The 54,949-nt window shown below is 56.3% G+C and carries 59 protein-coding genes and 1 tRNA gene (1 of these 60 cut by a window edge); 42 read left to right on the top strand and 18 right to left on the bottom strand.

Annotated features, from left to right (window positions below; genetic code table 11):
* The 20 genes from rplP to rplQ form a co-directional block, all read left to right on the top strand.
* Positions 1-319 carry the 3' portion of a 50S ribosomal protein L16 gene (rplP, locus tag BGP77_RS17795; RefSeq protein WP_108166132.1) on the top strand. It extends 95 nt beyond the left edge of the window, so 319 of the gene's 414 nt are visible here — the last part of the coding sequence; the start codon falls outside the window, past its left edge; the stop codon is at positions 317-319.
* The gene (gene rpmC, locus BGP77_RS17790; RefSeq protein WP_108166131.1) at positions 319-510 is read left to right on the top strand and encodes a 50S ribosomal protein L29; all 192 of its coding nucleotides are present in this window, start codon (positions 319-321) and stop codon (positions 508-510) included. Before rplP ends, rpmC begins: the two co-directional genes overlap by 1 nt.
* A 1-nt stretch (position 511) precedes the next feature.
* Positions 512-772: a 30S ribosomal protein S17 gene (gene rpsQ, locus BGP77_RS17785; protein WP_108166130.1), complete on the top strand. Its 261-nt coding sequence runs from the start codon at positions 512-514 to the stop codon at positions 770-772.
* Between the two features lie 21 nt (positions 773-793).
* Positions 794-1,162 carry a 50S ribosomal protein L14 gene (gene rplN, locus BGP77_RS17780; RefSeq protein WP_108166129.1) on the top strand — a complete coding sequence of 123 codons (369 nt, stop codon included), beginning with the start codon at positions 794-796 and terminating at the stop codon, positions 1,160-1,162.
* 32 nt (positions 1,163-1,194) lie between these two features.
* Positions 1,195-1,524, top strand: coding sequence for a 50S ribosomal protein L24 (gene rplX, locus BGP77_RS17775; protein WP_108166128.1), 330 nt, complete (start codon positions 1,195-1,197; stop codon positions 1,522-1,524).
* 14 nt (positions 1,525-1,538) lie between these two features.
* Positions 1,539-2,078, top strand: a complete 540-nt coding sequence (rplE, locus tag BGP77_RS17770) for a 50S ribosomal protein L5 (RefSeq protein ID WP_108166127.1) — start codon at positions 1,539-1,541, stop codon at positions 2,076-2,078.
* A gap of 11 nt (positions 2,079-2,089) precedes the next feature.
* Positions 2,090-2,395, top strand: coding sequence for a 30S ribosomal protein S14 (gene rpsN / locus BGP77_RS17765; RefSeq protein WP_108166126.1), 306 nt, complete (start codon positions 2,090-2,092; stop codon positions 2,393-2,395).
* A gap of 75 nt (positions 2,396-2,470) precedes the next feature.
* Positions 2,471-2,863, top strand: a complete 393-nt coding sequence (gene rpsH / locus BGP77_RS17760) for a 30S ribosomal protein S8 (RefSeq protein WP_108166125.1) — start codon at positions 2,471-2,473, stop codon at positions 2,861-2,863.
* A 15-nt stretch (positions 2,864-2,878) separates the two neighbouring features.
* On the top strand, positions 2,879-3,412 hold the full coding sequence (gene rplF / locus BGP77_RS17755) for a 50S ribosomal protein L6 (protein WP_108166124.1): 534 nt from the start codon (positions 2,879-2,881) through the stop codon (positions 3,410-3,412).
* A gap of 11 nt (positions 3,413-3,423) precedes the next feature.
* On the top strand, positions 3,424-3,774 hold the full coding sequence (rplR, locus tag BGP77_RS17750; RefSeq protein ID WP_108166123.1) for a 50S ribosomal protein L18: 351 nt from the start codon (positions 3,424-3,426) through the stop codon (positions 3,772-3,774).
* Between the two features lie 10 nt (positions 3,775-3,784).
* Positions 3,785-4,291, top strand: coding sequence for a 30S ribosomal protein S5 (gene rpsE / locus BGP77_RS17745; RefSeq protein ID WP_108166122.1), 507 nt, complete (start codon positions 3,785-3,787; stop codon positions 4,289-4,291).
* Between the two features lie 6 nt (positions 4,292-4,297).
* The gene (rpmD, locus tag BGP77_RS17740) at positions 4,298-4,486 is read left to right on the top strand and encodes a 50S ribosomal protein L30 (RefSeq protein WP_108166121.1); all 189 of its coding nucleotides are present in this window, start codon (positions 4,298-4,300) and stop codon (positions 4,484-4,486) included.
* Positions 4,487-4,488: 2 nt separating this feature from the next.
* Entirely contained in the window at positions 4,489-4,923 is a 435-nt protein-coding gene (gene rplO, locus BGP77_RS17735; protein ID WP_108166120.1) for a 50S ribosomal protein L15, read from the top strand.
* Positions 4,924-4,929: 6 nt separating this feature from the next.
* Positions 4,930-6,243, top strand: coding sequence for a preprotein translocase subunit SecY (gene secY / locus BGP77_RS17730; RefSeq protein ID WP_108166119.1), 1,314 nt, complete (start codon positions 4,930-4,932; stop codon positions 6,241-6,243).
* A 39-nt stretch (positions 6,244-6,282) separates the two neighbouring features.
* On the top strand, positions 6,283-6,396 hold the full coding sequence (gene rpmJ, locus BGP77_RS17725; protein WP_108126660.1) for a 50S ribosomal protein L36: 114 nt from the start codon (positions 6,283-6,285) through the stop codon (positions 6,394-6,396).
* A 145-nt stretch (positions 6,397-6,541) separates the two neighbouring features.
* Positions 6,542-6,898 (top strand): 30S ribosomal protein S13, encoded by a 357-nt coding sequence (gene rpsM / locus BGP77_RS17720; protein WP_108166118.1) that lies wholly within the window; start codon positions 6,542-6,544, stop codon positions 6,896-6,898.
* A 45-nt stretch (positions 6,899-6,943) separates the two neighbouring features.
* The gene (rpsK, locus tag BGP77_RS17715) at positions 6,944-7,336 is read left to right on the top strand and encodes a 30S ribosomal protein S11 (protein ID WP_108126662.1); all 393 of its coding nucleotides are present in this window, start codon (positions 6,944-6,946) and stop codon (positions 7,334-7,336) included.
* Between the two features lie 18 nt (positions 7,337-7,354).
* Positions 7,355-7,975 carry a 30S ribosomal protein S4 gene (gene rpsD / locus BGP77_RS17710; RefSeq protein WP_108166117.1) on the top strand — a complete coding sequence of 207 codons (621 nt, stop codon included), beginning with the start codon at positions 7,355-7,357 and terminating at the stop codon, positions 7,973-7,975.
* 24 nt (positions 7,976-7,999) lie between these two features.
* Positions 8,000-9,001: a DNA-directed RNA polymerase subunit alpha gene (gene rpoA / locus BGP77_RS17705; protein WP_108166116.1), complete on the top strand. Its 1,002-nt coding sequence runs from the start codon at positions 8,000-8,002 to the stop codon at positions 8,999-9,001.
* A gap of 30 nt (positions 9,002-9,031) precedes the next feature.
* A complete protein-coding gene (rplQ, locus tag BGP77_RS17700; protein ID WP_108166115.1) occupies positions 9,032-9,430 on the top strand; it encodes a 50S ribosomal protein L17 in 399 nt (132 codons plus the stop codon).
* A gap of 60 nt (positions 9,431-9,490) precedes the next feature.
* On the opposite strand, the gene glgX is transcribed toward rplQ, so the two are convergent.
* The 11 genes from glgX to BGP77_RS17645 form a co-directional block, all read right to left on the bottom strand.
* Entirely contained in the window at positions 9,491-11,458 is a 1,968-nt protein-coding gene (gene glgX, locus BGP77_RS17695) for a glycogen debranching protein GlgX (protein WP_108166114.1), read from the bottom strand.
* The gene (glgB, locus tag BGP77_RS17690) at positions 11,448-13,634 is read right to left on the bottom strand and encodes a 1,4-alpha-glucan branching protein GlgB (RefSeq protein ID WP_108166113.1); all 2,187 of its coding nucleotides are present in this window, start codon (positions 13,632-13,634) and stop codon (positions 11,448-11,450) included. Before glgB ends, glgX begins: the two co-directional genes overlap by 11 nt.
* A 93-nt stretch (positions 13,635-13,727) precedes the next feature.
* A complete protein-coding gene (gene htpX, locus BGP77_RS17685) occupies positions 13,728-14,576 on the bottom strand; it encodes a protease HtpX (protein ID WP_108166112.1) in 849 nt (282 codons plus the stop codon).
* Between the two features lie 105 nt (positions 14,577-14,681).
* Complete coding sequence (locus tag BGP77_RS17680; RefSeq protein ID WP_108166111.1) at positions 14,682-16,043, bottom strand: sigma 54-interacting transcriptional regulator; 1,362 nt, start codon at positions 16,041-16,043, stop codon at positions 14,682-14,684.
* Positions 16,033-16,620, bottom strand: coding sequence for a hypothetical protein (locus BGP77_RS17675; protein WP_108166110.1), 588 nt, complete (start codon positions 16,618-16,620; stop codon positions 16,033-16,035). The genes BGP77_RS17680 and BGP77_RS17675 overlap by 11 nt, the downstream gene beginning before the upstream one ends.
* On the bottom strand, positions 16,617-18,077 hold the full coding sequence (locus tag BGP77_RS17670; RefSeq protein ID WP_199224344.1) for a HAMP domain-containing sensor histidine kinase: 1,461 nt from the start codon (positions 18,075-18,077) through the stop codon (positions 16,617-16,619). Before BGP77_RS17670 ends, BGP77_RS17675 begins: the two co-directional genes overlap by 4 nt.
* Positions 18,078-18,203: 126 nt before the next feature.
* Entirely contained in the window at positions 18,204-18,482 is a 279-nt protein-coding gene (locus BGP77_RS17665) for a calmodulin (protein WP_108166109.1), read from the bottom strand.
* Positions 18,483-18,744: 262 nt separating this feature from the next.
* Complete coding sequence (locus tag BGP77_RS17660) at positions 18,745-20,610, bottom strand: methyl-accepting chemotaxis protein (RefSeq protein ID WP_108166108.1); 1,866 nt, start codon at positions 20,608-20,610, stop codon at positions 18,745-18,747.
* A 156-nt stretch (positions 20,611-20,766) separates the two neighbouring features.
* Positions 20,767-22,137, bottom strand: coding sequence for a decarboxylating NADP(+)-dependent phosphogluconate dehydrogenase (gene gnd, locus BGP77_RS17655; RefSeq protein ID WP_108166107.1), 1,371 nt, complete (start codon positions 22,135-22,137; stop codon positions 20,767-20,769).
* Positions 22,138-22,295: 158 nt separating this feature from the next.
* Complete coding sequence (locus tag BGP77_RS17650) at positions 22,296-22,895, bottom strand: hypothetical protein (RefSeq protein WP_108166106.1); 600 nt, start codon at positions 22,893-22,895, stop codon at positions 22,296-22,298.
* 339 nt (positions 22,896-23,234) lie between these two features.
* Positions 23,235-24,161: an AEC family transporter gene (locus tag BGP77_RS17645; RefSeq protein WP_108166105.1), complete on the bottom strand. Its 927-nt coding sequence runs from the start codon at positions 24,159-24,161 to the stop codon at positions 23,235-23,237.
* A 120-nt stretch (positions 24,162-24,281) separates the two neighbouring features.
* Between BGP77_RS17645 and BGP77_RS17640 the strand changes: the two genes are divergently transcribed.
* From BGP77_RS17640 to BGP77_RS17610, 7 genes are all read left to right on the top strand, one after another.
* A complete protein-coding gene (locus BGP77_RS17640) occupies positions 24,282-24,860 on the top strand; it encodes a DUF2239 family protein (protein WP_158269427.1) in 579 nt (192 codons plus the stop codon).
* A gap of 121 nt (positions 24,861-24,981) precedes the next feature.
* On the top strand, positions 24,982-25,785 hold the full coding sequence (locus BGP77_RS17635; RefSeq protein ID WP_108166103.1) for a class III extradiol ring-cleavage dioxygenase: 804 nt from the start codon (positions 24,982-24,984) through the stop codon (positions 25,783-25,785).
* 106 nt (positions 25,786-25,891) lie between these two features.
* The gene (locus BGP77_RS17630; RefSeq protein ID WP_108166102.1) at positions 25,892-26,776 is read left to right on the top strand and encodes an AraC family transcriptional regulator; all 885 of its coding nucleotides are present in this window, start codon (positions 25,892-25,894) and stop codon (positions 26,774-26,776) included.
* A 150-nt stretch (positions 26,777-26,926) separates the two neighbouring features.
* On the top strand, positions 26,927-28,249 hold the full coding sequence (locus BGP77_RS17625; protein WP_108166101.1) for a sugar ABC transporter substrate-binding protein: 1,323 nt from the start codon (positions 26,927-26,929) through the stop codon (positions 28,247-28,249).
* A gap of 82 nt (positions 28,250-28,331) precedes the next feature.
* On the top strand, positions 28,332-29,210 hold the full coding sequence (locus BGP77_RS17620) for a carbohydrate ABC transporter permease (protein WP_108166100.1): 879 nt from the start codon (positions 28,332-28,334) through the stop codon (positions 29,208-29,210).
* 10 nt (positions 29,211-29,220) lie between these two features.
* Positions 29,221-30,051: a carbohydrate ABC transporter permease gene (locus BGP77_RS17615; RefSeq protein WP_108166099.1), complete on the top strand. Its 831-nt coding sequence runs from the start codon at positions 29,221-29,223 to the stop codon at positions 30,049-30,051.
* Between the two features lie 96 nt (positions 30,052-30,147).
* On the top strand, positions 30,148-31,632 hold the full coding sequence (locus BGP77_RS17610) for a mannitol dehydrogenase family protein (RefSeq protein WP_158269426.1): 1,485 nt from the start codon (positions 30,148-30,150) through the stop codon (positions 31,630-31,632).
* A gap of 80 nt (positions 31,633-31,712) precedes the next feature.
* Here BGP77_RS17610 and BGP77_RS17605 read toward each other — a convergent pair whose 3' ends face one another.
* On the bottom strand, positions 31,713-33,773 hold the full coding sequence (locus tag BGP77_RS17605) for a methyl-accepting chemotaxis protein (RefSeq protein WP_108166097.1): 2,061 nt from the start codon (positions 33,771-33,773) through the stop codon (positions 31,713-31,715).
* A 206-nt stretch (positions 33,774-33,979) separates the two neighbouring features.
* Between BGP77_RS17605 and BGP77_RS17600 the strand changes: the two genes are divergently transcribed.
* The 3 genes from BGP77_RS17600 to BGP77_RS17590 all read left to right on the top strand — a co-directional run bounded on the left by BGP77_RS17600 (position 33,980) and on the right by BGP77_RS17590 (position 38,011).
* Complete coding sequence (locus tag BGP77_RS17600; protein WP_108166096.1) at positions 33,980-34,873, top strand: AraC family transcriptional regulator; 894 nt, start codon at positions 33,980-33,982, stop codon at positions 34,871-34,873.
* Between the two features lie 128 nt (positions 34,874-35,001).
* On the top strand, positions 35,002-35,685 hold the full coding sequence (locus tag BGP77_RS17595; RefSeq protein ID WP_146171284.1) for a methylamine utilization protein: 684 nt from the start codon (positions 35,002-35,004) through the stop codon (positions 35,683-35,685).
* Complete coding sequence (locus BGP77_RS17590) at positions 35,675-38,011, top strand: bifunctional diguanylate cyclase/phosphodiesterase (RefSeq protein WP_158269425.1); 2,337 nt, start codon at positions 35,675-35,677, stop codon at positions 38,009-38,011. Before BGP77_RS17595 ends, BGP77_RS17590 begins: the two co-directional genes overlap by 11 nt.
* Positions 38,012-38,070: 59 nt before the next feature.
* Here BGP77_RS17590 and BGP77_RS17585 read toward each other — a convergent pair whose 3' ends face one another.
* Positions 38,071-38,796 carry a hypothetical protein gene (locus tag BGP77_RS17585; RefSeq protein WP_108166093.1) on the bottom strand — a complete coding sequence of 242 codons (726 nt, stop codon included), beginning with the start codon at positions 38,794-38,796 and terminating at the stop codon, positions 38,071-38,073.
* 180 nt (positions 38,797-38,976) lie between these two features.
* On the opposite strand from BGP77_RS17585, the gene BGP77_RS17580 reads away from it, so the two are divergent.
* The 3 genes from BGP77_RS17580 (at position 38,977) to BGP77_RS17570 (ending at position 42,390) form a co-directional block, all read left to right on the top strand.
* A complete protein-coding gene (locus BGP77_RS17580; protein WP_108166092.1) occupies positions 38,977-39,420 on the top strand; it encodes a hypothetical protein in 444 nt (147 codons plus the stop codon).
* Positions 39,421-39,627: 207 nt separating this feature from the next.
* Positions 39,628-41,256: a methyl-accepting chemotaxis protein gene (locus BGP77_RS17575; protein ID WP_108166091.1), complete on the top strand. Its 1,629-nt coding sequence runs from the start codon at positions 39,628-39,630 to the stop codon at positions 41,254-41,256.
* A 75-nt stretch (positions 41,257-41,331) separates the two neighbouring features.
* Positions 41,332-42,390, top strand: coding sequence for an AI-2E family transporter (locus BGP77_RS17570; RefSeq protein ID WP_108166090.1), 1,059 nt, complete (start codon positions 41,332-41,334; stop codon positions 42,388-42,390).
* Positions 42,391-42,402: 12 nt separating this feature from the next.
* On the opposite strand, the gene BGP77_RS17565 is transcribed toward BGP77_RS17570, so the two are convergent.
* The gene (locus tag BGP77_RS17565; RefSeq protein ID WP_108166089.1) at positions 42,403-43,266 is read right to left on the bottom strand and encodes a DMT family transporter; all 864 of its coding nucleotides are present in this window, start codon (positions 43,264-43,266) and stop codon (positions 42,403-42,405) included.
* Positions 43,267-43,392: 126 nt separating this feature from the next.
* Between BGP77_RS17565 and BGP77_RS17560 the strand changes: the two genes are divergently transcribed.
* Positions 43,393-44,316, top strand: coding sequence for a cation diffusion facilitator family transporter (locus BGP77_RS17560; protein WP_108166088.1), 924 nt, complete (start codon positions 43,393-43,395; stop codon positions 44,314-44,316).
* 4 nt (positions 44,317-44,320) lie between these two features.
* On the opposite strand, the gene mtgA is transcribed toward BGP77_RS17560, so the two are convergent.
* The 4 genes from mtgA to BGP77_RS17540 all read right to left on the bottom strand — a co-directional run bounded on the left by mtgA (position 44,321) and on the right by BGP77_RS17540 (position 47,658).
* Entirely contained in the window at positions 44,321-45,007 is a 687-nt protein-coding gene (mtgA, locus tag BGP77_RS17555) for a monofunctional biosynthetic peptidoglycan transglycosylase (RefSeq protein ID WP_108166087.1), read from the bottom strand.
* Between the two features lie 106 nt (positions 45,008-45,113).
* Complete coding sequence (locus BGP77_RS17550; RefSeq protein WP_108166086.1) at positions 45,114-46,379, bottom strand: inorganic phosphate transporter; 1,266 nt, start codon at positions 46,377-46,379, stop codon at positions 45,114-45,116.
* A 46-nt stretch (positions 46,380-46,425) separates the two neighbouring features.
* Complete coding sequence (locus BGP77_RS17545) at positions 46,426-47,106, bottom strand: TIGR00153 family protein (protein WP_108166085.1); 681 nt, start codon at positions 47,104-47,106, stop codon at positions 46,426-46,428.
* A gap of 126 nt (positions 47,107-47,232) precedes the next feature.
* Positions 47,233-47,658, bottom strand: coding sequence for an acyl-CoA thioesterase (locus tag BGP77_RS17540; protein ID WP_108166084.1), 426 nt, complete (start codon positions 47,656-47,658; stop codon positions 47,233-47,235).
* Positions 47,659-47,916: 258 nt separating this feature from the next.
* Between BGP77_RS17540 and BGP77_RS17535 the strand changes: the two genes are divergently transcribed.
* The 8 genes from BGP77_RS17535 (at position 47,917) to BGP77_RS17500 (ending at position 54,916) form a co-directional block, all read left to right on the top strand.
* Positions 47,917-48,966, top strand: a complete 1,050-nt coding sequence (locus BGP77_RS17535; protein ID WP_233252410.1) for a substrate-binding domain-containing protein — start codon at positions 47,917-47,919, stop codon at positions 48,964-48,966.
* Between the two features lie 154 nt (positions 48,967-49,120).
* A complete protein-coding gene (gene pstC, locus BGP77_RS17530) occupies positions 49,121-50,509 on the top strand; it encodes a phosphate ABC transporter permease subunit PstC (protein WP_108166082.1) in 1,389 nt (462 codons plus the stop codon).
* Positions 50,502-51,815, top strand: coding sequence for a phosphate ABC transporter permease PstA (gene pstA, locus BGP77_RS17525; RefSeq protein ID WP_108166081.1), 1,314 nt, complete (start codon positions 50,502-50,504; stop codon positions 51,813-51,815). The genes pstC and pstA overlap by 8 nt, the downstream gene beginning before the upstream one ends.
* Positions 51,816-51,877: 62 nt before the next feature.
* The gene (gene pstB, locus BGP77_RS17520; RefSeq protein WP_233252412.1) at positions 51,878-52,720 is read left to right on the top strand and encodes a phosphate ABC transporter ATP-binding protein PstB; all 843 of its coding nucleotides are present in this window, start codon (positions 51,878-51,880) and stop codon (positions 52,718-52,720) included.
* Positions 52,721-52,737: 17 nt separating this feature from the next.
* Entirely contained in the window at positions 52,738-53,454 is a 717-nt protein-coding gene (phoU, locus tag BGP77_RS17515; protein WP_108166079.1) for a phosphate signaling complex protein PhoU, read from the top strand.
* Between the two features lie 115 nt (positions 53,455-53,569).
* A tRNA-Thr gene (locus BGP77_RS17510) sits at positions 53,570-53,645 on the top strand.
* Positions 53,646-53,813: 168 nt separating this feature from the next.
* Entirely contained in the window at positions 53,814-54,149 is a 336-nt protein-coding gene (locus tag BGP77_RS17505) for a DUF3392 domain-containing protein (RefSeq protein ID WP_108166078.1), read from the top strand.
* Entirely contained in the window at positions 54,116-54,916 is an 801-nt protein-coding gene (locus BGP77_RS17500; protein ID WP_158269424.1) for a S1/P1 nuclease, read from the top strand. The genes BGP77_RS17505 and BGP77_RS17500 overlap by 34 nt, the downstream gene beginning before the upstream one ends.
* The last annotated feature ends 33 nt before the right edge of the window (positions 54,917-54,949 follow it).

Raw genomic sequence — 54,949 nt, 5'->3', positions numbered from 1 at the left:
TGCGCTGAAAGCAACCGGTCGTGGTCGTATCACTGCTCGTCAAATCGAAGCAGCGCGTCGTGCCATGACTCGCCATATCAAACGTGGCGGCAAGATCTGGATCCGTGTGTTCCCGGACAAGCCCATCTCCAAGAAACCTTTGGAAGTTCGTATGGGTAAAGGTAAGGGTAACGTTGAATACTGGGTTGCCCAGATTCAGCCAGGTAAGGTCTTGTACGAAATGGAAGGCGTATCGGAAGAAATCGCACAGGAGGCGTTCCGCCTGGCTGCTGCCAAACTTCCGGTTGCGACCGTTGTTGTTAAACGGCAGGTGATGTGATGAACGCTAAAGATCTTCGTGAAAAATCCGTAGACGAGCTGAAGACCAACCTGTTGGAGTTGCTTCGCGATCAGTTCAAATATCGCATGCAAAAGGCGACGGGTCAGCTGACTCAGACGCACCTGCTGAAGCAAGTCCGCAAGGACATCGCTCGTGTTAAAACAGTGCTGACAGAGAAAGCAGGTGCCTGATATGTCTGATACTAATACCCGTACCGTGACTGGTCAGGTTGTCAGCAACAAGTCTGACAAGACCGTTACCGTTATGGTCGAGCGCCGGGTTCAACACCCGATTTACGGCAAGTTCGTAAAGCGTTCTACCAAATTGCATGCGCACGATGAAAGCAATGAGTGCCAGATCGGCGACACCGTTACTATTGAAGAGTGTCGCCCGTTGTCCAAGTCTAAGACTTGGCGCCTGGTAAGCATTGATGAACGTGCAACTACCGTTTAACACCGCCTGGGAGTTTGACAGATGATTCAAACACAAACCGTTTTAGACGTTGCGGATAACAGCGGTGCCAAGCGCGTTCAGTGCATCAAGGTGTTGGGTGGTTCACATCGCCGTTACGCCCGCATTGGCGACCTGATCAAGATCTCCGTTAAGGAAGCAATTCCGCGCGGCAAGGTCAAAAAAGGCCAGGTCATGAACGCTGTTGTCGTACGGACCCGTAAGGGTGTGCGTCGTCCGGATGGTTCTGTTATCCGTTTCGACACCAACTCTGCGGTTCTGCTGAACGCTCAGAATGCTCCGATCGGTACCCGGATCTTTGGCCCGGTAACCCGTGAACTGCGTACTGAGAAATTTATGAAAATCATTTCCCTGGCGCCGGAAGTGCTCTAAGCACGAGACGGTAGTAGGAAGTGGAGTAAACCATGAACAAGTTTAAAACTGGCGACGACGTTGTCGTAATTGCCGGCAAAGACAAAGGCAAGCGCGGCAAGATCAATAAAGTGATCAATGACGCCAAGAAAGGCACTTTGTTTATCGTGTCTGGTGTGAACATGATTAAGAAGCACCAGAAGCCTAACCCGAACATGAATGTACCGGGCGGCATCATCGATAAAGAAGCACCTATCGCTGCATCTAATGTTGCCATCTTCAACAGCGAAACCAACAAGGGCGACCGGGTTGGTTTTCAGGTCAAAGAAGACGGCACCAAGGTGCGTATCTTCAAGTCCACGCAGAAAGAAATTGGCGCATAAGGGGCGGAATCGACATGTCTAGACTCAAAGAGCTCTACAAAACCGACGTTGTCGCCGCACTCCAGAAAGAGTTCGGTTACAAGAACGTTATGGAAATCCCGCGCGTCACCAAGATCACTCTGAACATGGGCGTGGGCGAAGCCATCGGTGATAAAAAGCAGATCGACAACGCTGTTGCCGACTTGCAGGCCATCTCTGGTCAGAAGCCGTTGGTAACCAAGGCGCGCAAGTCCATCGCGGGTTTCAAAATCCGTGAAGACTGGCCGATCGGCGCCAAAGTGACCCTGCGCGGTGAGCGTATGTGGGAATTCATGGACCGTCTGATCGATATCGCGCTGCCGCGTGTTCGTGACTTCCGGGGTATTAACCCGAAGTCGTTTGATGGCCGTGGCAACTACAGCATGGGTGTGAAAGAGCAGATTATCTTCCCGGAAATCGAATACGATAAGGTCGATAAGCTGCGCGGTCTGGACGTTACTGTCACGACCACTGCTCGCACCAATGATGAAGGTCGCGCTCTGCTGAAGGCGCTGGCCTTCCCATTCAAAGGTTAAGGGGAAAGGTCATGGCTAAAGAGAGCATGAAAGCGCGCGAAGCTAAGCGCGAAAAGACCGTTGCCAAGTACGCTGAAAAGCGTGCGAAATTGAAAGCGGTTATCAAAGATCCAGCCAGCTCTGACGAGCAGGTTTGGGAAGCACAACAGGCTTTGCAGAAGCTGCCCCGTGACGCAAGTCCGGTGCGTCTGCAGCGCCGTTGTCAAGTGACTGGCCGTCCACATGCGGTTTACCGCAAGTTCGGTCTGTCTCGTATCAAACTGCGTGAACAAGCCATGTTGGGCAACGTTCCGGGTTTGAAGAAGTCCAGTTGGTAAGTTGGTAAGTCAAGTGGACCGGGCCGGCGCATCTGCGCCGGCTACCGCATTTGACTGCACAGTGAGGAAACATAAATGAGCATGCAAGACACACTTGCGGATATGTTTACCCGTATCCGTAATGCCCAGCAAGCGGGCCATGCCACTGTTAGCCTGCCTTCCTCGAAGCAAAAGGTCGCTGTTGCGAACGTGCTGAAGGAAGAAGGTTTTGTGGATGACTTTGCTGTTGAAGGCGATGTCAAAAAAGTAATGCATATCACCTTGCGTTACTTCGAAGGCAAGCCGGTGATCGAGTCCATCAAACGCATCTCCCGTCCTGGTCTGCGCCAGTACCGAGCTGCGGATGAACTGACCAAAGTGTCAGGCGGACTGGGTATCTCCATCGTATCCACCTCCAAAGGTGTCATGACCGACCGTGCCGCGCGTTCTGCCGGCGTTGGTGGTGAAGTCATCTGCGAAGTCTTCTAAGGGAGTGGTTTAACGATGTCTCGAATAGCGAATGCTCCTATTACAGTACCCGCAGGTGTGGACGTTAAGCTCGGCAGCGACACAATTTCTGTTAAGGGCAAAAACGGCTCTTTGGAAACCGCGCTGCACAACACCGTTGAGATTAAGCAGGACGGCAACGTTCTGACCTTTGTTGCCCGTGACGGCGGCAAATTCGCTCACTCCATGTCAGGCACCATGCGTGCGCTGGTTAATAACATGGTGGTTGGCGTTACCGATGGTTTTGAAAAGCGTCTGCAATTGAATGGTGTTGGTTACCGGGCCAAGGCCTCTGGCAACACCGTAAACTTAACACTTGGTTTCTCTCATCCGATCGACTACTCCCTGCCAAAGGGTGTGACGGCTGAGACTCCGAGCAATACCGAAATCGTCCTGAAGAGCGCCGACAAGCAGCAACTCGGACAGGTAGCGGCTGAAATCCGCGCCTTCCGTCCGCCGGAGCCGTATAAAGGTAAGGGCGTTCGGTATGCCGACGAATACGTTCGTCGCAAAGAAGCCAAGAAAAAATAAGGGCATAGGTCATGAGCGAAAAGAAAGTATCCCGTTTACGCCGTGCTCGTCGCAGCCGCATCAAGATCCGCGAATTGGGCGTGCATCGTCTGTGTGTGAATCGTTCCAACCAACACATTTACGCACAGGTTATTGCACCCAATGGCAGCCAGATCGTCGTCCAGGCATCTACTCTGGACAGCGCGCTGCGTGACGGCACAACCAGCAACATTGATGCAGCCACCAAGGTTGGTGCTCTGATTGCAGAGCGCGCCAAGGCAGCTGGCATCGAAGAGGTGGCCTTCGACCGGTCCGGTTTCCGTTATCACGGTCGTGTTAAGGCTTTGGCAGACGCTGCCCGCGAAGGTGGCCTGAAATTCTAAGGTGTGAATGATGGCGAATAACGATCAAGTTCAAGCTGGCGGCGATCTGCAGGAAAAACTGGTACAGGTTAACCGTGTCGCCAAAGTAGTGAAGGGTGGCCGTATTTTCGGTTTCACCGCCCTGACTGTTGTCGGCGATGGCAATGGCAAGGTTGGTTTCGGCCGCGGCAAGGCGCGTGAAGTGCCTGTCGCGATCCAGAAAGCGATGGACGCTGCGCGTCGTAACATGGTGCAAGTGCACCTGACTGACGGCACGTTGCAGTACGCAGTGAATGCTCGCCATGGTGCCTCTAAGGTATTCATGCAGCCAGCATCTGACGGTACTGGTGTTATCGCAGGCGGCGCTATGCGTGCCGTTCTGGAAGTCGCCGGTGTTCAGAACGTACTGGCGAAATGCTACGGCTCGACCAACCCGGTCAACGTCGTTCGTGCGACCGTTAACGGTCTGGCCAAAATGCGTTCTCCGGAAGACATTGCAGCCAAGCGCGGCAAATCCGTCGAAGATATTGTGGAGTAAGCGGCCATGGCGAATAAGACTGTAAAAGTTCAGCTGTTTCGCAGCCCCATCGGCACCCAGCCTAAGCACAAATTGTGCGTTAAAGGCCTGGGCCTGAGCCGAGTGGGTCAGGTTCGTGAACTGGAAGACACTCCTTCCGTTCGCGGCATGATCAACAAAGTGAACTATATGGTTCGCGTAGTTGAGGGTGAATAAAAATGTTTCTGAACAAACTGAGCCCCGCTGAGGGTTCCCGTACCGAAGGCAAGCGTGTTGGCCGTGGTATCGGCTCTGGTCTGGGTAAGACTGGTGGTCGTGGTCACAAAGGTCAGAAATCACGCAGCGGTGGTGGTGTTAAGCCGGGTTTTGAAGGCGGCCAGATGCCATTGCAGCGTCGTCTGCCCAAGTTCGGCTTTACTTCCCGTCAGGCGCCGTTCACAGCCGAAATCCGGTTGCATGAACTGGCCAAGGTCGAGGCGGATGTCGTCGACCTGGACGCTCTGAAGCAGGCCGACATCATCGGTCATCAGATCAAGCGTGCCCGCGTCATCCTGTCCGGTGAAATTGGCAAGGCGGTCACCGTCAAAGGCCTGAAAGTCACCAAGGGTGCCAAGGCAGCGATTGAAGCTGCAGGCGGCAAGGTAGAGGAATAATCCCCCATGACCAGACAAGGACAACCGACTGGATCACAAGGTGGCTTGGGCGAGCTTTGGGCTCGCCTGCGTTTCGTGCTGCTGGCGATCCTGGTGTACCGAGTCGGTGCCCACATTCCGGTTCCGGGTATTAACCCGGACCAGTTAGCGGCACTGTTCGAACGTAACCGCGACACCATCCTGAGCATGTTTAACATGTTCTCCGGTGGTGCCCTGGAACGCATGAGTGTCTTCGCCCTCGGCATTATGCCGTACATTTCGGCGTCGATTATCATGCAGCTCCTGACGGTCGTGAGTCCTCAACTGGAACAGCTGAAGAAAGAAGGCGAAGCGGGTCGGCGTAAGATGAGCCAGTACACCCGCTTTGGCACTCTGGGTCTGGCGCTGGTGCAATCACTTGCACTGGCTGCTGGCCTGGCCAGTCAGGGCGTGGCCTTTACTACGGGTCCGTCTTTCTACTTCGTCGCCGTGGTGACTTTCACCTGCGGTACGATGTTTATGATGTGGCTGGGTGAACAGATCACCGAGCGCGGTATCGGCAACGGCATCTCGATGCTGATTTTCGCCGGCATCGTTGCGGGTCTGCCTGGTGCGATCGGTCAGAGCTTCGAAAGTGCCCGTCAAGGCGATCTGAGCATCATTGCGCTGCTGTTGATTGGCTTGCTGGCGGCTGCGGTCGTGGCTTTTATCGTGTTCATCGAACGCGGTCAGCGTCGGATCACCATCAATTACGCCAAGCGTCAGCAAGGTCGTAAGGTGTTCCAGGCACAGAGCAGTCACCTGCCGCTGAAGATCAACATGGCGGGTGTCATTCCGCCGATCTTCGCGTCCAGCTTGTTGCTGTTCCCAGCGTCGGTGGGCAACTGGTTTGGCAGCAGTGATGGTATGGGTTGGATGCAGGACATTGCCCTGCTGCTCAGCCCAGGTCAGCCGCTGTACATCCTGGTGTTTGCCATCGCTGTGATCTTCTTCTGCTATTTCTACACAGCAGTAACCTTCAATCCGAAGGATGTTGCCGAGAATTTGAAGCGTTCCGGCGCTTTTATTCCTGGCATTCGTCCGGGTGAGCAGACCTCTCGTTATATCGATGGTGTCTCGGCTCGTCTGACCTTTTTCGGTGCGATCTACATTACTGCGGTGTCGTTGCTGCCCCAGGCTCTGGTGATTGCCGCTGATGTGCCGTTTTACTTCGGTGGTACTTCCCTGCTGATCGTGGTGGTGGTTGTGATGGACTTTATGTCTCAGGTGCAAAGTCATCTGATGTCGCACCAGTACGCTTCGCTGATGAAGAAAGCCAATCTGAAATCGATTGGTAACTAGCGCAGCGAACGGTGTTTATACCGGTAATTGGAGTCAAGCATGAAAGTACGTGCGTCGGTCAAGAAAATCTGCCGTAACTGCAAGATCATCCGTCGTAACGGCTCTGTTCGTGTGATCTGCACAGATCCCAAGCACAAACAGCGCCAGGGTTGATCCCAGCCGGCTGATGGGCGCTTGATTTACCCATAATCAAGCGCTATCATCTCGCGCCCCCTTAAATGGGGGTTCATTAATAGGGCCAGTTGGCTCTATTAAAGGTTAAGCCTTTTACAGGTTAAAAATAGTTGGAGTAAGTTGAATGGCCCGTATAGCAGGCGTCAATATTCCTGACAATAAGCATGCGGTGATCTCGCTGACCTATATCTATGGTATCGGTCGCACCACTGCTTATGACATCTGTGCCGCGGTTGGGGTTGAACCCACTGCTAAGGTGAAGGATCTGTCCGATGAAAAATTGGACGAGCTCCGTACCGAAGTTGGCAAGTTCACCGTTGAAGGTGATCTGCGTCGTGAAATTCAGATGAACATTAAGCGGTTGATGGATCTGGGCTGCAACCGTGGCATTCGCCACCGCCGTAGCCTGCCTTTGCGTGGACAGCGTACTAAAACGAACGCTCGTACCCGTAAAGGTCCCCGCAAGCCAATCAGACGCTAAGTCAGTCTGGTTTATTGACAACAGTTTTTGCATAGGAAATCGAAGATGGCAAAGCCAGGTCAAAACCGGTCGCGCAAGAAGGTGAAAAAGCAGGTAGCGGATGGCATTGCGCACATCCATGCCTCTTTTAACAACACCATCGTGACCATTACGGACCGCCAAGGAAACACCCTGAGTTGGGCAACTTCCGGTGGCTCCGGTTTCCGTGGATCTCGTAAGAGCACCCCCTTCGCTGCACAGATCGCCGCCGAGCGCGCCGGTACTGCAGCACAGGAGTATGGTCTGAAGAATCTGGACGTTGAGGTCAAAGGCCCCGGTCCAGGTCGCGAATCCGCGGTACGAGCATTGAACGCGTGTGGCTATCGAATCAGCAACATTACCGATGTGACGCCAATTCCTCACAACGGTTGCCGCCCGCCCAAGAAGCGCCGCGTGTAAGATAGGAGACAGAAATCAATGGCACGTTATATTGGTCCTAAGTGTAAGCTGTCTCGTCGCGAAGGCACAGATCTGCTGCTGAAGAGTGGGGTGCGTGCACTCGACTCCAAGTGCAAAGCCGAAACACCTCCTGGTGTACAGGGCGCACGTCGTGGTCGTTTGTCCGACTACGGTGTTCAGCTTCGCGAGAAACAGAAAGTACGTCGCATCTACGGCGTTCTGGAAAAGCAATTCCGTAACTACTACACCGACGCTGCCCGCCGCAAAGGCGCTACGGGTGAAAACCTGCTGCAACTGCTGGAAGGTCGTCTGGATAACGTGGTGTATCGCATGGGTTTTGGTGCCACTCGCGCCGAATCTCGTCAGTTGGTATCGCACAAGGCGGTCCTGGTGAATGGTCAGACCGTTAACATCGCGTCTTACCAGGTTAAGCCGGGTGATGTTGTTGCGATCCGCGAAAAGAGCAAAAACCAGCTGCGTATTCAAAACGCACTGGAGATCGCTGCTCAGCGTGCACCCGTTGCCTGGGTTGAAGTTGATGCGAAGAAAATGGAAGGCAAATACAACTCCCGTCCGGAGCGTGCCGACCTGCCTTCAGAGATCAACGAAAACCTGATCGTGGAATTGTACTCCAAGTAATCTCACTGCAAATTAGGGGCATCTATGCAGCGTTCAGCTAACGACTTTTTGACGCCACGTCATATCGATGTGCAGGAAATCAGCGCCAACCGGGCGAAGATCACTCTCGAACCGCTCGAGCGTGGCTTCGGACATACCCTGGGTAATGCGCTGCGTCGTATTCTGCTGTCGTCCATGCCGGGCGCCGCTATCACCGAAGTGGAAATCGACGGTGTACTGCACGAATACAGCACCATCGAGGGTGTTCAGGAGGACGTTCAAGAAATCCTGCTGAACCTCAAGGACGTTGCCGTCAAGCTGTTCGACCGTGACGAAGTGACACTGACGCTGAGTAAGAAAGGCGCCGGTACACTGACCGCGGGCGACATCCAACTGGATCATGGCGTTGAAGTGGCCAATCCGGAGCACATCGTGGCGCACCTTGGTGCCAACGCTGATGTGAGCATGACGCTGCGCGTGACCACTGGCCGTGGTTATGTCCCCGCGGAAGCCCGCAGCAGTGGGGAAGACGAGAGCAAACCCATCGGTAAACTGCAGTTGGACGCCACTTACAGCCCAGTGGTCCGTGTTGCTTACAGCGTTGAAAACGCCCGTGTTGAGCAGCGCACCGACCTGGACAAGCTGGTGATTGAGCTGGAAACGAAAGGTACTCTGGATCCGGAAGATGCGATCCGTCGTGCAGCCACTATTCTGCAACAGCAGGTAGCGGCCTTCGTTGACCTCGACCATCAGTCTGAGCGCGAGCCGGAGAAGGAAGAAGACAAGATCGATCCTATCCTGCTGCGTCCGGTCGACGACCTTGAGCTGACTGTTCGTTCGGCAAACTGTCTGAAAGCGGAAAATATTTACTACATTGGTGACCTGATTCAGCGCACCGAAGTAGAACTGCTGAAGACGCCGAACCTCGGCAAGAAGTCTTTGACTGAAATCAAAGACGTTCTGGCATCCAAGGGTCTTTCTCTGGGCATGGTCCTGGAGAACTGGCCACCTGCAAGTTTGAAGAATGACGATAAGGTTCTGTCGTAACCTTATTTCCGGCTGGTAAGGAATGTAACAATGCGTCATCGTAAAAGTGGTCGTCACTTTAACCGTACCAGTGCTCACCGCAAGGCCATGTTCCAAAACATGGCGAACTCCTTGTTCGAGCACGAAGTGATTAAAACGACCTTGCCTAAGGCGAAAGAACTGCGTCGCTACGCAGAACCCCTGATCACGCTGGCTAAGGAAGATTCCGTAGCCAACCGTCGTCTGGCGTTCGACCGCACGCGTTCAAAAGAAGCTGTTGGCAAGTTGTTCGGCGAACTGGGTCCGCGTTATCAAGAGCGTCCAGGTGGCTATCTGCGTGTTCTCAAGTGCGGTTTCCGCGCGGGTGATAACGCACCGATGGCTATCGTTGAACTGGTTGACCGTCCGGTCAACGCAGAGGTCGTTGAAGACGAAGCCGCTGAAGGCTAAGTTTTCACCTTATTAAAAAAGCCGCCTTTGGGCGGCTTTTTTGTGTCTGCTGGAAAATCATCAGTGGCGTTGAATGACCATCAATGAACGCGCAATGAGGATGCATTCGCGTTGAATCGTCTTAGCATTGAATGGTTCTTCATCGTTGCTGGTTAGCACAACATGCCACTCCCCTTCTGCGAGTATAAAATGTTGCTGGTCATCGGTGGCGTTGCACAGCAGTAAGGTTTGATCGTTCAGGGTGATTGATACGGCATTTGGATTCGCTGGATCAGTGGACGGATCTACTGGTTGTCCATTGGGCAGATGACACGACGTGCCTGCATGACGGTTGTCAAAGACCTCGGCTTGGCGCAGTGCGATGCAGCGCTGTACAAAAGCCGCCAGAGCATCGTCTTTGGCGTTCCAGTCGAACCAACTTAATGCATTGTCCTGACAATATGCATTGTTGTTACCGGCTTGGGTGCGGCCCGTTTCGTCTCCGCTCAAGAGGTGAACCGGCCCGGGTGATAGCAAGAGGCTGGCCAGTAGATTGCGTTGAGTGCGTTGGCGTATGGCGCTGATCGCCGCATCGGTTGTGGGTCCTTCAGTACCCCAGTTGCAACTGAAATTTTCACCGTGGCCGTCGCGATTGTCTTCTCCATTTGCATCGTTATGGCGTTCTTCGTAGGCGACCAAGTCCGCCAGCGTAAAGCCATCGTGATAGGTGATCAGATTGAGCCCCATGGCACCGCCGGACGGCTTTCCATAGCGTTGTGGTGAGCCTTGAAATGCTTTTATAAAGGCGGGTAGCTGACCGCCGTCACCGCGCCAGAAGCGGCGTAAAGTGTCCCGATAGGCGTCATTGCATTCCACCCACCCAGCTGGAAATTGTCCCGCTCGATACCCGTCCGGTCCCAAATCCCAGGGTTCAGCAATTAACTTACAACCGGCTAACGCTGGGTCTTGCTGTGCCACTTTAAAGAAACTTGCCTGGCTGGAAAATGCATCGGCGTCGCGACCTAGACTGGCCGCCAGATCAAACCGAAAGCCATCGATGTGATAGTGCTGGCGCCAGTGACGCAGACTGTCCATCACCAATCGTAGGGTGGCGTCTGCGCCGAGGTTAAGGCTGTTACCGCAGCCACTGTAGTCCAGATAGTCGCCTGGCGAATGTTCGGGGTGACGATAGTAGTCGTCGTTGGCCAACGCTTTCAGGTTAAGTATGGGGCCATTCTGGTTGGCTTCGGCACTGTGGTTGTAGACCACATCGAGAATGACTTCGATGCCCGCCTGATGCAGTGCACGCACCATGGTTTTAAATTCGCTAACTGCATCGTCTAAGGCATAGCGAGGTTCCGGGGCAAAGAACCCAACCGGGTTGTAACCCCAGTAATTGCTCAGCCCCAGTTCAACCAATCGTGACTCGGACATAAATGCAAAACAAGGCATCAGTTGAACCGCTGTCACACCGAGCGCGGTCAAGTAGTTCAAGCTGGCGGGGTGGGCGACGCCCAGGTAGCGTCCGCGCAATGCTTCAGGAATATCCGGATGTTGTTGGGTAAAACCTTTCACATGCAGTTCGTAGATTAACGTCTGCGGCCAGGGGGTATGCGGTGGCTGGCTGTTTTGCCAATCAAAATCGTCCGTGCTTGGCGTCAGTCCCTTAGCTATAAAAGGCGCGCTGTTCGTATCGGGGTCTGTGGCGTAAAAACTGGAGTGGGTAGTGACGGACGTGGTGAGTGCCTGAGCATAAGGATCGATCAGCAGTTTCGCCGGGTTAAACCACAATCCTTGATCCGGTTGCCATGGACCCTCGACACGGAAGCCATAAGGTTGACCGCCCGGCAGGTCGGCGACAAAACCATGCCAGACGCCTTTGCTGTCGGCGGTTAAGCGGATTTGTTGTTCCTGGTTGTCGTCATCGAACAGGCAGAGCAGAACGCGCTCAGCCTTGGGACTGTAAACAGCAAAGTTGGTGCCGCCAGCTTGTTGGCTGGCACCCAACGGAAAAGGCCGGCCTGGTTGGTATTGGCGATTAGGGTTCATCACGACGCAGTTTAATATAAAGCGCGGCCAGCGGCGGTAACTGCAACAGCAGGCTGTAAGGCTGGTCGTCACTGGGATCCTTTGTGCTGTCGAACCAGACACCGCAATCGAAATCACTGCCACCGTAGAAGCGCGAATCGGTGTTGAGCAGGATGTCGTAGCGTCCAGCTGTGGAAACGCCCAGTCGATAATCGGGCTGTGGCTCAGTCGAGGTATTCAGTACCACCAGCACCTGTTCATCGCTGTCCGGGTCGCAGCGCCACAGACTGAACACGGCCGCGGTCACATCCGCATTGCGCAGCCAATCGAACCCTTCAATTCGACCGTCGCCACGATGCAGAGCGGCCTGATGGGTATAAAGCCGGTTCAAATCTCGGATCAGCGCATGAATGCCGCCGTGTTTCGGATCATCCAGCAGCGACCAGTCCAGTTCCTGCCCTTCATGCCATTCACGCCGCTGCGCCAATTCGTTGCCCATAAAATTGAGTTTTTTGCCTGGATGGGCGTACTGCCAGGCAAAGCACAATCGGAGATTAGCGCGTTGTTGCCAGTCGTCACCCGGCTGCCGCGTCAACAGGGTGCCTTTGCCATGGACGACCTCATCGTGTGACAGCGGCAAAACAAACTGCTCGGCAAAGGCGTAATTCAACGTATGGCTCAGTGTCTGCTGATGGCTAAGGCGTTCGTTGGGGCGGTGTTGAAAATAGTCGAGGCTGTCGTGCATCCAGCCGAGGTTCCATTTGAAGTCGAAGCCCAGGCCACCAAGCTCAACCGGGCGAGTAACGCCGTCAAAACTGGTCGATTCTTCGGCGATGCAAAACGCCCGTGGACAGCGCTCAGCAATGGCAAGGTTCAGCTGTCGCAGCAGTTCGATGGCGGCATAGTTGTGATGGCCACCGTCGGCATTGGGCGTCCACTCTCCTGGGCCGCGTGAATAGTCGAGGTACAGCATGGACGCGACGGCATCGACGCGCAGCGCATCAATATGAAAGACGTCCAGCCAATACAACGCCGAGGCAATCAGAAAGTCGCGCACCTCGGGTTTGGCGAAATCATAGATGTAGGTTTGCCAATCGGGGTGCCAGCCGCGTTGCGGATCGGCGTCTTCATACAGCGGGCTGCCATCAAACCGGGCCAGGCCGTGTTCGTCGGCTGGAAAGTGCGCAGGCACCCAATCGAGAATGACGCCCAGCCCCGCCTGGTGACATTGATCGACCAGGTATTTGAAATCGTCCGGAGTGCCGTAGCGGCTGGTCGGGGCGAACAAACCCAGCGGCTGGTAACCCCAGCTGCCATCATAGGGGTGTTCCATTAAGGGCAGAAATTCCAGGTGGGTAAACCCCAGATCGAGCGCATAGGGAATCAGCTGGTCGGCGAGTTGCCGGTAAGTTAATGGCTGGCCGTCTGGGCGTTTCCAAGAGCCTACATGGACTTCATAAATGCTCATGGGTTGTGCTTGGATGGCGGCAAGTGAGCGATCACACCAGCGGCTGTCCTGCCATGTGTATTGGTGTGGGTCGGTAATGACGGAATTGAATTGCGGAAACTGCCGTGCCTGAAAACCGACCGGATCGGCCTTGTGTGGCAGGCGGTTGCCCTGGGCGTCGGTCAGCGCGAATTTGTAGTCATCGCCAGCGACCAAGCCCGGAATAAACAGACGCCAGATGCCATCGTCATGGCGTTGCATGGGGTGACGTCGCACGTCCCAGTCGTTGAAGTGACCGATCACACTGACGCTGCTGGCGGCCGGTGCCCAGAGTGCAAAACGGACGCCGTCCACCCGGTGTTCGCCGATGACTGCTTGGCAGCATTGTGCGCCCAGGTTGCGATCGATGCGCAGATGGTCGGAGTCGAAATCAGTCTGGCTGCGCTGCACAAACTGGTACGGATCGAAGGTCGTCCAGCCGTGGCCATCGTCACTTTCGATGTGCAGCCGATAGGGTTGGTCTAAGCACTCGGGTAATAGCAATTCGAACAGTCCATCGGGGTGGACCGGTGTCATCAGACCGAGTGAGCGCTGACTGTCTGCAGGCAATACATCGATGCGGCGAGCCTGTGGCTGATAAACGCGCAGGCAGTAACCATCCGCTGAAGGTTGCGGTCCCAGAACGTGAAAAGGGGTGGCTTCGAGCGCCTGGCTGAGACGGTTAGCCAGTGCGTGTCGGTTAATGTCCATGACGAACCAGAGAAAGTCAGCAGTCAGGGTTCAGTCTAACTGCTAACGAACGCCGGTGCGCGTTTGCTGCACTCACCGGCGCCAAGGTATGGCTTAGCTGCGTTGCAGAGCGGCGATGCGATCGTCCAGGCTCGGGTGGGATGCAAACAGTTCGCGCGCTTTACCTTTGATGCCGAACGCAACCAGTTGACCATCGAGCTCCGAATCGTGGCTGCTCTTCAGGCGTTGCAGCGCGGCAATCATTTTCGGCGCGCCAACCAGTTTGGCGGAACCGGCATCGGCGCGGAATTCACGCTGACGCGAGAACCACATGGCGATGATGCTGGCGAGCACACCGAACACCATTTCCAGCACCATGGTAACGCCGAAGTAAGCCAGGTAGCTGCCCTGATTGTTGCCACCGCGTACCAGCGCTTGGGCGATGATTCGGGCGAAGAAGATCACGAAAGTGTTCAACACGCCCTGCACTAACGCCATGGTGACCATATCGCCGTTGGCAATGTGGGAGATTTCGTGGGCCAATACGGCTTCCGCTTCATCGCGGTTCATCGAGCGCAACAGACCAGCCGATACTGCCACCAGTGAGCTGTCACGGTTAGAGCCAGTGGCAAAGGCGTTGACGTCCGGCGATGGAAAAATCGCCACCTCCGGCATGCCGATGTTCGCCTGTTTGGCCAGACGTTCGACGGTGACCATCAGCCAACGCTCAGCGTCGTTGCTGGGGCGTTCGATGACCTGAGCACCGGTGGCGCGCTTAGCCATCCATTTGGACATCAGCAAGGAAATAAAGCTGCCGCCCATGCCGAAGACAAAGGCAATCACCAGCAAGCCGGTGGTGTTGCCCGCTTGAATGCCAAGAATCGGCAGCAGGATATTCAGGAAGACACCCAGTACCAGGACGATGGCCAGATTGGTGCCTAGAAATAACAGTGTTCGGAACATAATCGACCCTCTGTCGGTTATTGTCCGACCATTATGGGGACAGGCCGATGTCAGGCAAGTGACTCCGGTCAGAGCGATTGCCAAGGAATTGCAAAGGCCAGGGTGCTAACTGGCTTCGCTGTCATGGGGGCTGAAATCACGCGGGTCGAGGCCATGCTTTTTGAACAGCTTGTATAAGTCGGTTCGATTTCTCCCTATGAGCTCCGCAGCCCAACTGACCTTGCCATCGGTCATGCGCAGAGCACGAATCAGATACTGGCGCTCAAACTGATCGCGCGCTTCGGTCAGGGTGGGCCAGTGATGGTTTTGATCCGCCAGCGCCTGGTCAACGAGCGCCGGTGCAATGACCGGGCTCGGGCTTAAAGCGACACATTGTTCAATCACATTGACCAGTTGACGCACATTGCCGGGCCATGGCGCGGTCATCAGTCGTTCCAAAGCGGCATCGGAAAAAGCGTGCACGTTAGCCTGGTGGCGTTCGCTGGCCTGACGCAGAAGATGACGCGCCAGCAGTGGAATGTCTTCAGCGCGTTCACGCAGCGTCGGCAGATGCAGTTCCACGACTTTCAACCGGTAATAGAGGTCTTCACGAAACTGTCCTTCGGTCATGGCTTCGGGCAGGTTGCGGTGGGTGGCTGAAAGCACGCGCACATCCACCGCAATGCTCTGGCTGCTGCCGACAGGACGAATCTGACGCTCCTGCAACACGCGCAGCAATTTTACCTGCAGTGGTAACGGCATATCGCCGATTTCATCGAGAAAGAGTGTGCCACCATCGGCGGCGCGGAACAGGCCATCCTGTTCGCGCACCGCGCCGGTGAAAGCGCCCTTGGTGTGGCCGAAGAGTTCCGACTCAAGCAGATGCTCGGGCAGGGCCCCGCAGTTGATAGCAATAAAAGGTTGTTCTGCACGACGGCTGGCGCGATGAATGGCTTGTGCCAGTACCTCCTTGCCGGTGCCGCTGGCACCGGAAATCAACACGCTGACATCGCTGAGCGCGACTTGCCCGGCCTGGGCCAGCAGATTTTCCATGACATCACTGCGGCTGAGCAGGTCGCGGCGCCAACCGGTTTGCTGTTGATCGGCGCCTTGGGCCAGAGCTTTGTCGAGCAAATCGCGCAGGTCCGCGTGGTCCAGTGGTTTGGTGAGAAATCCGAGCACACCGCGTTGCGTGGCTTCGACGGCCTCAGGAATGGAGCCGTGCGCCGTCATCAGGATGACGGGTAAATCCGGGTGGCGCTGGCTGATCCAGTCGAACAACGCCAGGCCGTCTTCGTCCGGCATGCGCAGATCGCTCAACACCATTTGAAAGCGTTGCTGGTCGAGTGCTTGGCGGGCAGCGGCGCTGCTGTCCACCGAGGTGACGGCGTAGCCTTCGTTGTCGAGTCGCATGGCCAACAGACGCAGCAGGCTGTCGTCATCATCGACCAGTAACAGTCGGGGGCGAGTGTCGGTTTCAGCGGTCATTGACGACTCCTGAGTCCGGAGCTGACGGTATGCTTAACGCCTCTTCATGAAGCTGTGATTCGATCGCCGTCAGTGCCTCAATCTGGCGTTCTTTCGTTGCCAGCTCCGCTTCCAATTGCAATCGCTGTCGCTCGCTCATCTGCCGTTGGCGCCGGCTGGTATCGCGCGCCAGGAGAGCCTCATTAAATACCTGTGTTTGCTCAAAGACGGGTTGAATGGACGCGGGCAGATAGGGCAGTCGACGCGCTAAGGTTTGCTGACTGAGACGGCGCAGTGACTCGGGCATATCGGCACGGCTGGTGACCAGAGCGGCCATCAGTTCAGCGCTCGCCGGGTCGGTCATATCGTAGTGTTGCAGTGCGTGCCATTGCTGCATCAAAGGCCCGCTCGCCACGACCAGTTGAATATTAAGCCAACCCTGAAGAGCGGCCTGACTATTGTCCAGATCCGGAACCTGGCTGGGGGCCGTGCATTGATCCGTGGCGCTGTCGAACACCGTTGAGTTTGAACGTAACGTCAGAGCCTGGCAGCCAGCCAACAGCATTAACATCGGCAGGACGTAGTAAACGAACTTCATAGAATCGGGTCCTTTAAAGGCAGTTGCACACGCACGCACACATCGAAATCGGGTAAGGCGACAAACTCGGCTCGACCGCCCAGTAAACGGGCGCAATCGCTGACCACCGACAATCCCAAACCGGTGCCGCGTAGTGAGTCCAGTCGTGGTGCTTCGCCACGCTGGAAAGGGGCAAAGAGGCTGTCGCCCTGGTCGGGTGGAATGGCTGGGCCGGTATTAGCGACCTCCAGGTGAATGCTGTGCGCGTGCTGTGTCAGGGCGATGCGAACGCGGCCGTTTTGATAACCGTAGGCCTGAGCGTTGTTGAGCAGGTTGTCGAGCATGCGTTGGAACAAACGCGGATCGGTGTCGAGCCAAGTCAGGGTGCAATCAATGTCGACGCGGAAGTTACGTTGCCGTAACGCCAGGCCATGTTGTTGCACGGTGATGTGGATTAAGTCATAGGGATTGATGCGTTGCGGGTCGACTTCGCTTTGTTGCAGCAGTTGGTTGTAATCCAGCAATTGGTCCGTGAGCTGGGCGAGTCGTTCGGTGCTGCGGGTGAGCAGTGTCAGCACTTCGTGCTGGTTCGGGTTCAGCGGACCGGCAATGCCATCGGCCAGCAGCGCACAGCCTTCTTTCATGCTGGCTAAGGGGGTCTTGAGTTCATGGGAAGCGTGACGCAGTAAAGCCAAGCGCAGGGACTCCAACTGTTCCAGGCGGCCCGATAACCAGTGCAGTCGGTCTCCCAGTTCGTTCAGTTCGCGCGGGCCTTTTACCGCGACCGGTAACGGGGTCTGACGGGTTTTGTTTTGACCCAGGGTGCGAATCATCCGATCCAGTTGTTGAATCGGTGTGGCGATGCGGCGACTGGCCCAAAACACCAACACCAGCGTCACCAAAACGAGCAGGACGGTTTGGACGCTGAGCCAATACTGGCGCTGGTTCACGTAATCTTGCTGTTGTGCCAGCCGCTCATTAAGCCGTTGCCAGACGCTGTGGTTGAGCTGGCGCTGATGCAATCGCAGGGTGCGCAGTGACTCGTTCAGTTCAATGCCGTTCAGGGTATCGAAGTTCCCGGCCAGTTCGATCAGTCCGGCCTGCTGATTGGCGCACACCGGTGGTGACTCCAACTGAGAATTGCTAAAGCACAGCGTATACAAGGCGTCGGTGTAAGCTTGCAGCTGATTGGCCGCGGTTAGATGAGCGGCTTCGGTGCGCAGAATGTCGTACTGGCGCAGGGCGCGTTCAATGTCGACGACCAGACTGTCGAGGCTCTCAATCTGGCGGGCATTGCTGACCGCATCCTGAGCTTCTCGAACGGCCAGATCATTGATGCCATTTAAAGCGGCGTGTGCCTGCCACAACAATACGGCGAGCGGAATGAGGGCAATCGCAAAACTGGTTAACACCCATTGGCGCAACGAGGCGGGGCGTAACAGGGTGTTGATCGTTTGACGGAGCCAGGTCCGCTGCACAGTGTTTCCTTTGTTGATGAATGCCTCCCCCTGTCCACAAAAAAACCGGCGCTGGGCGCCGGTAAAGTGACCGTTAGTGAGAGGACGGTCTGTGGATTGCCAGCCCGGAAAGGCCAGCCTGACGCATTAGGAGTTGGTTTGGCCTTCCATACCAGTGCTCAACTCCAACTCTTCAAATTCGGCCAGCGTCAGATCACCAGAGCCGTCTTCGTCGAGTGTTTCAAACTCTTCAGTCAGCGTCATGCTGGCCGACGCTTCGTCCATGGTGATCACGCTGTCACCGTTGGCGTCGAACTGATCGAACAGAGCTTCGTGGTTTTGACTGCTAGCGGCCAGCTCGTCGGCCATTACACCGGTGGCAGCGAACGCTATCAGAGTGGTGGTAATTGCGATGGCAGTTTTCATGGCGTTTACTCCTGACTGTGGTTTAGATCAAAGTTTTCGAATCGCCCAGGTCCGTTATCGCCTGGGTTGATAGAGGTATTTCAAGGGCTGTGCCAAGTCAGAAAAAACCATTTAAAACAATAAGTTACGAGATTTCAGGGTGAGTTTGATGAGTTTGGAGAGCGGAGAAAGCGTCGGCGATTGGCGACGCTTGGCGAGAGGTTTTTCAGAAAGTTATTTAAAATCAATAAGTTAGGGTGTCGCTATTTGGCGACACCCCACTTCAGGTGCGGAAGCGCTGGGTTTGTTGATCGAGTTCTTCCAATCGTTTTGAGACGTCCTCGACCTGCGCTCGCACGCGTTTCAGCGCTTGGTTGTCGTTGCGCAGGTGGCTGGCAACGCTTTCCATATCACGACTGATGCCGGACGCTGCTTTATCGACTTCGGCGATGGCGTGCGCCATTTGATCGGCCGCAGCAACGCCTTGCTGAGCATCGTTTTCAATGGCTTGCATGGCCTGGACGGCGTCCGCGCTGTTTTTCTCGACCGCCTCAAGATGGTGGCGACCGCTGTCGGTAACTTCCACGGCTTGGCGGGTAAAGCCCTGGATATCGCTGACAATAGCGTCGATGCGCGAGGTTGCATCGACGGTCTGCTCGGCCAGCTTGCGGACCTCATCGGCGACCACTGAGAAACCGCGACCCGCATCACCCGCCCGGGCCGATTCGATGGCGGCGTTCAGCGCCAGCAAGTTGGTCTGCTCGGCCAGGCCATTGATCATTTCGACAATGTTGTCGATATCGGTGGAGCGGTCGTTCAGTTCGTTCAGTTTGACGTCGATCTGCGCCACCATCTGGCTGGTTTCGCCCAGACTGTTGACGGCCTGATGCAGGATTTGGCTGCCGGTGCGCGCCGACTGCTGGGTCTGTCGGACCTGCTCAGACAAGGTGCGCGTGGTTTCTGCGACATCCGATAACGTCGCCGAAATTTCTTCGGTGCTGGCAGCCACGCTTTGGCCTTGATCGTTGATCTGCTCGTTGCTGTTTTCCAGGCTGCGGGTTTCGCCAATCAATGCCTGCATTTTCTGAGCGGAACTGCGCGCGGACGTCGACACGGCTTGAACCAGTGCGCCCAGACCTTCAGTGCTGGCGTTTACCTGACTGCTCAGTTGATCGAATTCATCATTGCGTTTTTGATTGACGCTCAGGCGCGCGCTGAGGTCGCCGTCTTTGACTTTATTCAGATCCGTGATGATGCGTTTGAGGGTTTGACCCACGTTGCGGGTGATACCCACGACGATCACCAACATAAACAAACCCACGCCCAGGCTGACCAGCGCCAGCAAGGTCTGGGCTCGAGTGGCACTGGAGTCAGCACGCTCGCGTGCTTGCTGGATGCGTTGGTCCAGTTCGGTACGCACCTGCAACTGTTGCGCGTCCATGGCTTGCAGCGCAGCGCTCATCGCCGCCTGGTTGGCTTCTAGTTGGCTGCTGCCCTGGCGGTGTTCATTGAGGATGTTGCGGTAAGCGTTGTTTTGTTCGGTGAACCGCTCAGCCAGGCCATAGTCGCCGAGAAAGCCAATGTAAGTTTCCAGTGAGGCTTGTAGTTGCTCAAAACTTTGCGCGGAAGGCCGCGACAGGTAGATGACTTCCTCACTGCGAATCTGCTCGATCTGTTCTTGCACAAACGACAGAAAGCCCACTTCGTCGCTGATCATATTGCCCTGTTCGCGAACGCGGGCATTGAAGCCGCTGTCGAGTGTTAAGCCCAGCCATTGAGCTTGCTCGATATAGGCGGCCGTCGCCTGAAGGTAATTACGATATTGGGTTAAAAAGCCCGATAGGCCCGCTTGACCGTTCTGGGTGTCCAGGTTTTCGGATTCCAGACGCTCCAGCGAGGCTTGCAAATCGTCCTGGACCCTGACAATGGTGTCGTCATCGAGTTCAAAGACGCCGATTCTCAAACGCAGTGCTTCCAGCGTGTACGCATCCAAATGCGTCGACTGCTGATTCAATTGCTCAAGTTGGTTGGTCGCATTTTGCTGCTGATTGAGGCTTTGAAGCGCAACGACATAAAGGATGGCAAGACCCAGTAAGGCGCTGACAACAAGCAGCATGAGCTTCATGCGAAAACTGAGATTTTTTATCATTATTTTTAATCCGTTATCGAACTGCGGTCCCGTCAACGGAAACGACGGCTACCTCAGTGTAACGGCAGCAGGCAAGCTTTATTGAACACCGATCTGGAACGCTAGGGTCCAACAGGGCAACGCGGCCGGGAACAGCAGCGTTGCCGGTGAGTCCGATCAGCGCGGCAGGCGCTCGTATTCGTGGGCACCAAAGAAATTGCGTTGGCCCTGAATCAGGTTAGCGGGCAAGCGAGCGCTGCGCACCCCATCGAAATAGGCGAGGGCGTTAGACAGCGCCGGAGTCGGTACGCCGCCTTCAATGGCGCGCGACAGCAAGCGACGCAACGCGCTTTCGCAACCGTTCAGCTCAGTGCGGTAGAACTCGCTGAGCATCAGGTTGTCGAGCGTCGGTTGCTGTTCAAAGACTTTCTGAATCGGATCCAGTGCCTTGGCGCGAATGATACAACCGGCCTTCCACACCTGAGCGATGTTGGCCATGTTGAGTGTCCAGTTGTATTCACGCGCGGCTTCCGACAGCAGTGAGAAACCCTGGGCGTAGGCGATCAGCTTGGCCGCGTAGAGTGCCGCTTCGGCGTCTTCGACCAGACCGTCGTAACCCGTCAGTGTCTGCTTGGGCTGATAGAAATCGTGCAGTTGCTGGCGCTCGTCCCAGCGCGATGACAGCGCTCGGGCGTAAACGGCTTCGGTGGTGACAGAACCCGGAACACCGAGCTCCAATGCCTGAATGGCGGTCCATTTACCGGTGCCTTTCTGGCCGGCTTTGTCCCAGATGTTGTCGACCCAGTCGCTGCCGTCATCGTCTTTGATGCGCAGAACTTCGGCGGTGATTTCCACCAGATAGGACGACAAACGGCCCTGATTCCACTCGTCGAATTTGCCCGCAATGGCCTCGTTATCCAGACCGGTGGTACCGAGCAGATGATAGATTTCAGCGATCATCTGCATGTCGCCGTATTCGATGCCGTTGTGCACCATCTTCACAAAGTGACCGGAACCGCCATCGCCCATCCATTCGCAGCAAGGTTCGCCCGCATCGGTTTTGGCGCTGATACCTTGCAGAATTGGCTTCAGTGCCGGCCAGGCGGATTCGTCGCCGCCGGGCATCATGGACGGTCCAAAACGGGCGCCGTCCTGACCGCCGGAAATACCGCAGCCGACAAAGTGAATGCCTTTGGGGGTCAGCGCATCGCTGCGGCGTTGGGAGTCGGTAAACAGTGAATTGCCGCCATCGATCAGGATGTCACCGTCGTCGAGCAGTGGTCGCAGTTCGTCAATGACCGCATCGACCGGGTTGCCAGCTTTAACCATCAGGATGATTTTGCGCGGTTTGGCCAGAGCATCGACAAAGCTTTGCAGCGAGTCGGTGCCAACCAGTTGATCGTGTGCGCTTTTTTTGACGAAGTCGTCGGTGACTGAGGTCGTCCGGTTATAGACGGCCACCTTGTTGTCGTGATCCAGCAGGTTAAGAACCAGATTTTGACCCATTACTGCCAGGCCGACCAGACCGATATTGCAGTCACCGCTCATGCGCTACTCCTCGCCAGAATATATAGCTGTTGTCTTGGGGATCCGGTGTGCATCAATAAGGGCAAAACTGACAAATGCAATTATTGACTGCGGGGGATATTAGAGGTCGAAAAAGGAACTACAGGCGCGCCTGAACGGCGCGCCGGTCGACAGCGGTGTTAGCCACTGCCCAGGAAGAAAATACTGAAAATACTGAGCGCCAGTGAAATCAAGCCAACCGACAATTCGATCAGAGCGACCACGCTGCGATCCGAACTGGCTGGCCGGCTAACGCGTTGAGTGCGAGTGCCGTCGATTTTCTTCGGTGCGCTCTTGGCCGCAGGCTTGCTCGTTTTAGCGGGTTTTGACGGCGAAGAACGTTTGATCCGAAAGGCCGCCAAAAAGGTCGTCCGCAAGGGCTGAGAGGCCAGGAAACCGATGCCGGAGACGATCAGAATGTAGATCAACATATCCAGCAATTGTGGCGGTTCGGCCCAGAACCGTGAGCCGTACAGCGGATAGAGCACGGCAGCGCTGATGAAGGTACCGATCAAAGTGCTGAATAATGGATATACAATTTTGATCAGACGTTGAATCAGACCCATCAAAATAGGCAAGCCAATCAACACAGCGGCCCAGTGCGCGTAGGAGTTGAACTGGATAAAGACGAACAGGGTATCTTGCAGATAAAACGTACCGGCACTGGTACCCAAGGCAAACACCAGCGCGCCCACCAGGACGTTCAGGGTTTTGGAAAAGCGAGTGTTCTTGTAAATCATCATCCCTCCGGGAAAATCTCACCATAACGGCACGCGTCGGCTGACTGTGTTGGTGACGCATACACACCAGCGATGAAAAGCATTCCGCGGTACATCGTGAAAGCAGGCTGAATTGTTATCCATCAAGGCAGTCTTAGTACCCGGTATCCGCTCCGAACTTAACCGCCAATCCGGTCACAGCGACGGGATTGGTTATCCGGTTGAACAGGCTGAATAGGGCCGCAAAACGGCTATTCGGAAACCGAGACGTAACAATAGCCACGGTCACTGAGTTTATAAAGTGTGATGCGGTCGTGATCAAGTGAAAAGCCGCTGAATCAACAGCTTGGCGTCATTATTTCAGAAATTTCCCAGCCACAGACTGCCCAGCCATAACCACAGCGGCAAAGAGACAAACCCCAACAGCGACTGCACGGTGATGATGTTGGCCATCAGTCGAGTATCGCCGCCCAGTTGACGCGCCAGAATAAACGCCGACGAAGCGGTCGGCAGCGCTGCCAACAACAGCAAGACGTTTAGCGCTTCGGTGGGCAATGCAAACCAAAAACCATAGCCCAGAATCAGCGCCGGTAAGGCAATGAACTTAAACAGACTGGTGATCAGAATGGCGCCGACATCCCCGCCAAGCGAGCGTGGTGTCAGCGCAACCCCAACGGCCAGCAGGCCCAGTGGTAAGGCAGTGGCGCCGATTAAATCCAGGGTTGAGGCGCTCCAGCCGGGCAGGCCGATACCGGTGACGTTCAGGCTCAGTCCCAGCACACAGGCCACAATCAATGGGTTGGTGATCAATTGGCGGGCCACGCGAGCGACGCTGAGATCGGCCTGGCTGCCAGCGACCGCAAAAGCCAGGATGCACAGCACATTGATCAGCGGAATCATCACGCCGACGGCCATCGCCGCCCAAACCAGTCCGACGTCACCAAACAGCGCGCTGGCCGCTGCCAGGCCGATGTAGGTGTTAAAGCGAATGCCACCCTGGAAAACCGATGTGGCCGCTGCACCGTCGTTTGCCAACCAGGGGCTGAGTAAGCCGATCAATGCGCTGAGAGTGATCAATGCTGCGCTGATCACTAACGCCATGTGCCCGAGACCCGCCGCAGAAAAGTCAGCCAATGCCAGCCGATGAACCAGTAAGGCAGGGAAGGCGAGGTAGTAAGTCAGGCGCTCAATGTCGGGCCAGATGTCGGCTCCGGGAAAATTCAGTCGCCCCAGCAGGGCGCCGATCAGGATTAATAAAAAAACCGGTCCGAGGGCGTCGGCGATCATGGTGTGCGCTTCCGGGTACAAAGCGCATCAGTGTAGGCGGGTGGTGACGGTGGATAAACTCTTGAATATTACCCGGATTAAAATAAAATTAATTTAAACCGGGTAATAATGGTATCGCCGATGGAACTGATCATTTTTCATGGTAACGACAGAGTCGCCTTGGGCGAGCCCGCTGAAGCGTTGTCGTCGGCGCGGCGCTATCTGGCCGAACAGCCGTGTGTGGGCGGCGATTTGCTGGTGCTGGACCGGCACACTGCGCGTCTGGTGGAAATCGACTTCAGTCAGGATGATGGCGTTATTTTGAACATGCTGTCGGTACTCTATGGCGCTACAGAACCGGGCGTGAAACGGGCGCGTGGCCGGCCCAAGCTGGGCGTGCAATCGCGAGAGGTATCGTTACTGCCGCGTCACTGGCAATGGCTGAATGCCCAGCCTGGCGGCGCGTCTGCCGCCTTAAGGCGCTTAGTCGAAGACGCTCGCCGGTCGCCCGAAGCACAGCTTGAAGAGGCCCGATTGGCGGTCGATCGCTTTCTGCAAACCCTGGCCGGAGACCTTCCGCACTACGAAGAGGTATTGCGTCAGTTTTATCGCCGTCAGTATGAGCCGATGCGGGAAATGATGTCGGGCTGGCCAGCGGCGGTGATTGAGCATACCTCGGCATTGGTGGATGCCGTGCAGCAGGCAGAGCAGGCGCAATAACGAGCAAGTTCTTGATGGCTGAGTGTTTGTTCAGAAAGCACGACGTTCTTGGTCAGTCTTTTCCGATTGTGGCGCAACAGGGCCAGGCCTAAAGTGAGCGCCATTACAGAGGAGAGCTGTTATGTCTGCCAAAGCCCCGGTGTTCTTTTTGCCTCATGGCGGTGGTCCGTTGCCGCTGATGAATGACCCCAGCCATCAGGCCATCATTGACCTGCTGAAGCAGGTTTCGACGCGCTGGGAGAAACCCAAGGCCGTCCTGGTGATCAGTGCCCATTGGGAAGCAGATCAGCCGACGGTTTTGGCGGATGTCGATCCGGGCCTGTATTTCGACTATTACGGCTTCCCGGCGGAAACCTATACCTATGAGTATCCGACGCAGAATCCGCAGCCGTGGCAGCAGGCCATTGCCGCGGCATTGGATGACGCGGGGTTGAGTTTTGGGCGTGAGACCGGCCGTGGTTATGACCATGGTGTGTTCGTGCCGATGAAACTGATCTATCCCGAGGCCGACTTGCCGGTGATGCAGGTATCGCTGGTCAAAGGCCTGGATCCGCAGGCGCACCTTGAACTGGGACGTGCCTTGGCGTCGCTGCGCGAACAGGGCGTGATGATCATCGGTTCCGGTTTTTCCTTCCACAACATGCGCGCCTACAACTTCCAGGGTGGCGAAGCCAGCCCCCAAAGCGAGGCCTTTCACCAGTGGCTGGTTGAGCAACTGACGGACGCTGATTTATCACCTCAGCAACGTCAGGACGCACTGGCCGCCTGGACAGAGGCGCCTCATGCGCGGTTCTGTCATCCGCGTGAAGAGCATTTGTTGCCGCTGCACGTTTGTGTGGGCGCGGCGAACGGTGCGCCGGCGGAGATCGTGTTCGATCAAGCGATGCTGGGGCAGCGCGCCATTGCCGCCTTGTGGACGGATTAACCCCGAGGCGAGTTGCTTTGTTGTGAAGCGCAGACCGACATCGGCTATGCTATAGCGACGTCGGACGGGCAAGACGCAACAACAAAACAGGCTCGCCGGAGGTCCCATGTCCACTCTGCCAGAATTCGAATTAGTTCAGGAGCGCGAACACAGTTTGCGCTACCTGTCTCACGCCGCCGACAGCAATCTGATCCGCTGGCATTATCATCGTGATTACGAACTGCACCTGATTCGCTCGACGCGTGGCAAAGCCTTTATCGGCGACTACATCGGCCCGTTCCGGCCACAAACCATTTTTCTGTGCGGCCCCAATTTACCCCACAACTGGATTACGACAGCCCAGTGGCAAGATGGGACGCGCGATCAGGTGATCAACTTCAGCGACGAACTGATGCCGCAGCTGAATCATCTACTGCCAGAAATGCAGGCATTGCAGCCGATGCTCGACGCCGCCCGCTATGGGCTGGAATTTGGCGCCGGTGTCAGCCGGGAGCTGGTGCCTGCGTTCGATCGCATCGAGCAAGCCAGTGGCATGAAGCGGTTGCTGGAATTTTTCGAGGTGATGAACCGGCTGGCGCAAAGCGACTATAAAGTGTTGTCGACCCGCGCCTATGATCGCCATCCCGATCCTTTGCTTGAAGAACGCATCAACACGGTGGTGAATTACATCGCCGAACACTACACCAGTGACATCAGCCTGGAGGATGTTGCCTCCTTGGTGCGCTTATCGCCGACCTTTTTCTCCCGTTATTTCAGGCGCGCGACCGGCCATCGGTTTATCGACTTCGTGACCCGGATGCGCATCAGCAAAGCCTGCGAGCGCCTGGAACTGACGTCAGACCCAATCACCAATATTTGCTTTGAAGTGGGCTTTGCTAACGTCGCCAACTTCAACCGGCACTTTCTGAAGATCAAAGGCATGACGCCCCGGCAGTATCGCGATTCGCTGGCCCTTCGAGGCGGTGTGCACCGGTTGCCGACGCCCGACTGAGTCGGCGCTGATTCCCGCCTAAGTCAAAAAAGTATAGAAACTTTTGGGTGCAGTATTGGTTGCCTGGCCAGTCCGTCCGTTTAATGGGGCAATCCACCGGTCACTGTCGTCCGGTCGATTCACAAAAACAACAATGGACAGGTAATAGCGATGCAAATAACAAAAGCACCCTCAGTGCGTCTGGCCACTTTGGCTTGCGCCGTCTCCCTCTCTACCGCAGCCCTGGCCGAAACCGTCACCATCGGTACGGTGAACAACGGCGACATGATTCGCATGCAGGCGCTGTCTTCCGCGTTCGAAGAAGCGCATCCGGACATCGATCTGGAGTGGGTAATCCTCGAAGAAAACGTTCTGCGCCAGCGTCTGACCACGGACATCGCGGCCAACAGCGGCCAGTTCGATGTCATGACCATCGGTATGTACGAAACACCGATCTGGGGCGATAACGGTTGGCTGGAGCCGATGGACAATCTGCCGGCCAGCTATGACGTAGACGACATCTTCCCGTCCGTACGTGGCGGTTTGTCGAACGATGGCACGCTGTACGCACTGCCGTTCTACGCTGAAAGCTCCATGACGTATTACCGCAAAGATCTGTTCGAAGACGCTGGTCTGGATATGCCGACTGAGCCGACTTGGGACCAGATGCGCGAATTCGCGGTTGCCTTGCATGATCCGGCCAACGAACAGTACGGCATCTGCCTGCGTGGTAAAGCCGGCTGGGGCGAAAACATGGCCCTGGTAACGACCATGGTTAACGCCTTCGGTGGCAGCTGGTTCGACATGGACTGGAATGCACAGCTGGACGGCGAAGCCTGGCACGAAGCCATCAACTTCTACGTTGATATCCTGGGTAACTACGGTCCTCCGGGCGCATCCAGCAACGGCTTCAACGAAAACCTGGCCCTGTTCAACACCGGCAAGTGCGCCATGTGGATCGACGCTACAGTGGCTGGCAGCTTCGTAACTGACGAAAGCCAGAGCCAGGTGGCTGATCAGGTTGGTTTCGCTGCGGCTCCGATGCAGGAAACCAGCAAAGGCAGCGGTTGGCTGTGGGCCTGGGCACTGGCGATTCCGGTCAGCTCTGATGCCAAAGACGCCGCTCAAGAGTTCGTCACCTGGGCAACGTCCAAAGAGTACTCCGAGCTGGTGGCACAGGAATACGGCATCGCCGCTATCCCGCCGGGCACTCGTAACTCTACCTACGAAAACCAGGAATACCTGGACACGGCTGAATTTGCATCCATGACGCTGTCGCAAATGCAGAAAGCCGACCCGAACGATCAGACACTGAACGATTCTCCGTACACCGGTGTTCAGTTCGTCGCTATTCCGGGCTTCAGCGGTTTCGGTACCGTTGTTGGTCAGCAGGTATCCGGTGCTCTGTCCGGAAACGTATCGGTCGACCAGGCGCTGCGTAATGCCAATCAAGTGGTGAATCGTGAAATGCGCCGCGCGGGCTATCAGGACTGATCATTCGTCTTAATCAGTTACGCTCGTAATCAAGCCTCGCCGGGTTATCCCGGCGGGGCCCGTTTTATCGGAAGCCAGCCTCATGTCTCAGATCAACACCAACGCGGGTATCGCCAAGATACTGGTCGCGCCGTCAGTGATCCTGTTGGCGTTATGGATGATCGTGCCCCTGGCCATGACCATCTATTTCTCTACCCTGAATTTCAACCTGATGATCCCGGGTGGCCGCGATTTTATCGGGTTCGAAAACTACTACTGGTTCTTCACCGATCCCAGTTTTATTGCCGGCATTCTTAACACCCTTATTTTGGTCGGCTCCGTACTCATTATTACCGTCGGTCTGGGTACGCTGATTGCTGTTTTGGTCGACAATCCGTTTCCCGGCCGCGGCCTGGTTCGGGTGTTGTTGATATCACCCTTTTTTATCATGCCCACGGTTAACGCTCTGATCTGGAAAAACCTGTTGATGCATCCGGTCAGTGGTTTGTTTGCCTGGCTGTTTCGTCAGGTGGGTTTAGAACCCATCGACTGGTTTACTGACCTGCCCATGACGTCGATCGTCATCATTGTGTCCTGGCAGTGGTTGCCCTTTGCGATTCTGATTTTGATGACGGCTATGCAGTCGATGGATCAGGAGCAACTGGAAGCGGCACGAATGGACGGTGCGGGTCCGCTCTCGACGTTCTGGCACATCACCTTGCCGCATCTGTCGCGGCCACTGGTGGTGGTCATCATGATTGAGACCATCTTCCTGTTGTCGATTTTTGCGGAAATTTTCACCACCACCTCGGGTGGGCCGGGTAATCAGACCACCAATCTGGCGTATCTGATTTATACCCAGGCGTTACTGCAGTTTGACGTCGGCATGGCCTCAGCCGGTGGGATTATCGCGGTCATTCTGGCCAACATCGTGGCGGTCTTTTTGATTCGGGCTGTCGGTAAGTCGCTGGCGGAACAATAGGAGACCGGTTATGGATATGCACCGCGCTAAAATTGTCAAAAATGTCAGCGTCACCATCGCTGCCTGGCTGATTGCTCTGCTGATTTTCTTCCCGATTTTCTGGATGGTTTTGACCAGCCTGAAAACGGAATTGAATGCGTTTTCCACACCACCGTCGCTGTTCTTTGTGCCCACACTGGAGAACTATCTGGTGGTGTTTGAGCGCAGCGATTATTTGAAATTTTTCTGGAACTCGGTGGTCATCAGTTTCGGCTCGTCCATCCTCGGTATGCTGATTGCCGTGCCTGGCGCTTACGCCATGGCGTTTTATCCAACGGAGCGGACCAAAGGTCTGTTGCTGTGGATGCTGTCAACCAAAATGCTGCCGCCGGTGGGCGTGCTGGTTCCGATTTATCTGCTGTTCCGTGACACCAACCTGCTCGACAGCAAGATCGGTTTGATCATTATTTTCACGCTGATCAATCTGCCGATCATCGTCTGGATGGTTTACACCTACTTCCGCGAAGTACCCAAAGACATTCTTGAAGCAGTCCGCATGGACGGTGCGCATGTCTGGGGGGAAATTCGCCATGTGTTGTTGCCCATCTCGCTCGGTGGTTTGTCGTCCACCTTTTTGCTGTCGCTGATTCTGAGCTGGAATGAAGCGTTTTGGTCATTGAACCTGACCACATCCAGTGCGGCTCCGTTGACGGCTCTGATCGCATCCTACTCCAGTCCCGAAGGCTTGTTCTGGGCCAAGTTGTCGGCGGCCTCCACGCTGGCGGTGGCACCGATTCTGATTTTCGGTTGGATCAGTCAGAAGCAGTTGGTTCGTGGTTTGACCTTCGGTGCTGTGAAGTAACGCACCGGTTTATTCAGGGCGACCTCGGTCGCCCCGTTATTTTCTTTATCGTTGGAATATCGAGCGAAGTCCGGCTTCGCTGATGGAGGTAAGTACGTGTCTCGATCTTCTCAATCGCTGGCGGATCTCACCGCAGCGACCTGCCCTGATGGTCTTGGCTGGCCTGCTTATGAGCGTAAGCTGACCACCGGTATTGTCCACGTTGGCGTCGGTGGTTTTCATCGCGCGCACCAGGCACGTTATCTGGATGATTACCTGGCCGCCGGTGGTGAATCTCACTGGGGTATTTGTGGCATTGGCCTGATGCCCAGCGATGCCAAACTGTTCCAGTCGTTGCAACAGCAGCACGGCATGTACTGCCTGACTGAGAAAGACGATCAAGACTCAACTGACCGTGTGATCGGTTCTTTGCACCGCTTGATTTTTGCGCCGGAAAACCCGCAGGAAGCGATCGATGCGTTGGCTGATCCGGATGTAAAAATCATCAGCATGACCATCACCGAAGGTGGCTATCGCTACGATTTCGATAAGGATCGTTTCTTCAGTGAACACCCGGACATTCAGCACGATCTGGCTCACCCTCAGGCACCTAAAACCCTGTTTGGTTACTTGTGGCAAGCCGCTAAAAAGCGCGCCGCTTTGGGTGACGCGGGCAAGGTAACTTTCATGTCGTGTGATAACGTTCCCCATAACGGTAACGTTTTGCGCAAAGCCATGCTGGCCTTTATCGAACTGGCAGAGCCCGACTTGAAGCCCTGGTTTGAGCAGTCGGTTTCTTATCCCAACTCCATGGTCGATCGCATTACCCCAGCACCGGAAGCGGCAGACGCTGAACGTATTGCCGAACGCTATGGCGTTAACGATCCCTGCGCTTTGGGATGTGAAAGTTTTATTCAGTGGGTGATTGAAGACAACTTCATTGCCGGACGGCCGGCACTGGAAAAAGTCGGTGCTGAATTTACCCGCGATGTTTCACCTTACGAGATGACCAAGCTGCGTTTGTTGAACGGCAGTCATTTGATGATGGGTTTTGTGGGGTATCTGGCCGGTTACGAACGCGTTGATCTCGCGATTAAAGACGCCGCCATTCTTCAGCTGGTGCGCCAGTACATGGAACTGGATGCTGAGCCGACTCTGGCTCAGGAAGTGATGCCGTTCCGCGCATACGAAGACACCCTGATCGAGCGTTTTGGTAATTCTCAGATTGCCGACCAGCAGGTGCGCATCTGTTCCGATGGCTACGCCAAATTGAAAAACTACGTGATGCCGGTGGTACGTGATGCACAGCGTCACGGTTTGTCCATGCATCGTCTGGCGTTTTTGTTCGCGACCTTCCTGGCGTACTTAAATGGCGAGACCGATGACGGCCGGCCGTTGCGCATTATCGAATTCAACCTCAGCGACGAGCAGAACCAAGCGACTCGTCATGATCGTTTGTCGCTGCTCAAAACCGATGCACTCTTTGGTCAGCAACCGGCCGGTCAGGACGAAGCCTTTTTGGCTTTGGTTGAGCACTGGTATCTGCGTGTGGTTAGCGAAGGTGGTTACAACGCCTTAAAGGCACTGCTCGCTGAGCAGTGATCACAGTTCATGGTGGGTACCCGTTTTATAGGGTATCGGCAGCGCTTGGCGGCCCCGGGGGCCGCCTTTTTTTTTGTTCGTTAAGTGGCATAGTGGTCCAGCCGGAAACGTTCCACTTCGGCTTCGAGCCGGCTGGCGGCGTCGCCCAGACGCTGGCTGTCGTCGGAGGCGGACACGGCGTCATCGCGGGTCGCACGCGCCACTTCGGCCACGCGGACCAGGCGTTCGCTCATCTCCTGACCGGAGCGGTCTTGTTCGCTGGTGGCTTCGGCAATGCTGCGGCTGAGTTGGTCGATGTGGCTGATGCGACCGCGAAAGCCTTCCAGGCTTTGACTGGAGTGGCTGGCAACCTGATGACTTTGCTCAATGGCGCTGCGGTTGTCGTCTAGGCGTTTTGCCAGTTGGCCGTAACCGACCGTCAGTTTTTCGATGATGGCACGGATGCGGGTGGTGGAGTCGGCGGTGCGGCTGGCAAGCGCCCGGACTTCGTCGGCGACGACCGCAAAGCCGCGACCGTTTTCGCCCGCACGGGCAGCTTCGATGGCGGCGTTCAGGGCCAGCAAGTTGGTTTGCTCGGCAATGCCTTCAATTTCTTCTGACACTGTTTCCACCGCCTGCATTTGTTGGGTGAGTTCGGTCATCGTGCGCACGGATTCTTCAAACCCGTGACTCAACTGCGCCAGCGATTGCTGATTGTTGCGCATCTCTTTCAAGGTGGCTTCGATTTCCTGATTCGCTGCTTGGCTTTCATCCATGCCCTGGCGAGTGGTATCGGCCACCGCCTGAATGGAAGCGCTCATTTGTGTCATCGAGGCGGACAGGGATTCAATGTCTTCGCTTTGACGACCCGCGTTGTGGCTGAGTCGTTCGGACAGCGTTTGGCTGTCTTGCGCTGAGCGTTGCATGGTCAGTGAGCGCTCACGCAACCCTTCAATCATGGTGTTGAGCGATCGGCGCACGGCCTCGACCGCCTGGCTCAGTTCGCCCATTTCGTCGCGGCTGTTGTGCGTCAGTTGCACACTGAGATCACCCTGCGATAAGGCCCGCAACCCGGCTTGCAAACGACGCATGGGCGGGCGAATGGAGCGAATGATCAGCCATACCACCACCGCGGTGACAACAATGGCAATGCCCAAGGCTGCGATGCTGGCTAACTGGCTGAGCAGTAAATGGCTGGAGACCGTTTGATTGGTGCGTTCAGAGTACTGCTGAGCGAATTCATTCAAGGCGGTTAATTGCTCGGCGGACTGAGTTTGCAGTTGCGCCAGATTCGTCAATGTCTGGGCCTGTTGCGCTTCAACATTGAGCAGGGTGCGGCGGTCGGCAATGAGGCCGGGCTTGTCATCCGTGCCCTGAGTCAGTTCGGTTAACAGCGCCGAGGTTTCCTGCGCCGAGCGCATAAACGTCTGGGCTTCGGGAACGCGCATTGCCAGGGTGGTGAAGTTGAAGAACTGAGTCTGGTGATTCTGATCCCAGATGTTGAACTGCATTTCGCGCTCGGCCAGTTGCTCGAGCGAGCTGGCCAGGCTGATGTTTTTGATCACCATCAGGCCGCTGAGAAAGGAGGCGTAAAACTCATAAGCTACAGCCAGCGAGTAGTCGTCCGACAGCGAAAACAGCAGGTTCTCAAACAGTGGACCAATGTCGGCGGCCAACTGATCGGCAGTGGCGGCATTGGTGTCAAAACGAGCGCGCACGGTCAGGCTTTGCTGGTGCTGGTTGAGCGCGGTGTCAGTCAGCGTCGACATCTGCGTGAGCAGATCGCGCAAGGTGCTCAGACTGGCATTGGCGGTGTCGGCGTTATCCAGGCCAGCCAACAGTTGCGTGAGTTGTTCTGCCAATTGCCGCTGCCGGGTCTGGCTGGAGGCCAGTTGTTCGCGCATCGCGATGAGGCGGTCGGCGTCGTGCTGCACCAGCGCTTGCTGGAAGCGTTCGGCGGCGCGACTGATCGATAAGTCGAGCTCGTTATTGGTGGTCACGATGGGGGTCGCGTTTCCGGTTAACTGGTTAACGCTGTGAATGGTCTGGCGGCCGTAGCCGATGCCGACACCGGTCGCGATGGCGACAACGGCGATAACCAGTGTGAAACCCAGACCGATGCGCAGCACGATACTGGGGCGGGGAAGAGTCGGAAGCTTCATGTGACGGCCTTGGGCGGCTTAACGGTCTGCGCCATTCATTCTTGTTGTGTTACTCAGTTAACGGCGTGTGTGCTAAGTGAACCAATAGGCTATCGTTCAATATCGATACTATTTTGACATTTTACTGTGTCGCCCCGGGCCATGCGGTACACTGCCGCAGGTCACGTCGTCTTTTCTGAATCCTAATCCGACGGGGTAACTGCCGCATGAGTGTTGTGAAACCGAGCTATGAAGCCGTCTACGAGGCTGATCGCAGCTTTCGCTATCTGGCGCATGGCGCTGATAGCTCGCTGGTGCGCTGGCATTACCACGACGAATACGAACTTCACCTGATTCAAAGCACTGAGGGCAACGCCTTTATTGGCGATTACGTCGGCCCATTCCGGCCCGGAACGATATTTTTATGCGGCCCTTATCTGCCACATAACTGGGTGTCGCTGGGGCATTTCGAGAAAGGCATTCGCGACCGGGTGATCAATTTTTCGGACCAGCGCATTCAGGCCTTGGCCGAATGTCTGCCGGAAATGCGCAGTTTGCAGTCGATGCTGGCCGATTCGCGTTACGGCATTGAGTTCTCCCCAGAAGCCAGCGCGCTGGTGATTGATGATTTTACCGAAATCGCCGGGCTGCGAGGCATGGCGCGGGTGCTGCGCTTTCTGGAGATCATGACCTGTCTGGCCGAAAGCGGGGACTATCAACTGCTGTCGAGCCGCTCCTACGAAAACGAATCCGACACCCAGACCGAAGAGCGGGTTAATACCGCGGTGAGCTACATCATTGCGCACTGCACACGCGAATTGACGCTCGACGAAGTGGCCAGTCAGTTGAATCTGACGCCGTCGTTTTTCTCCCGCTGGTTTAAGAAGGCGACCGGTTATCGGTTTATCGATTTCGTGACCCGGTTACGCATCAGCCGGGCGTGTGAACAGCTGGAAGTCAGCGCTAAGCCGATCACCAACATCTGTTTTGAAGCGGGCTTTGCCAACGTCGCCAACTTCAATCGGCATTTCCTCAAGATCAAAGGCATGACACCCCGCCAGTACCGCGAATCCATTGCCATCCGCGGTAAAACACCGATAAAGGTTTCATTGCGTCGGTGAGGGGCTTGGGCGTCGTCTTATCATCCTAAGGGAGCCTTGTGTGATTAGTTCAGCGGCCCCCTCGCGCGATCACTATGATTCTCGGTTATAGTGATCTTTATCCGCAGTTAATCTATAGGGTGAAGTCAATGAACAAGGGATGGTTGACCGGTGTGACGTTGATGGCAGCGTTGCTGGGCCCGGTCTCGCTAATGGCAGCCACGCTGCCAACGTTGCATCTGACCGATCAAGGCGGTCAGGATGTGGGTGACGCCGTGGTCGAACTCAAAGGCGCTGCCGCTGTTGCAGTACCGCCGTTGCCCGACGAAGCGATAGTCGATCAGGTCGATATTGCCTTTGTACCGGAAATTGCGGTGATCCGCGCCGGTACCAAAGTGCGTTTCCCCAACAGCGACGAAACGCGCCATCATGTCTACTCCTTCTCCGAAGCCAAAACATTTGAGTTGCAGCTCTATAAAGGCAATGACGCTCCGCCGGTCGAATTTGATCAGGCCGGTTTGGTGGCGCTGGGCTGTAACATTCACGATTCCATGCGTGGCTATATCTATGTGGTTGAGGGCTCGTTATATGGACAGACCGACGCCAGTGGCGCTGTGACGCTGCCCGCTTTCAACGCTGAACAATCGCCTTACCTGGTGATCTGGCACCCGGATATGGAAGTGCCATTCCAGCTTGCCATTACTGATCTTGCCGATGCCGACGCAGACCGTCTGGAAATCCAGTTACCTTTTGAACTGAGTGTTGATGATCCAGCGCAGTCGCCGTCGAACCTGTACGACCGCCTGCAAAGGTATCAGTCTGATGGCAATTAGTTTTCGTACCCGCCTGTTACTGATCTTTCTCAGCCTGCTGGGGCTGACACTCGCCGCCACCTTGTGGGCGGTACTACGAGCCACCGACGATAACGCCCGTGCCGGTGCTAACCGCGAGCTGGCGGTGGCCGAACGCGTCTTCGATACCTTGCTGGTCGACAACAGCCGCCAACTGACCGACCGCACCACGCTGCTGGCGGAAGATTTTGGCTTTAAACAAGCCATCGCCACCAATGAAGAAGGCACCATCCTCAGCGTACTGGCCAATCACGGCGATCGCATTGGGGCTGACATGATTGTGCTGATGGACCCGGCCGGCGAAGTGTTGATCAGCACCCACAACATTGATGCGGAACTGGCCGAGCTGCGCGAGTCCATCGGTCGGCGCCAGCAAGCCTTCAGCGTGCTCACTTTAGCGGACGGCGCGCCTTATCAATTGGTCATGGTGCCGGTGCAAGCGCCGCAATTAATTGCCTGGGTGGGCATGGGCTTCATCATGGATGAGGCGCTGCTGGAACGTTTCCGGGGCATTACCGGCACCAACATTACCCTGCTGTTCCGCGGTGGCGAGGCATCGGTTCAAGCATTCACCACCTTGGATGCCGACCTGCCGCTGGATTCCCTGTCGGGTGATTTCAGTGACGTACTGGGCCAGGCGACCGATCGCTTCAGCGAAAGCGGCTGGCTAAGCCGCCAAGGCGTACTGAAAGACCGTGACGGTCAGCAGTTGGGCATGTTGTTGTCGGTGTCGCTGCAAGAAGCGCTGGCTGCCTACGACAGTTTGCGCAACCAGATACTTGCCATCGCTGCCATCGCTCTGCTGCTGGCGGCGCTGGCAACTGCTTTAATTGCCGGTGGTATCAGCCGACCGATCAATGCGTTGGTCGTGGCTGCCCGGCGTATTGCTCGCGGTAACTACACCCAGCCGGTGGCGTTACAGGGCAATAACGAGTTTGCGGTGTTGGGCGATACGCTCGACAACATGCAGACCGCCATTCAAGAGCGCGAACGCCATATTCTCTATCAGGCGCAGCATGACCTGCTGACGGGGCTGCCCAACCGCGATGAACTGGGACGCGTATTGAGTGAACGCCTGAGTGATCAGCCAGAAGCTCCCTTCGGCGTCATTCTGCTGCAGTTGAGCAACTTTGATGACCTCAGCGATGTGTATGGTTTGTCGGTGATGGACGCGGTGCTGCCGCAAGTGGCCAGCCGGTTAGCCGATCGCAATGGCGAACTGGACCGCGTGGGGCGCATCAGTACCGATGAATTTCTGTTGCTGATCGACGGTCTGACGGAGACCGGCGCGACGGCCGAAGCCGAGCGATATCTGGCGTTGTTTGACGATGCCTTCCGTCACGACAGTCTGGAGATCAAAGTGGAAGCGCGTCTGGGTATGGTGTTCTGCCCGCAGCAGGCGAGCGACTACGAAGATCTGATGCGTCGCACTCATTTGGCGATCAGTGAAGCGCGCCACCTCGGTCACAGTTTTGCGACCTATCAGGACGGTCAGGATGAGCGGCACCTGCGGCGCATTACCGTGACCAACCGCTTGCAACACGCCATCGCCGAAGGCGGTTTCCAACTGATGTTCCAGCCGCAATACAGCTTGGAGCATCAACGCATGCGCTCAGTCGAAGTGCTGATTCGTTGGAACGATCCCGTCCTGGGTCGGATGTTTCCGGATGAGTTTATTCCGCTGGCTGAGCAATCGGGCGATATCACCCTGATTACCGATTGGGTGTTTGATGAATCCATCCGCCAGATGCGTCGTTGGCAGGCGGACGGTTACCCGGACCTAGGCATCAGTGTGAATTTGTCGGCCAAAGACATTCTCAAAGACAGCTTTGTTGACAGTTTGTTGGGGCGCATAGAGCAGCACGGTTTGAAAGGTGAGGAGTTGATTCTCGAAGTCACCGAGAGCGCCATGATGGCCGATACCGAACGGGCGCTGAAAAACCTCAAGCGGCTTTATGATGCTGGCGTTGAACTGGCGATGGATGATTTCGGCACCGGCTTTTCATCGCTGGCGCAGTTGAAGTCGATGCCGGTGCACGAACTGAAGATCGACAAGGCGTTTATTCTCAATTTGGCCGACGATGAAGACGATCAGTGCATTGTTCGTTCGACCATCGAGATGGCGCAGCAGTTGAAGCTGACCGTGCTGGCAGAAGGGGTTGAGAACCCGGCGTCCATTGCCCTGCTTGAACAGATGGGTTGCCACTGCATTCAAGGCTATTGCTTGGCGAAAGCATTGCCGTACGACGAATTGATGGATTGGCTGGCCACCTTTAATGAACAGCGCGAAACGTTTTTGCGCGCCTGAACGAAACCGGGCCAGCGCTGATGAGCATCAGCCGCTGGCCCGGTTTATCGTACTAATGATCAGGGTTGCAGTGCGTTAAGCACGGTCTCCCGATCATCCTCACCTAAGCCGAATAAATCGGTCGGCGTTTGTTCCCGAATCTCCAATGCCAGTTCGGCCGCGGCGGAACTGGCTTCGTCACCATCCGTGAAGGAAGTGTTGCCTTCGCTCAGGGTGGCATCCTGATTGTCATTAAAGGTCTCTCGCAACTCTTCCAAGCGGCCGGTATCCAGATCGGTCTGGCGTTCCAGAGCGCTGATCGCCTGGTCCAATGTATCGACCGCCTGCTGGCGGCTGCGCACGAAAAAGCCATTGTCCGCCAGCGGTCCGGCATCAGCCGAACCCGTTCCGAACGGATCTTCCAGTGCCAGCGAGCGGATGCGATCGAGGGCGGCGAAGGTATCTTCGTTAACCAGACTCTCGCGTTCCGGCTGTTCGGTTGGGTTTTCAGTCTCGTCTGAGCCTTGCGCCAAACGTTCGCGTTCACCCCGTAATTGCTCCAGCACTTCGCCTCGGTCTTGCTGCGAAACCGCGAGTTCATTGGCTTCCTGCACTTGAGAGCGAATGGCTGCGCGGCGGCTGTCGATGCTGGTGTCGACCTGGACATCGGGTTGAACCGCGTTTTGATTCGGGGTTTGCGCCGTGGCGGCCGTCTGCTCGGCGACGCGCGTCTGGGGCGCATTCAGCGTGTCCTGACGGTTCAGCGGATTGATGTTGTTAAGACTGCCAGTGGGTTCGATGGGCATTGTTTTGCCTCCCTAGTCGAACGTTCGCTGTCTAAGATACGTCTGATTGGCTAATTTTCAACCAGGTGAAAGCCTTTACTCGGCCGGGACTTTATTTTTATGCACGCGCCGCCATGATGGAGACTCAGCGATACTGGGCATTGTGCCCGGTGAAACAGAGTTCGAGGCGAGGAGGCCAGGATGTCGATCTTACGCGATGAGTACGGGGCGGCACTGGCGGGCATTCATGCACATGGCCTGGAATTGATCGAGCGGTATCAGGATTTGATCGACCAGGAAGTGGTGTCCGCACCCACAGAGTCTCTGCTGCGACGTGCCATAGAAGCGCGCACTGCGATGCTGGGACGAGTCGAAGCCATGGAGCGTGCCCGGGGTGAATTGCCCCAGGCCGGTAATCAGGAACGGGCGTTATTAAAGGCGATCAGTGACTGGGTTCAGTCGCGGGTCAATTCTGAAGCCACGCTGGTGCAGCGGTTAATGGAAGCCGAAGCCCAGTGGCGCAGTGAAGTGAATGAAGCCGCCGATCTGGACTGGAGCGATGACGAGCAGGATGTGCTCAGTCAGTTAGTGATTCACAGCGATCGTTTTGTTGAGGAATTGCGGTTTTTACAGTCGTCGCTGTAATCGTCGCAGACATCCAATACCCAAAGCCTGTCAGGGAGTTACCTGGCAGGCTTTTTTGTTTCACCGCCAAAAGTCATTCATTCTCATTTAAGCGGCTTCAAATCAGTTTTGTGACTTGCATCACAGGCGTTTACCCATAAATTGCAGAGTGGGTTCGGCTTCGACGCCGAGTTGTACCAACCTCCTGCTGGGGAGTGTTCCTGCCTTATGTTCAGTCGTCTGAAGATTTTTCATCGCCTGTCGCTGTTAACCGGTCTGGCCTTAGTGGCCTTAATCATCGTTGTGTTGAGTTTGCTGAATGTGGTGCGTGAGCAGATGCTCGAGGACCGCACGCAATTGATGCAAGCGCAATTAGACAGCGCCATCAGCTTGCTCGACGGTCTGCGCGCACAAGCCCGTACCGGCGAGATGAGCGAGGCGCAGGCGCAGTCGGACGCCATCGAATTGTTGAACCAATTGCGGTATCTCGGCGATGAATACGTCTTCACCGTCAACAGTCGAACTCTGCGCGTCTTGCAGCATCCGTCTCCCGAAGTGATGGGCAGCGATGGCCGGAATATCGTCGATACCGAAGGGACCGCCGTCATGGTCGGTATTGAGCGGGCAGTGGAAGCGGGCAATGGTCGGGGCAGTTTCAACTACCTGTGGCCCAAAGTCGGTGAGGAACAGCCGCAGCCTAAACTCAGTCTGGGTGTCGCCTATCAGCCTTGGAACTGGACGCTGGTCACCGGCATGTACACCCATGACATTGATGCGCGTTATTTCCAGCTGCGGCGTTGGGTGCTGGCGGGAGCCGCGGTGATTCTGGTGGTGTTGGCGTTGTTGTCCTGGCGCATTGGCTCCCAGATATCCCGCCCGGTGGCTAAGGTGACTCAGTTTACTCTGGGCGTGTCGGATGATCTTGATCTGAATCGACGCTTGCCCACCCAACCCAGTTGGGAGGTCAACCAGATTGCCGAATCCTTGCATTCGTTGCTCGATTCAACCCGGTCCGTGATTCTGGATGTGCGCGATCAAAGCGAAGTGCTGAATGCGACCAGTGAAGAGCTCAGTCAGTCGATCAGTTCGACGCGCGGTCAGATTCAAGAACAGTTAAGTGCCATCGATTCAATCGCCACTGCCATCGAAGAAATGACCGCGACCTTCGATGACGTAGCGCGCAATACCGAAAAAACCAGTGAGTTGGCCATTGGCGTTCGCCAGCACGCGCAAAGCGGCCAGCAGACATTGGACACCACTCGTGAAGTCACCGATCGATTGGTATCGGAAGTGGGCGAGGCCGCCGAGGTGATTCGGTCGCTGGCGGAAGAAATGAGCAGCATTGATGAGATCGTTGAAGTCATTACCGGCATTGCCGATCAAACCAACCTCTTGGCGTTGAACGCCGCCATCGAAGCGGCGCGGGCGGGTGAGCAGGGTCGTGGATTTGCCGTGGTTGCCGACGAAGTGCGCACGCTGGCCAATAAAACGCAGGCGTCCACCGAAGCGATTCGCGAAAAAATTGAGCACCTGCAACAGCGTGCCGAACAGGCCTATCGAGTCATGGAAGAAAGCCGCGATTACGCCAGTCGCACGACCGACCAAATGAGCGAGGTGACGGAATCGTTCGGGCAGATTCGTCAGGCGCTGGATGATTTATCCGACCAGACTCAGCAAATTGCGGCGGCCACGACGCAACAAAGTGCAGTGATTCAGGACATCAATGGCAACGTCGGCCAGATTAACGAGCAGACTTTGAGCACCGAAGAACAAGCCAAAGCCATTGAAATGTCATCGCAGGAACTGGCTGCGGTTGCGAACGAATTGTTGCAACGCGCAGCACGTTTTCAAGTGTAAACCGCAAAAGGAAGGCTGTATGAAAACCGGCTTTCGAGTAAGGTGGCAAGCTGAGCAATCAGGGAACTTATTGCCATGAGGCAAACACTCGAAAACCGGTTTTTTCTGCTCTTATTACTGCTCGTCAGTCTGGCTTTTTTCTTCGTACTGGAACCGTTTTGGGGCGCGATTTTCTGGGCCGCCGCCATCACCGTAATTTTTTTTCCTCTGCAGGAACGTATTTTACGGCTCACGGGTCATCGCCGTAACCTGTCGGCGTTGTTAACGCTGCTGTGTTGCGTGGTAATAGTGGTGTTGCCGGTATTGCTGATAGTGATGCAGGTCGTTAAGGAAGCTGTGAATCTGTTTCAGGGCATTCAAGAGGGCGATGTTTCTCCGGGCGCTATTCTCGATCAGTTGCGCACGGCTTTCCCGATGGTGCCGGAGATACTCAATAACTTCGGTATTGATACCGACAGCATTCGCCAGCGGTTGTCCGATTTCGCGGTGACGGCCAGCCAATACCTGGCGCAGGAAACCTTGAGTGTGGGACAAAACACCATGAGTCTGGTGCTGAACCTTGGCCTGATGCTGTACCTGGCGTTTTTCCTGCTGCGTGATGGTCACACACTCATTGAACTCTTTATCCGCGCTCTGCCATTGGGGGATGAACGCGAACATCGTCTGTTCGACAAGTTTGCCGAAGTGACCCGAGCAACCGTTAAAGGCAACCTCGTAGTCGCCATTGTTCAAGGCGCGCTGGGCAGCATCATCTTTGCCATTTTAGGCATTCCGGCGGTGGTGCTTTGGGGCGTGCTGATGGCCGTACTGTCGCTGATTCCCGCTGTGGGTGCGGCGCTGGTTTGGGGACCGGCAGCGATTTACCTGATTGCCAGTGGTTCCTGGATTTCCGGCATAGTGCTGGTGGCATACGGCATGGTGGTGATTGGTCTGGCGGATAATATTTTGCGCCCCATTCTGGTGGGACGCGACACCAAACTGCCCGACTACATCGTGCTGTTTTCCACGTTAGGCGGCATCGCCTTGATGGGTATTAATGGCTTTGTGATCGGGCCATTGGTCGCCGCCTTGTTCATGACCTTCTGGGACATCTTTATGCGCGATTTTAACGCCGAGGATGAATCGCCGTATTGATGCCCGGTTAAATTAACCGGCTTGGCGGCGTCCCCAGAGTACCAGGGCGATGCCGCCCAGCAGTAAGACGCTGGCCAGTAACAGACGCGGGTCCAGCGCCTCTCCCACCAATAACACGCCACCCGCGGCTGCCAGTAACGGCACCGACAGTTGCAAGATCCCCGCTTGAATGCCGCTCAGTGATGGCAGTACCGCATACCACAAGGCGTAGCCACACCCCGATGCGAAGGCACCGGAAACTACGGCGAGCCAGAAACCGTCGCGACTGATCTGTACGGTTTCAATAAAGGGGATAAACAGCAACAAAACCAACGGCGCGGTGCGGATGAAATTGCCCGCCGTGTCGAGTAATGGCTGGTTAGAACCACGACCGTTCAAGGTGTACAAACCCCAGGCAATACCGGCTCCCATCATCAGCACCAGGCCGCGCAACGATGGCGTGGTCAGATCGGGCAAAATCAGATACACAAACCCTGCGCAGGCGGCGAACACACCCGCCCATTCGGTGCTGTTCAGACGATGCCCTTGCCACAGGCTGATGCCGATCAGCGTCAGCTGAACGGTGCCAAAGAGTATGAGCGCGCCGGTGGCGGTATCGAGTTGGATGTAGGCAAAGGAGAAGCCAGCGGCGTACAAAAACAACCAGGCAGCGCCTCGAATCGAACCGGCTTTAACGGCGCGGTGAATGGGCAGTCGACGGTCACTGAGCTTAACCAGCAGCAGTAACGTCAAGGCACCCGCCACCAGTCGTACGGCGGTAAACGAAGCGGCATCGATGGCGGCATCGCCCAGTGCCCAGCGGCAAAGTACCGAGTTGGCGGCGAAGGCGACCAGCGCCAACAATGTGAAACTGATCAGGCGCGGAGACGCGGTCATAGTGGTTGGGTCCGTCGGCAAAAGCGCCACTATATACTGGCAGCGACGGTGTCGCGAAGACCGGGCTTGAACCTACAATGGCTTGAGGGTTTTTAATAGACGTCAAATCGCTGAGGAGACGTATTGATGTCGCATCAACACAGCCCCACCCATGGGCACAACCATTCACACGGCCATGCTCACGCTCCGGCGCACTACAACCGCTCTTTTGCCATTGGTGTTGCACTGAATCTCGGCTTTGTGGTGATCGAAGCGCTGTATGGTTTCTGGGCGGGTTCGTTGGCGCTGCTGGCTGATGCAGGCCATAACCTCAGCGATGTGCTTGGTTTATTGCTGGCATGGGGCGCCAGTGTGTTAGCCCGGCGCCACAGCAGTCGGTTGCGGACCTTTGGGTTAAAGAAAACCACCATTCTGGCCGCGCTGCTCAACGCCGTGTTGCTGCTGATCGCCATTGGTGCCATTGCCTGGGAAGCGGTGCAACGCTTCAGCGATCCGGCGCCGGTGGCGGGCATGACGGTGATGGCGGTGGCGGCCATCGGTACGCTGATTAATGCCGCTACCATGCTGCTCTTTATGGGTGGTCAGCACGATCTGAACATTCGCGGTGCTTTCCTGCATATGGCGGCGGATGCGGGGGTTTCTCTGGGGGTTGTGGTAGCGGGTGGTTTGATCCTGCTAACCGGCATCAGCTGGATCGACCCGCTGGTTAGCCTGGTGATTGCTGCCGTCATTCTGGTCGGCACCTGGTCGCTCCTGACCGAGTCGCTGAACCTGGCGGTCGATGCCGTACCCCGGAACATTGATTTGCGTGAGGTGGAAGCGGCGCTGCAGCAGCTGCCGGATGTTCTGGACGTGCATCATCTGCATGTCTGGGCACTGAGTACCACCGAAACCGCGCTGACCGCGCATCTGGTTCGCCCACCGGAGGCGGATGATGATGCCCTGATTCACCGCGCCAGCGAGCGACTGCAGCAGGACTTTGGCATTGGCCACACGACGTTGCAGCTGGAATACCAACCGCATCATTGTCCGACAGACGACCACTGCTGAGCGCTCAGAGAATACCGGCTAAATAGCTGGGTCCGCCCAAATAGCGGATGGCGTTGCGAATGTCGTAGGCGCGTTGGTACACATAATCGGACGGGCGCTGCGCCGACAACCGCTTGGGGTTGGGTAATACTGCCGCCAGCAGCGAAGCTTCATAGCGGTTCAACTGGCTGGGGGATTTGCCGAAGAAGGTTTCGCTGGCGTGACCAACGCCGTAAATCCCCGGCCCAAATTCCACCACATTCAGATACACCTCCAGAATGCGCTCCTTGGGCCAGGTCAGCTCGATCAGCAGCGTGAACCAGGCTTCCACGCCTTTGCGAAACAGGCTGCGACCGGACCACAAATAGAGGTTCTTCGACAGCTGTTGGCTGAGCGTAGAGGCACCACGCATCGGGCCGTCGTCTTCGTGAATCGCTTCCCAGATGGAGCTGAAGTCGAAACCGAAATGCGTCGGGAAAAGCTGATCTTCGGAGGCGACGACCGCAATGGGCAGGTTGGCATCGATCTGATCCAGCGGCGTCCAGTGCTGACGCATCTGGCGGGCGCTGGCGTCGCCGTCGAGCAGAATAAAGGCGGTAACCGGCGGATTGATCCAGCGCAGCGGTACCGTCAGCAACAGGCTGACCACCACCAGTGACAGGCAACACAGCACCAGAATACGTAACGCGGATGTGAACGACAGTTTCGACATGAACAGCCGGCGGCTCAAACGGGCGCGGGATTATAATCGACCGGGGCCGCCTTGTGAGCCGACCGGGCTCACAAAACGGCGCTTTTACGTTCCGGTGACGTGCGGCTTAGCCGAACATCCCTTTGAACATAAAGAAGAAGAGAATGGCGAGCAAGCCGCCAGCGGGCAGGGTGACCACCCAGGAAGCGACGATGGTGCCAATCACGCGCAAGTTCAGCGCAGAAATACCGCGCGCCAGACCCACACCAAGCACGGCGCCCACCAAGGTGTGGGTGGTGGAAATCGGCAGTCCGGTACCCGATGCCAGTACCACGGTGGTACCCGCGGCCAGCTCAGCGGCGAAGCCACGGCTAGGCGTGAGTTCGGTAATACGACGACCGATGGTGCCCATCACCTTATAACCGAAGGTCGCCAGACCGACGATGATGCCGCCGCCACCGAGCAACAGAACCCAGGCCGGCATGGCCGATTGCGCCGCGATATCGCCGTTATTGGCCACCACATTGATCACCGCGGCCAGCGGGCCGACGGCGTTGGCGACATCGTTGGAGCCGTGCGCGAACGCCATGGCGCAGGCGGTGAATACCATCAGCACGGCAAAGACGCGTTCCACTGAGGCGTAGCGAAAGGCACGGTCGGCTTCGGCGTCAATCTGTACGCGGCGCAACATCAGCAGACCAATGCCCAGAATCACCAGGCCGGCCAGCGCCGCCAGCGCCAGGCTGGACAGGAAAGACAGGTGCAAACCGACGTGCTTCAGGCCTTTGGTCAGCGTCACCATGGCAATGATGAAACCGGTCAGGAACATATAGACCGGCACATAACGCTTGGCGTTGGCGAACGGGTCATCGGTGTTCAGAATCAACCGATACACCGACCGGAACAGCAAGAAAGCGATGGTGCCCGAGAGCAGTGGCGAGACGACCCAGCTCATCACAATGGTGCTGACTTTGCCCCACTGAACGTAATCGACGCCGATGCCGACGGCAGCAAAGCCGACAATGGCACCGACAATGGAGTGGGTGGTGGAGACCGGCCAGCCCATATAAGACGCAATCACCAGCCAGATACCGGCTGCCAGCAATGCCGACATCATGCCGTAAACCAGTAATTCCGGTGAGCCCTCGAGCACAGAGGCATCGACGATGCCTTTGCGGATGGTTCCGGTGACTTCACCGCCTGCCAGGTAAGCCCCGGCGAACTCGAAAATCATGGCAATGACGATGGCCTGACGCACTGTCAAAGCACGCGAACCGACCGAAGTACCCATTGCATTGGCAACGTCGTTGGCACCAACGCCCCAAGCCATGAAAAAACCAAAAACGCAGGCGAGCAGAACGAACCACGGGCCATATTCGGCAATGATGGTCATGCGCTGTCCTCTGTCTTAACGATAAATAAAAGAAAGGCCCGCTGTTTTAGCGAGCCATGAGGATTTGCAGGCGGGCGCCTACGCGTTGAGCCACATCGGCCAGATCGCCGATCAACTCGATGACGCGGTACAGGAACATCACCTCGATGGGCGGATGATCCAGTTCCACGGCACGCAGGGCCTTGCGGATGTTGATTTCCAATTCGTCCGTGCGGTGTTCCTGATCGTCCAAAGCGTCAATCAGCTTGGACACCAGCGTGATTTCCTTGGTACCGAAACCGGTTTCGAATAACTCATCCAGTTCGGCCAAAGCCGCCGCCGCTTTGGCGCTGGTCGCGATGGCCGCTTCCAGATATTCGCGCATCAGCGGTTGCATGGGTGCGGGAATCGCCATTTCGCGACCGACCATGATACCGGCGATGTCCTTGGCGCGGTTGGCCAGGCGGTCTTGCTGGGTCACCAGTTCGAGCAGATCCGAACGCGGCACCGGCATGAACAGGCTGTTGGGCAGATGAACCCGGATGTCCTTTTTCAGCTTGTCGGCGTCTTTTTCCAGTCCGGCAATGTCGAGGCGGACTTGCTCAGCGGCCTGATAGTCACCGCTGACGGCGGTGTCATAAAAGTCGAGCAAGCGTTCGGCGCAGGCGTGGGCTTTTTTGATGTGCTCTTGAATGGGCTTGACCGGAGATCGGCCAAACAGTGCCATCAATGGGCTGTCGGCAGCCATATCGCTGTCCTCTGTTATGCGAACTGGGCGCGCATTATAGAGGCCTTTTTCTGTAATAAAAATGTCATCAAAGCAGAAAATGCGAACGGCGAAAGATGACCTGCCGGGAAGGGGCGTTGGTCAGCCTCAGTGATTACTCAGGCTGACCTCAGACTCGGCTTGCGGCAGCGCGCGAATACGGCGCTGTTCGTCGATGGCTACGTAAACAAATTCGGTTTCCGTCACTTTTTGACGTTCGGCGTCTTCGGGCATACGGCACCAGACTTCCACTCCTATGCGAATGGACGAGCGGCCCATCCCCAGAATGTGGGTATAGCAGCAGATCACCGAGCCCACTTTAATAGGGCGCACAAAAGCCATGTCGCCAATCGCCATCGTGGTGGTCCGGCCACGGGCAATGCGACCCGCCGCGACGCTGGCGGCCATGTCCATGTGGGTGACCAGCCAGCCACCGGAAATATCGCCGTTGGTGTTGGTGTCTTTGGGTTGAGCGACGACGCGTAATTGCAATTCACCGCGGGGTTCTGGATTGGTGGCGTCCAGTTTGCTCATGACTCTGGCTCGTTATTGTCGTTGTCGGGTTAATAAGAGCGCCAGTATAACGGCGTCGCAGTGGCTTGGATATGGTCAGAAACCAGTCATAGCCAGTAACAAAAGCAACAATGACACGCTGTCATAATACTGTCATCTTTGGTTCATACAGTTGTCATCCGACGCACCTAGCATCCCTTGCGAGCCCATGAAGCCACTGGCGTTTCCAAGGGGAAAGGTCGGGGTTTCACTCAGTGATGAACTAACTGGAGGTTACCAGTGAAGAAAACAATGATTGGCGCCACCCTGGTGGCAGCTATGGCCGCGTCTCTGTCCGGCACCGCGTTCGCCGAAGCCCGCGACCAGATCAGCATCGTCGGTTCCTCGACCGTTTATCCTTTCGCCACTGTTGTGGCCGAACGGTTCGGTCAGACCACTTCTTACCCGACTCCGACCATCGAGTCGACTGGTTCAGGCGGCGGTCTGCGTCTGTTCTGTCAGGGCGTTGGTGAATCCACTCCTGACATCACCAATGCGTCTCGCCGCATCAAGGCTTCCGAGCTGGAAACCTGTGCAGCTAACGGCGTTGAAGACGTGGTTGAAGTCCTGATCGGTTTTGACGGCATCGCCGTTGCCCAGAGCGTTGATGCGACTGGCATGGATCTGACCAAGGGCGAGTTGTTCCTGGCGCTGGCTGAAACCGTACCGAACCCGAATGGCAACGGTCTGGTTGAAAACCCGTATGAAACCTGGAGCGACATCCGCGGCAACCTGCCGAACACCGCGATCCGCGTTTTCGGCCCGCCGCCGACTTCCGGTACTCGTGACGCTTTCGTAGAGCTGGTTATGGAAGAAGGCTGTGGCGAGTTTGACGCCATCGCTTCTCTGGAAGACAGCGACGAAGACAAGTTCGAAGAAGTGTGCGCCACCATGCGTGAAGACGGTGCGTTCATCGAAGCCGGTGAAAACGACACGCTGATCGTTTCTCGTCTGGAAAACGACCCGACTGCCCTGGGCATCTTCGGTTTCTCTTTCCTGGACCAGAACTCTGACCGTGTTAAGAGCATCTCTGTAGAAGGCCACCAGGCGACGTTCGAAGAAATCGCCAGCGGTTCTTACCCGGTTTCCCGTCCGCTGTTCTTCTATGTTAAGAAGGCACACGTTGGCGTTATCCCGGGCATGGAAGAGTACCTGGCTGAGTTCACCAGCCGTCGTGCGATCGGCTCTAACGGTTACCTGGTTGACCGTGGTCTGATCCCGCTCGACAACGCTGAATACGCCAGAATGAAGAGCGACGTTGACAACCTGGAACCGCTGAAAGAACTCTAAGCAGCGTTTTTTAAAGTTGTAATGTCATGCATCGGGAGAGCCACTGGGCTCTCCCTTTGTTGTTTTAATCACCGAACGAATCCCGGTGTTTCCGGGTCAGTCAGAGCGCTGCGCTGCTTGACCCGGACATATCGATAACTTTGGAGCTTTATTGATGCAAACATCGACGCTGCTGTTGGTGATCGCGGTGCTTGCGGTGCTCGCTTATGGCTTGGGACGGCAACGTTCCATCCAGCTGGTCGGCGGACCCAGCCAGATCAAGCACCTGCATTCACTGCCTAACTATTACGGATTGATGGCCGCGGCCTGGGCCATTCTGCCCGGTTTTATCTTGCTGGCAGTCTGGGTCTTCCTGGAAGAGCGCATCATCATCCAGGGTTTGATGAATTCGCTGCCAGACAGCTACGGTCAGTTGGGTTCGCCGCAGATGAACCTGACGCTGGCAAAAATTCAGAACATCAGCTCTGGCTCCCTGTCAGCCAGCGCCGATCCACAATTGACCGCGGCCGCCGAGTTACTGCAGCAGCTGCGCGATCGCAGCCAGCTGTTCAAAGTGATTCTGACCATTGGCACCACCTTGGTGGGTGCGCTCATCGGTTGGGTGATGACTCGTCCGGCGCTGCGCGCACGTCCGCAGTTTGAGTTTGTCCTCAAAAGCCTGCTGCTGCTGTGCTCGACCATCGCCATCTTCACCACGGTCGGCATCATTCTCTCGGTGTTGTTTGAAAGCATTCGCTTCTTCCAGGCCATTCCGTTTTTCGATTTTGTCTTCGGCCTGCAGTGGAGTCCGCAGATCGCCATCCGTGCCGATCAGGTGGGTTCGTCGGGCGCGTTCGGGGCGATTCCGCTGTTCGTCGGTACGCTGATGATTGCCGCCATTGCCTTGATCGTGGCGGTGCCAATCGGCCTGATGTCGGCCGTTTATCTGGCCGAATACGCCAAGCCGCGCGTGCGCAATATCATCAAACCGCTGCTGGAAGTGCTCGCCGGTATTCCCACCGTGGTCTACGGCTTCTTTGCCGCCTTGACCATGGGCCCGTTGGTGCGTGATTTCTTCCAGGGCATTGGTTTCGACGGTGTGTCGGCGGAATCGGCGTTAGCCGCGGGTCTGGTGATGGGCATCATGATCATTCCGTTCGTGTCGTCGCTGTCGGATGACGTCATCAACGCTGTCCCCAACAGCCTGCGCGATGGCTCTTACGGCCTGGGCGCAACGCGCAGTGAAACCATTCGTCAGGTGGTGTTCCCGGCGGCGCTGCCCGGCATCATGGGCGGCATTTTGTTGGCCGCGTCACGGGCCATTGGTGAAACCATGATCGTGGTTATGGCCGCCGGTTTGGCCGCCAATCTGACCGCCAACCCGCTGGAAGCCGTCACCACCGTCACCGTACAGATTGCCACCTTGCTGGTGGGTGACCAGGAGTTCGACAGCCCGAAAACGCTGTCGGCCTTTGCCCTGGGTCTGATGCTGTTTTTCACCACTTTGTTGCTGAACATCGTCGCCATGGCGATCGTTAAGAGGTTCCGTGAGCAATATGACTGAGCAAAAACTCGACGCCATTGAGCGTCTGGCGAGCGTCAAGCAGGATCGGCTCAACGCCAAGCTCAAATCGCGTTATGCGCGTGAGCGGCGTTTTCAGGCTTATGGCATTGCGTCCATTGCCGCCGGTCTGGGTTTTCTGGTGATTCTGCTGACCACCATTTTCAGCCAGGGTCTGTCGGCCTTCTGGACCACTTACGTCGAGCTGGAAGTCACCTACGATCCGCAGGTGTTGTACATCGACGATGCCACCGATGCCGACCAGCTGCGCCTGGCAGATTACGGCGGCGTGGTGCGCGAGGCGCTGTTGTCGCGTTTCCCGGATGTATCCGGTCGCCAGGCCACGCGCGAACTGACGTCGTTGGTCAGTAACTCCGCCGAATACCGCGTGCGTGAACGTCTTATCGCCAACCCCGAATTGCTCGGTCAAAGCGAGCGCCTCTGGGTACTGGCCGATGACGATCTGGACTTGTTGCGCAAAGGCATCATCGATCGCGAACTGCCCGAAAGCGAACGTCGCATCAGCGATCAGGAACTGAGCTGGATCGACAGCTGGAACGAAGCCGGTGAACTGAAGCGTCGCTTTAACACCGTCTTCTTCACCAACGGTGATTCGCGTGATCCGGAAACCGCCGGTATCTGGGGCGCCGTGGTCGGCTCCTTTTATACCTTGGTGGTCACACTGCTGCTGTCATTCCCCATTGGCGTAGCGGCAGCCATTTATCTGGAAGAGTTCGCGCCGAAAAACCGCCTGACCGACATCATTGAAGTGAACATCAACAACCTCGCCGCCGTGCCGTCCATCGTCTTCGGTTTGCTGGGTCTGGCGGTGTTCATCAACTTCTTTGGTCTGCCGCGTTCGGCGCCAGTCGTTGGGGGGCTGGTGCTGACGCTGATGACCTTGCCGACCATCATTATCTCGGCGCGTTCGGCCATTCGTGCGGTACCGCCATCGATCCGCGAAGCGGCGACCGGTCTGGGTGCCTCGAAAATGCAGGTCACGCTGCACCACGTGCTGCCGCTGGCCATGCCAGGCATGCTCACCGGTACCATCATCGGTATGGCGCAGGCGCTGGGTGAAACCGCGCCGCTGCTGATGATCGGCATGGTCGCCTTTATCGTCGATATTCCGGGCGGGTTTACCGACCCATCCACCGTGCTGCCGGTCCAGGTGTATCTGTGGTCCGACAGCCCGGAACGCGCCTTTATCGCCAAAACATCCGGCGCCATCATGGTGCTGCTGGGCTTCCTGGCAGTGATGAATTTGTTGGCCGTCTTTTTACGTAAAAAATTCGAGCGTCGCTGGTAAGGCACCGCCTTATCCGAACTGGAGAATCACAGATGACACTTTCAAACCAGTACACTGAATCGATGGACGACAACGCCATCAGCAAACCGGAAAGCCGCCACCCTGTTCTGGAGAACTGGGACGGCACCGTCGGCCAGGCACTCGTTGAAGAGCCGCGCATGAGCGCGCGCAGCGTTGATGTGTTTTACGGCGACACTCAGGCCATCGACAACGTCAGCCTGGACATCGGCAAGAACGAAGTGCTCGCCATGATCGGCCCGTCCGGCTGTGGTAAGTCGACCTTCCTGCGCACCCTGAACCGGATGAACGATTCCATCGACATCTGCCGCGTAGAAGGCGACATCCTGCTCGACGGCGAAGACATCTATAAAAAGCACATGGACGTCGTCGCCCTGCGCGCCAAGGTGGGCATGGTGTTCCAAAAGCCAAACCCCTTCCCGAAATCCATCTACGACAATGTCGCCTACGGCCCGCGCATTCATGGCCTGGTATCACGTCGTACCGAGCTGGACGAAGTGGTGGAAACTGCGTTGCGCAAAGCCGGTCTGTGGGATGAAATTAAAGACCGTCTCGACAAGCCGGCCACGGGATTGTCCGGTGGTCAGCAGCAGCGTCTGTGCATCGCCCGCACCATTGCCATTTCCCCGGAAGTGATTTTGATGGACGAACCCTGCTCAGCGTTGGATCCTATTGCCACAGCGCGCATTGAAGAGCTGATCGCTGAACTGTCGCAGAACTACACCATCGCCATCGTGACGCATTCCATGCAGCAGGCGGCGCGGGTTTCTCAGCGCACAGCCTATTTCCACCTGGGCAAACTGATCGAGGTTGGCGAAACCGACCATATCTTCACCTCGCCCAGCCATAAACTCACCGAAGACTACATCACCGGTCGCTTCGGTTGATCCCAGAGGATAACGTCATGGACAAGATGCAATTTGATAAGCACACCTCCACCCAGTTCAACGCCGAACTGGAGGAGGCGCGCAAAAACCTGATGCAGATGGGCGGCCTGGTAGAACAGCAGGTTGAAGACGCCATCAAAGCGCTGATGGACATGGACACCGCTCTGGCACAACGCGTCATTGAGACCGACCAGACGGTGAACAGCATGGAAATCGACATCGACGAAGAATGCACCCGCATTCTGGCGCGGCGTCATCCGGCGGCTTCTGACCTGCGCTTCGTCATCGCTGTGACCAAAGCAGTGAACGACTTGGAACGCATCGGCGATGAAGCCTCCAAAGTGGCCAGCCATACGCTGGAGCTGGCCGATACTGGCTCTGGCCCGCAAGGTTACGTGGAATTGCGCCACATTGGTGAACAGGTGCGTCTGATGGTTCAGCACTCACTCGACGCCTTCGCACGACTCGACGCCGACAGCGCTCTGAACGTGCTGCATCAGGACAAAGCGGTCGATCTGGAATACGGCACCGCCATCCGTTCGCTGATCACCACCATGATGGAAGACCCGCGCTCCATCAGCCGCGCCCTGAACGTCATGTGGTCGCTGCGCTCCATGGAACGCATCGGCGATCACGCCCGCAACGTGGCCGAATCGGTGATCTTCCTGGTGCAGGGCAAAGATGTCCGCCACAAGGCGCTGGAGCAGGTCGCAGCTCAGGTGAAGAAGGGCTAAATGCCAGTACTAAGCCGGGCAACCGGCTTTTGCTGAAAAACCGTTGGGAATCAACCGCTTGTTGTGCAATGAATGTTGACGACCCGACTGCAAATCACTATATTACGCAGCCGTTGCCGGCATAGCTCAGTTGGTAGAGCAACTGACTTGTAATCAGTAGGTCCCGAGTTCGACTCTTGGTGCCGGCACCACTTCTTCCCGAAACCCGCCTTGTGCGGGTTTTGTCGTTTCTGGTCTCCGCAATTTTGCTGCCTGACTCGCGAACGCTGTCATGCCGGTGTTTTGGTGCTTGTGATAGAGTCATCGGCTGTTGTTGGACAGCGTTGTCTGACTGAATTCCTAAGCCGATGGAGCAATTCATGTCTGTTCTGACCGACTTTCTGGCGTATCTTTCCAGCCTGATCCGCCCGCATATGACCTTTGTGGCGGCGGCTCTGGTCGCCACCTTGCTGGTGATCTATGGTAATAACCTCAATCGCGCCGTCTGGACCATGGTTCGGGGTGCGCATTTCATTATTCGGACTCTGGTGTTTGTAGCCCTATGTGCATTTGGATACGGTGCCTTGACCGTCTTTTTGATTCCCTTCGTGCGTCGCATTCTGCTGTCGGTAGGGCCTTATTGGCTGGCGCCCATCGTTATTCTCATCTTCTTTTTGGTCGGTTGGCTCGCCGAGAAAAACAGTCGCCGCGGCTGATTCTGGCAACGGCACTGCTGTGTCTGGTCGGCTCGGCCAGCGCTTTTAACGAGCAGGGCCACCGGCTGGTGGTGCAATTGGCAGAGTTGCGACTGAATGATGACGCCCGGGCCGCGCTGGAAGATTTGTACGGTCAGCACTGGCGCACCGACTTGGTAAATCTGGCCAGTTGGGCGGAAGAGCATGCGCCCGCCGACGAGTTGCGCACGGTGTTGTTCGATGCCGAGGACGAAGGCTTCGTGGCCGCCAAACACTGCCCGCGCAATCGCTGTGTGGTGGGGGCCATTCTGGAAAGCCGGTTGGTGCTGATCCGCAACAGTTATGAAAAGGCCGAAAAGCGCCGCGCGTTGCAGTACCTGATTCATTTTATGACCGACCTGCACATTCCGGTGAATGCCGGTTTGGCGCGCGATGAAGGCGGCCGGCTGATTGCGCTGAAAACCAGCGAGCTGGAGCGGGTGAACCTCAACTGGGTGTGGACTCAGTCGTTGTACCGCGAGCTGGATGCACCGGTGTTTGCCACGGCGCAACGTTACCAGCGCGAGATAACCGAGGAAGAGGCCGCCCAGTGGCTGACGTCAATGAGCGTGGTCGATTGGGCCTGGGAGACGCATCAGATCGCCATGGACGTGGCGTATCCGTTGGCGGTGCGCGGCGAATACGATGCAGCCTACCGGCGCGAAGCGTTGCCGGTTTTGGAAGAGCAACTGAAAAAGGCGGCGGTGCGATTGGCGGCGCTGCTGAATGCGATTTTGGGCGAGGCGTAAGTCAGCGGCCGGAAAGGTGAGCCCATGAAGCCG

Origin of the sequence: Saccharospirillum sp. MSK14-1 (assembly GCF_003054965.1) — a bacterium.
Lineage (GTDB): Bacteria > Pseudomonadota > Gammaproteobacteria > Pseudomonadales > Natronospirillaceae > Saccharospirillum.
The sequence above is the reverse complement of the archived record's forward strand: the minus strand, read 5'-3'. Positions and strand labels throughout refer to the sequence as shown.

What these genes read in the sequence shown, in the direction of transcription:
- rpmC (WP_108166131.1), top strand. Translation starts at nt 319, where the DNA reads ATGAACGCTAAAGATCTTCGTGAAAAATCCGTAGACGAGCTGAAGACC.
- rpsQ (WP_108166130.1), top strand. Translation starts at nt 512, where the DNA reads ATGTCTGATACTAATACCCGTACCGTGACTGGTCAGGTTGTCAGCAAC.
- rplN (WP_108166129.1), top strand. Translation starts at nt 794, where the DNA reads ATGATTCAAACACAAACCGTTTTAGACGTTGCGGATAACAGCGGTGCC.
- rplX (WP_108166128.1), top strand. Translation starts at nt 1,195, where the DNA reads ATGAACAAGTTTAAAACTGGCGACGACGTTGTCGTAATTGCCGGCAAA.
- rplE (WP_108166127.1), top strand. Translation starts at nt 1,539, where the DNA reads ATGTCTAGACTCAAAGAGCTCTACAAAACCGACGTTGTCGCCGCACTC.
- rpsN (WP_108166126.1), top strand. Translation starts at nt 2,090, where the DNA reads ATGGCTAAAGAGAGCATGAAAGCGCGCGAAGCTAAGCGCGAAAAGACC.
- rpsH (WP_108166125.1), top strand. Translation starts at nt 2,471, where the DNA reads ATGAGCATGCAAGACACACTTGCGGATATGTTTACCCGTATCCGTAAT.
- rplF (WP_108166124.1), top strand. Translation starts at nt 2,879, where the DNA reads ATGTCTCGAATAGCGAATGCTCCTATTACAGTACCCGCAGGTGTGGAC.
- rplR (WP_108166123.1), top strand. Translation starts at nt 3,424, where the DNA reads ATGAGCGAAAAGAAAGTATCCCGTTTACGCCGTGCTCGTCGCAGCCGC.
- rpsE (WP_108166122.1), top strand. Translation starts at nt 3,785, where the DNA reads ATGGCGAATAACGATCAAGTTCAAGCTGGCGGCGATCTGCAGGAAAAA.
- rpmD (WP_108166121.1), top strand. Translation starts at nt 4,298, where the DNA reads ATGGCGAATAAGACTGTAAAAGTTCAGCTGTTTCGCAGCCCCATCGGC.
- rplO (WP_108166120.1), top strand. Translation starts at nt 4,489, where the DNA reads ATGTTTCTGAACAAACTGAGCCCCGCTGAGGGTTCCCGTACCGAAGGC.
- secY (WP_108166119.1), top strand. Translation starts at nt 4,930, where the DNA reads ATGACCAGACAAGGACAACCGACTGGATCACAAGGTGGCTTGGGCGAG.
- rpmJ (WP_108126660.1), top strand. Translation starts at nt 6,283, where the DNA reads ATGAAAGTACGTGCGTCGGTCAAGAAAATCTGCCGTAACTGCAAGATC.
- rpsM (WP_108166118.1), top strand. Translation starts at nt 6,542, where the DNA reads ATGGCCCGTATAGCAGGCGTCAATATTCCTGACAATAAGCATGCGGTG.
- rpsK (WP_108126662.1), top strand. Translation starts at nt 6,944, where the DNA reads ATGGCAAAGCCAGGTCAAAACCGGTCGCGCAAGAAGGTGAAAAAGCAG.
- rpsD (WP_108166117.1), top strand. Translation starts at nt 7,355, where the DNA reads ATGGCACGTTATATTGGTCCTAAGTGTAAGCTGTCTCGTCGCGAAGGC.
- rpoA (WP_108166116.1), top strand. Translation starts at nt 8,000, where the DNA reads ATGCAGCGTTCAGCTAACGACTTTTTGACGCCACGTCATATCGATGTG.
- rplQ (WP_108166115.1), top strand. Translation starts at nt 9,032, where the DNA reads ATGCGTCATCGTAAAAGTGGTCGTCACTTTAACCGTACCAGTGCTCAC.
- glgX (WP_108166114.1), bottom strand. Translation starts at nt 11,458, where the DNA reads ATGAACCCTAATCGCCAATACCAACCAGGCCGGCCTTTTCCGTTGGGT.
- glgB (WP_108166113.1), bottom strand. Translation starts at nt 13,634, where the DNA reads ATGGACATTAACCGACACGCACTGGCTAACCGTCTCAGCCAGGCGCTC.
- htpX (WP_108166112.1), bottom strand. Translation starts at nt 14,576, where the DNA reads ATGTTCCGAACACTGTTATTTCTAGGCACCAATCTGGCCATCGTCCTG.
- BGP77_RS17680 (WP_108166111.1), bottom strand. Translation starts at nt 16,043, where the DNA reads ATGACCGCTGAAACCGACACTCGCCCCCGACTGTTACTGGTCGATGAT.
- BGP77_RS17675 (WP_108166110.1), bottom strand. Translation starts at nt 16,620, where the DNA reads ATGAAGTTCGTTTACTACGTCCTGCCGATGTTAATGCTGTTGGCTGGC.
- BGP77_RS17665 (WP_108166109.1), bottom strand. Translation starts at nt 18,482, where the DNA reads ATGAAAACTGCCATCGCAATTACCACCACTCTGATAGCGTTCGCTGCC.
- BGP77_RS17660 (WP_108166108.1), bottom strand. Translation starts at nt 20,610, where the DNA reads ATGATAAAAAATCTCAGTTTTCGCATGAAGCTCATGCTGCTTGTTGTC.
- gnd (WP_108166107.1), bottom strand. Translation starts at nt 22,137, where the DNA reads ATGAGCGGTGACTGCAATATCGGTCTGGTCGGCCTGGCAGTAATGGGT.
- BGP77_RS17650 (WP_108166106.1), bottom strand. Translation starts at nt 22,895, where the DNA reads ATGATTTACAAGAACACTCGCTTTTCCAAAACCCTGAACGTCCTGGTG.
- BGP77_RS17645 (WP_108166105.1), bottom strand. Translation starts at nt 24,161, where the DNA reads ATGATCGCCGACGCCCTCGGACCGGTTTTTTTATTAATCCTGATCGGC.
- BGP77_RS17640 (WP_158269427.1), top strand. Translation starts at nt 24,282, where the DNA reads ATGGAACTGATCATTTTTCATGGTAACGACAGAGTCGCCTTGGGCGAG.
- BGP77_RS17635 (WP_108166103.1), top strand. Translation starts at nt 24,982, where the DNA reads ATGTCTGCCAAAGCCCCGGTGTTCTTTTTGCCTCATGGCGGTGGTCCG.
- BGP77_RS17630 (WP_108166102.1), top strand. Translation starts at nt 25,892, where the DNA reads ATGTCCACTCTGCCAGAATTCGAATTAGTTCAGGAGCGCGAACACAGT.
- BGP77_RS17625 (WP_108166101.1), top strand. Translation starts at nt 26,927, where the DNA reads ATGCAAATAACAAAAGCACCCTCAGTGCGTCTGGCCACTTTGGCTTGC.
- BGP77_RS17620 (WP_108166100.1), top strand. Translation starts at nt 28,332, where the DNA reads ATGTCTCAGATCAACACCAACGCGGGTATCGCCAAGATACTGGTCGCG.
- BGP77_RS17615 (WP_108166099.1), top strand. Translation starts at nt 29,221, where the DNA reads ATGGATATGCACCGCGCTAAAATTGTCAAAAATGTCAGCGTCACCATC.
- BGP77_RS17605 (WP_108166097.1), bottom strand. Translation starts at nt 33,773, where the DNA reads ATGAAGCTTCCGACTCTTCCCCGCCCCAGTATCGTGCTGCGCATCGGT.
- BGP77_RS17600 (WP_108166096.1), top strand. Translation starts at nt 33,980, where the DNA reads ATGAGTGTTGTGAAACCGAGCTATGAAGCCGTCTACGAGGCTGATCGC.
- BGP77_RS17595 (WP_146171284.1), top strand. Translation starts at nt 35,002, where the DNA reads ATGAACAAGGGATGGTTGACCGGTGTGACGTTGATGGCAGCGTTGCTG.
- BGP77_RS17590 (WP_158269425.1), top strand. Translation starts at nt 35,675, where the DNA reads ATGGCAATTAGTTTTCGTACCCGCCTGTTACTGATCTTTCTCAGCCTG.
- BGP77_RS17585 (WP_108166093.1), bottom strand. Translation starts at nt 38,796, where the DNA reads ATGCCCATCGAACCCACTGGCAGTCTTAACAACATCAATCCGCTGAAC.
- BGP77_RS17580 (WP_108166092.1), top strand. Translation starts at nt 38,977, where the DNA reads ATGTCGATCTTACGCGATGAGTACGGGGCGGCACTGGCGGGCATTCAT.
- BGP77_RS17575 (WP_108166091.1), top strand. Translation starts at nt 39,628, where the DNA reads ATGTTCAGTCGTCTGAAGATTTTTCATCGCCTGTCGCTGTTAACCGGT.
- BGP77_RS17570 (WP_108166090.1), top strand. Translation starts at nt 41,332, where the DNA reads ATGAGGCAAACACTCGAAAACCGGTTTTTTCTGCTCTTATTACTGCTC.
- BGP77_RS17565 (WP_108166089.1), bottom strand. Translation starts at nt 43,266, where the DNA reads ATGACCGCGTCTCCGCGCCTGATCAGTTTCACATTGTTGGCGCTGGTC.
- BGP77_RS17560 (WP_108166088.1), top strand. Translation starts at nt 43,393, where the DNA reads ATGTCGCATCAACACAGCCCCACCCATGGGCACAACCATTCACACGGC.
- mtgA (WP_108166087.1), bottom strand. Translation starts at nt 45,007, where the DNA reads ATGTCGAAACTGTCGTTCACATCCGCGTTACGTATTCTGGTGCTGTGT.
- BGP77_RS17550 (WP_108166086.1), bottom strand. Translation starts at nt 46,379, where the DNA reads ATGACCATCATTGCCGAATATGGCCCGTGGTTCGTTCTGCTCGCCTGC.
- BGP77_RS17545 (WP_108166085.1), bottom strand. Translation starts at nt 47,106, where the DNA reads ATGGCTGCCGACAGCCCATTGATGGCACTGTTTGGCCGATCTCCGGTC.
- BGP77_RS17540 (WP_108166084.1), bottom strand. Translation starts at nt 47,658, where the DNA reads ATGAGCAAACTGGACGCCACCAATCCAGAACCCCGCGGTGAATTGCAA.
- pstC (WP_108166082.1), top strand. Translation starts at nt 49,121, where the DNA reads ATGCAAACATCGACGCTGCTGTTGGTGATCGCGGTGCTTGCGGTGCTC.
- pstA (WP_108166081.1), top strand. Translation starts at nt 50,502, where the DNA reads ATGACTGAGCAAAAACTCGACGCCATTGAGCGTCTGGCGAGCGTCAAG.
- pstB (WP_233252412.1), top strand. Translation starts at nt 51,878, where the DNA reads ATGGACGACAACGCCATCAGCAAACCGGAAAGCCGCCACCCTGTTCTG.
- phoU (WP_108166079.1), top strand. Translation starts at nt 52,738, where the DNA reads ATGGACAAGATGCAATTTGATAAGCACACCTCCACCCAGTTCAACGCC.
- BGP77_RS17505 (WP_108166078.1), top strand. Translation starts at nt 53,814, where the DNA reads ATGTCTGTTCTGACCGACTTTCTGGCGTATCTTTCCAGCCTGATCCGC.